Here is a 57,230-nt window from a genome sequence, read left to right as displayed (position 1 = left end):
GGAGGCGCGCCTCTGGAACGACATCTTCGTCTTCGCCCAGGACTACGTCGGGATCCCGCAGGGCACGGTCCGCGCGACCGTCCTGATCGAGACGATCACCGCCGCATACCAGATGGAGGAGATCCTCTACGAGCTGCGCGACCACGCCTCCGGCCTCAACGCCGGCCGCTGGGACTACCTCTTCTCCATCGTCAAGAACTTCCGTGACGGTGGCTCGAAGTTCGTCCTGCCGGACCGCAACCTGGTGACGATGACGGCGCCGTTCATGCGCGCGTACACCGAACTCCTCGTCCGCACCTGCCACAAGCGCGGCGCCCACGCGATCGGCGGCATGGCCGCGTTCATCCCGTCCCGCAAGGACGCGGAGGTCAACAAGGTCGCGTTCGAAAAGGTCGAGAACGACAAGGACCGCGAGGCCGGCGACGGCTTCGACGGCTCGTGGGTGGCCCACCCGGACCTGGTCCCGATCGCCATGAAGTCCTTCGACGCGGTCCTGGGCGACAAGCCCCACCAGAAGGAGCGCCTGCGCGAGGACGTGCACGTCGCGCCGGGCGACCTGATCGCCATCGACTCCCTTGACGCGAAGCCCACGTACGACGGTCTGGTCAACGCCGTCCAGGTCGGCATCCGCTACATCGAGGCCTGGCTGCGCGGCCTCGGCGCCGTCGCCATCTTCAACCTCATGGAGGACGCGGCCACCGCCGAGATCTCGCGCTCGCAGATCTGGCAGTGGATCAACGCCGGTGTCGTCTTCGAGAGCGGCGAGACGGCGACCGCGGAGCTCGCCCGCAAGGTGGCGGCGCAGGAACTGGACGCCATCCGCGCCGAGATCGGCGACGAGGCGTTCGCGGCCGGCCAGTGGCAGCAGGCCCACGACCTGCTCCTCCAGGTCTCCCTGGACGCGGACTACGCGGACTTCCTGACCCTCCCGGCGTACGAGCAGCTGCGCTGACGTTCGCGCGTACATCGGCGCGTACGCAGCACCTCCGCCGAGGCCCCCGGCACCGCACAGCGCCGGGGGCTTCGGCGTGCCCGCGCGCTAACCGAGATGCGAGGACCAGTCCTGCTCGGCCGAAGGCTTCCCGTGCAGGTCGGGGACGCGCTTGAGCCAGGCGGGGCGGCCCTTCTCGGTGGCGGCGGCGCGGCGCGCGTCGGCGGCGGCGAGCTCTGTCCTGCTGGGGAAGTCGGTGGGCAGCCAGGCCGCCGATGCGCGGGCACGGGCCAGCAGGAACTCCACGTACGCGTCGCGCACTTCGGCGGGCGAGGCGAACCCCGGCTCGTCCGCCAGCCACGCGTCCGGCACGAGAGCGACGATCTCGCGCAGCGCCGACTCCGTGACGAGGGGCGCCAGTTCGGCGTCGGCGGCGGCCGTGTCGGGGGCGTAGCCGCCGAGGGCGTGGTGGCGGAAGTCGTACGCCTTGTCCGGCGCCGTCGCCCCCCAGCGGTGGTGGAAGACCAGGGCGGCGCCGTGGTCGATCAGCCACAGGCGCGGTGCGTGGACGCCGAACGTGGGCCAGATCATCAGGTTCGAGCTGTGCACCGTGCGGTCGACGTTCGCGGTGAGGGCGTCGAGCCACACCACCTTGCCCGCCTCCAGCGGGTCCACGGCCAGCGCCTCGGGGGTGAAGTCCGCGGCGCCCGGCAGCAGGTCCATGCCGAGGTTGACCCCGGCGCTCGCGCGCAGCAGGTCCTGGACCTCCTGGTGCGGCTCGTCGACGGCGACCGCGGGGTCGAAGTCGACGAGGACCAGCTCGGGAAAGCGCAGCCCGAGGCGGCGCGCCAGCTCACCGACGATGATCTCGGCGACGAGCGCCTTGCGGCCCTGGGCGGAGCCGGTGAACTTCACGACGTAGGTGCCGAGGTCGTCGGCCTCGACGACTCCGGGGACGGAGCCGCCGGTGCGCAGGGGCTCGACGTACCGGGTCGCGGTGACTTCTCTCAGCATTTTCCCAGGACGCCCCTCTCTTCAGCCATGCAATGGTAACCGAGGGTGATCGCGGCCGCCGAGTGTCCGGGTGCTCGGGTTCCCGGGCTCCCGCCACGGCCGGGACCACGCCGAGCCGAACCATCGCCCCGCATTGCCTGGAGCGCGCTCCAGGGCCATAGCGTTGCGACAGCTCACCGAATAACCGCACCCCAACACCCCCAACGTGTCGACGCGTCGACGCGTGGTCCCGTATGCCCCAGTCCCGCACACCCCATTGGAAAGGCGCCACATGGTAGAGACCCCGTTCACCACGCATGCAGCACTCTTCGATCTGCGCGGAAAGCGCGCACTCGTCACCGGTGGTACGCGAGGCATCGGAATGATGATCGCGCGTGGCCTGCTCCAGGCGGGCGCTCGCGTGGTCATCAGCGCACGCACCGCGGAAGCGTGCGCTCTGGCGCAGGAACAGCTGGCCGAATTCGGCGAGGTGCGGGCCATCCCCGCCGACCTCTCCCGTCACGACGAGTGCCGGCGCCTGTCCGACCTCGTCACCGCCGACTCGGAGCGCCTCGACATCCTCGTCAACAACGCGGGCACCATGTGGGACGAGCCGCTGGAGACGTTCCCGGACGCGGCCTGGGACACGGTCGTCGACCTCAACCTGAAGTCGCCGTTCTGGCTGGTCCAGGCGCTGCTGCCCGCGCTTCGCAGGGCGGGCACCGCCGACGATCCCGCGCGGATCATCAACATCGGCAGCATCGCCGCCCTCCACATCCCCCACCGGCCCAACTACTCGTACTCCAGCAGCAAGGCCGCGCTGCACCACCTCACCAGAGTGCTCGCCAGGGAGCTGGGGCCGCAGCACGTCACCGTGAACGCCGTGGCGCCGGGACCGTTCCCGTCGACAATGATGGCGGCGACCCTCGACGAGTTCGGCGAGGCGATCGCGGCGTCGGCCCCACTGCGGCGGATCGGCCGCGACGACGACATGGCGGGTGTCGCCGTGTTCCTCGCCGGCCGGGCGGGCGCATACCTGACCGGTGCCGTGATCCCGGTCGACGGCGGCATCGCCACCACCGCGTAGACCTCGTTGATGGTCCTGCCCGTCAGGACGCGGAGAACTGACGTGGTGTCACGCCCGCAGGGGAAGCGTCGTCAGGCCGCGGACCAGGCGGGTGTGGCGCCAGGTCAGGCGGTCCGGCGGGGTCGCGAGGCGGACGGCCGGGAAGCGGGTCAGCACCGCTCTCAGCGCGATCTCCGCCTCCGCCTTGGCCAGCGGAGCGCCCACGCAGCGGTGGATGCCGTGGCCGAAGCCCAGGTGGGCGGCGGCGTCCCGGTCCAGGTCGAGGTGGTCCGGTGCCGGGAAGCGCGCCGGGTCGCGGTTGGCCGCCCCCAGGGCGATCTGGACCGGGGCGCCGGCCGGGATCTCCGTGCCGCCCAGCGTGACGGGCTCCGTGGTGAAGCGGAAGGTGGCCGTGCTCACGGGGGCGTCGAACCGGAGCAGTTCGTCCAGGACGGCGGGGACGGAGTCCGGGTCCTCCCTGAGGCGGGCCAGGTCGGCGGGGCGGCGGAGCAGCGCGAGGAGGGCGTTGCCGAGGAAGTTGGTGGTCGTCTCGTGTCCGGCCACGAGCAACAGGACCGCCAGGGAGACCAGTTCCCGCTCGCTCAGGCGGTCGTCGCCGTCCCGGGCCGCGATGAGCCCGTCGAGGAGCGAGCCGCCGGGGCCGCAGCGCTTGGCGGCGATGAGGTCCGTCATGTAGTCGGCCAGGGAGTGCGACGCCGCGTCGATGACGTCCGGCGCCCCCGCCGTGAACAGCTCGGCGGACCAGCGCCGCACCCGGGACCGGTCCGCCTCCGGAACGCCGAGCAGCTCGCAGATGACGACGACGGGCAGCGGCACCGCCAGACCGGCCACGAAGTCGAACGGCTCTCCGGCGTCCCACCGGCCCAGCAGATCGTCGGTGACGGCAGTGATGAAGGGGCGCAGTTTCCGCACGGCCCCCGTCGTGAACGCCTTGGTCACCAGCCCCCGCAGCCGCGTGTGTTCGGGCGGGTCGGTGGCCAGCATGTGGTGGGCGACCGCGGGGTGCAGCCGGCGCCGTGACCCCTTGTCCGCGAAGAAGACGGCGGTGTCCTTCGACAGCCGGGCGTCGGCGAGGGCCTCCCTGGCCTCGGCGTATCCGGTGACCACGTAGGCGTGCCGCCCTCCCGGGCCGGCGGGTACGCGCTGCACCGGGCAGGCGGACCTCATCGCGGCGTACGCGGGATAGGGGTCCTGGAGGAAGCGGGGGTCCTGGGTCGGGTCGGTCACGCTCTCATTCTCGTCCACCGGCCGGTGAGGGACGGGGTGACGGGGTGACAGAGTCACGAGGGGACGCTCGGCGCCGGGGGCGTCCAGCGGCGCCCCGGCGGCACCGTGTGCGCGAGCCCGTACTCCGTCTTCAGCTGTTCGGGGATGGCGTAGTGCATGACGCGTCCCCGGGTCAGCGAGGACAGTTCGAGGACGGCGGTGAGGTGGCCGATGCGGTCCAGGGCCCAGGCGCCGAGCGGGGAGCGGTCCTCGATGGTCTCCAGGACGCCGAGGAGGTGCGGCACCGCCTTGACGACCGTGTCCCACGAGGTGCGGGGCACCTCCAGCCAGTCGGCGCAGGTGTCGCCGGTGAGGTGGCGGATGAGCGCGGAGACGATCGGGTCGAAGAAGGTGCCGGGCACCACCTCCTCGTAGAGATCGATGAGCTGTCGGGTCAGATGCGCGCCCTCTTCGGAGGGGCCCATGTGCCGCACCATGTAGAGGTCCAGGAACTGCCGTGCCTCGTCCAGGGACTTGGGCACGGCGTCCTGGTCGACGCCGAGCATGGCGCCGACCACGCGCCACGCGTAGTAGTACGCGTTCGCGCCCTCGTCGGACATGTGGATGCCGAGCCGGTGCAGGCTGTCCAGGACCAACATCGAGAAGAACATCTGCCCGCCGATCATGTCCTCCTGGCAGATCGGCACCCCCAGGGTTTCGGTGTCCCAGAGGCCTTCCCGCTTCAGGTGGTGGCGGATGGAGGCGTGCAGGAGGCGGACCTTCTGGGCGGCGGGGATGAAGCGGCTGCCCGCCTCGAAGGCGTCCGGCCGCATCAGATGGACGGTGAACTGCCCGGTCTCCGCCATCCGCTTGGAGGGGTACTTCAGCCCGTGGGTGGCCGACAGGAGCTTCGCCACGTGCGGGACGACGTAGCAGGCCGGCATGGAGGCGAAGGAGAGGGCGGTGGAGATGTGCACGTTGTTGTCGATGAAGAACAGCCGGGCCTTCTCCATCTCGCCCCAGTCCACCCAGTCCGGCGGCGCGGCGGTGGTCCGCAGGTACTCGCGGGCGACGTCCGGCAGGCCCTCCGGGAGCGGCGCGCCGACCGTGGAGACGTACCGCATCAGGGTGTTGAACTTCCCGACCTCCCCGCGCGCGAAGAGGGTGGCGACGGTGGCGTCGGCGAGCTCGTCACCGGCGGTCCTGAGGGCGTCCATCGATGCGTCGGTGCAGCGGGTCATGGCAGGGCTCCTCGTCTCGTACGGGATGGGGCGGCGCATGCGGGGCGAACGCGGGGCATACGCGGGGCCGGACCGGGCCCCGCGGACCGTCAGGACGCCCGCGCCGCCGCCGAGTGCGCCAGCGCGGTCAGCGCGGTGGCCGCGTGCGGGGGCAGGTTCAGCTCGTGGAGTGCGTCGAGGGCTTCCTCCACGCGCGCGGCGATCATGGCCTCGACGCGGTCGGGCGTCCCGAGCCGCCGCATCACCTCGCGCACCTCCCGCAGGCCTTCCCCGTCCGGATCGCGCCGGCCGAGCAGTGCGCCGAGCCGTGCGCGGTCGTCGTCACCGGCCAGGCGCCACGTCTCGGCCAGCAGGGCCGTCGGCCGGTGGCCGCGCACGTCGTCGGCGTTGGCCTTGCCCGTGCGGTCCGGGTCCCCGAACAGGCCGAGCAGGTCGTCCCGGAGCTGGAAGGCCTCGCCGAGCGCGAGACCGTAGCCGGAGTACCCCGCGCGCAGCCGCCCGCAGGCACCCGCCAGGGCGCCGCCGATCAGCAGCGGCTGTTCGACGGTGTACTTGGCGGTCTTGTAGCGGATGACCTTGAGCGACGCGGCGGTGTCCGGCTCGGCACCGGTACGGAGGATCTCCAGGCACTCACCGGCGATCAGCTCGCGGGCCAGCACGGCCCACAGCGGGCGGGCCCGGGCCAGATACGCGGCGGGCAGGCCGCTGGTGGTGAACAGCTGACCGGCCATCCCCATCAGCAGGTCCCCCACCAGCATCGCGAGGGATCTGGCGGCGGCGACGGCGCGCGGTCTGCCGCGTACCGCGCCGCGCAGGGCCACGTGCGCGGTGGGCCTGCCGTGCCGCCGCGCGCTGTCGTCGATGAGGTCGTCGTGCACGACCGCGGCGGCGTGCACGAGCTCCATGGAGGCCGCGGCCCGCACCAGCGCGTCGCTGTCGGGCTGCTCCGCCGCCCGCCAGCCCCAGTAACAGAAGGCCGCCCGCAGGCGCTTGCCGTCCGCGACCGCCGCGCCCAGCTGCGCCGCCACCGGTTCGAGGGCCGGGTCGACGGCCGCGAAGCGGTCGCCCTCCTCGGCGACGAACGGCTGGAGCACCGCGTCGACGCGTGCCTTGAAGGCGGCCGGCTCCCATCGCTCAGACGTCATCGGCGGCCCGCCGGGCCATGGCCTGCCGGGCGAGGATCTCCAGGTGGGTTGGGGGCGCGGCCGCGTACCGGTCCAGGGCCAGGCGTCCGCGGGCGAGCAGGTCGTGCTCGGCGTCGGCCGCCAGCTCCGCGGCGTCCGAGCGCCGCGTCAGCCCGCGTAAGGTCCCGAGCACCGACCCCGCCGTGCTCACCGCCAGATCGGCCAGCCCCGCCGCAAGCAGGACCATCCGCTCGTCCAGACCCCCGCCCCGCAGGGTTCCGCTTCTGCCCGCGCCGCCCGCTCCGGCGCTCCCGGCTCCGCCCGCTCCGGTTTCCCGTGTCATGACGCTCCCCACCCCCAGCACGTCCCTCGACGCCGGTCGGGCGCCTCGTCCTTCCAGCATCGGGACGCGCCGAGCCCGGGGTGGGCGGAAGTCACGATCGGGCGATCATGTCGCTCGGCTGTACGGAGGGTGGCGCCGCGCGGCGTTCCGCTTCCATGCGCGCGGCCCCGGATCTCGGTCCCCGCGCGTGACGTGAAGACCCGGCGCCCGTCCTGGCCCGGCGCCGCCCCCGCGCGCAATCGGGTGGATTTGTCGCATCGCGGCTTCCCGTCCGGAGGTCCGGGCATGCGTTGTCCCGTACGTCCCGAGCCGAGGAAACGGTGTCCCGATGACCGAGTACGAGCGTTCGCGCACGATGCCCGCCCTGCCGGAGCACGTCTTCGACCAGGCCTCCGACGTCGCCCGGATGGACGACTGGCTGCCGCGGGAGCTGCACGTGGACGCCGGGGAGCCGCCCGCCGTCACCGTGCACGAGGACCGCACCGACCAGGACGTGTCCGCCCTGCTGCGCGCCCGACCCGAGCAGATGCGGCTCGAATGGGGCACGCGCGAACAGGGCGGCTACACGGGCTGGCTGCAGGTCGCGGGGCTGGACGGCGGCACCAGTGAGGTCACGGTGCACCTGTCGTTCTTCGAGGAGGCGCACGACCCGGGCGAGCAGGCCGTGCACACCGCCCTCGAAAGGAGCCTGGAGCGGCTGGAGGAACAGGTGCGGCTGCGCGTCGACAACGCGGCGGGCTGAGCGCCGCGCCCGCCGCGCCGCCACCATGCGAGCCGGGCCGGCACCGGGTGGTCAGCCCCGCCCGTCCCCCGGCCGCAGCGCCCGCATGCGCCCGTCGAGTTCGCTCCGGTAGAAGTCGATGAAACCGGCGGGGTCGGGCCCGGCGTTCTGCACCTTCCAGCCGGTCGGCGCCCAGCGCGAGGTCTCCAGGGCGCCCTCCGCGCCGGTGTGCTCGTCCGGCGCCCAGGCCATCGGCACCTCCGCGTAACACGGCCCGTCCCCGCCCGCCTCGCGGTACTGCCGGACGATCTCGGACATCTCGTGCCGCGTGGACACGGCGTCGGGGAAACCGACGCCCGGGACGTGTTCGTTGAGGTGTCACACGGCGTCGAGCCCGGCGCGGATCCGCGCCACGACGGCGGAGACGAGCCGGTCGAACTGATCGTCGGCTGAGGGCTGCGGCAGGGCGGCGGCCCTCCGCAGCATCGGGAGGTCGAGGTCGGCGTGGTCCGCGAGCCAGGCGTCGGGGACGAGTGTGCCGCCGCCGGCTCCGGCGCGGCCGGCCGGGAAGTCGACGGTGAGGGCGAAGGACAGGACGAGCAGCGAGAGGTGCCGGTGCGCGTCCACCGCGGCGGGCAGGTCCAGGCCGACGTCGTGCAGGAGTTGGAGGAACCGGTCGACGTGGAGCAGGCGGTGGGGGTGGACGGAGGCGGGGGGCGCCGGTTCGTCGAGGGAGACCAGGAGGGCGCGGGGCCGGCGCCGGTACAGCTCGCGCAGCGAACGGGCGTAGTCGGCGACGGACGTCTCCCAGGTCGCGGCGTGCAGCGGTGGCACGGTCCAGGAGTCGAGCATGCGGCCGACGGCGAGGTCGACGACCTCGTCGCGGTCGGCGACGTAGTTGTACAACGCCCGTACGGTGACGCCGAGTTCGGCCGCGAGGGCGCGCATCGTGACGGCGCCGAAGCCCTGTTCGCCCGCCATGTCCAGCGCCTTGGCGGCGATGCTCTCGCGGGTGAGGACCGGGCGGCCCTTGCGCGTGACGGGGCGACGTCGGGAGGCGGCAGGCATGGCGTCAGCTTACGGCCCCGCCCGCGCCGTCCGCGTACGGCCCATCGCTTGAACTTCACACACGTTGACTTTAGTGGCCGGATGCTTGCAGGCTGTCCGCACGCACCCGTCGACGTCCGGAGGTCGAGCCACCGCATGGCCGAGAAAACCCGTCACTTACCGCCACTCAGCGGGGTCCTGGTCCTCGTGATGGCCTCCACCGGGCTGGTGGTCGTGGACCTCACGATCGTGGCCATCGGCCTTCCGTCCATCAGTGCCGAGCTGGCGGACGGGGCCTCCGCGGAGTCGGTGGTGGTCACATACATGGTCGTGATGGGAGCGCTCACGCAGGTGGTGGGCAGCCTCTCGGACCGGTGGGGGCGGCGTCCGCTGTTCCTCGCCGGGGTCGCGGTGTTCACGCTGGCCTCGCTGGCGGCGACCGTGGCGCCGGACCTGCTCTGGCTGAACGCGGCGCGCGTGGCCCAGGGGGCGGGGGCCGCGGCGGTCATGGCCAACGGCATCCCGCTCCTGGTGGGCCGCTACTCGGGCGCGGAGCGGGATCTCGCGATCGGCGCCTGGGGTTCGTTCGCGACGGCGGCCGGCCTTCTCGCCCCGGCCCTCGGCGGCTTGCTGATCGACGCCTTCGGCTGGCGCGCGGTCTTCGCCCTCAACCTCCCGCTGGGAGCGCTGGCCTGGATCCTGGCGGTACGCGTTCTGCCGCGCCCTCCGGTGGCTTCGGGCCCGACGGGGACAGGGACGGTGCGGCCGGACTGGCGGGGAAGCCTGTTGCTCATGCTCGGTCTCGGCGCGGCGACCCTGCTGATGCTGCGCCCCGGCGACACACCCTGGCGCGGTCAGGACACCGCGGCGCTCGCCGTCGCCTCCCTCGCGCTCGCCGCCTTCCTGGCCGTGCAACTCCGGGTTCCGGCACCGACGTTGGAGCTGGGCATGTTCCGTGCCCCCGCGTTCTGCGGCGCGATGCTGGCCGTCCTGCTCTCCCGCGTCCTCACCATCGGCGGCTCGGTCTACCTGGTGCTGTACTTCTCGGACGGCCTGCGGCTCGGCCCGACCGCGGCGGGTCTGCTGATGACCCCGATCTTACTGGCCCAGATCGTCATGGGCATGGTCGGCTCCCGGCTCGTCGGGCGGTGGGCACCCGGCCTGGTGATCGCGGCGGGCTACGCCCTCAAGGCGGTCGGGCTCCTGGCCCTCGCGCCGCTGATCACGCCGGGCACCCCGTGGTGGGCACTGATCGCCCCACTGCTGGCCTGGGGCGCGGGCGGCGGGGTGGCCGGGGCGCCCGTCATGGCCGTCGCGGTGCGGGTGACCGCACCCGACCGGGTGGGCATGGTCGCCGGCACGATCTCCACCCTGGCCTCTCTGGGCGCCGGTGTCGGGACCGCGGCGCTGGGCGCGGTGTTCGCCCGGTACGGCGGCGCGGACGGGCGTGCCGTCGCCGACGGCGCCCGGGCCGTGATGGCCGTGTCCGCGGCGCTCGCGGTCGTCGCCGCGCTCACGACGGTCGCGCTCATCGGCCCGCGCCGCCTGCCCCGCCCGGACCGGGGGCCCGCGACCGCACGCGACCACGCAGCCGCGTCCTGACGCCCGTACGTTCTGCCCCGTCCGGCCATCGCGTCGTTCACCGCGTTCATCTGGGCCTTCGGCCCGTTCTCCGACTCCCGCGTCGACGCCGGCAGCATCACGCCGCAGGGCGTGCGGCTGCTGGGGCTCGGCACGCTCCTCGGCCTCGTGGTCCAGGCCCTCGCCATGGTGCCGTACGTCCGCGCGGCGGGGGTCCGCCTCAGGCTCCGGTTCGACTGGCGGGGGCACGGTCTCGGGCAGGCGTTCGGCCTCGCCAAGTGGACCCTCCTGTTCGTCCTCACCAACCAGCTGGGTCTGATCGTCGTCACCCAACTCGCCACCTGGGCGGGGCCGATCGCCGAGAAACAGGGGCACCCCGGCACGGGCAACGTCGCCCTGCAGCTGTGGCAGATGCCGCAGGCGATCATCACCGTGTCCCTGATGACGGCGGCGCTGCCGCGGATCGCCCGCGCCGCGGGCGACGGGGACACCGGCGCCGTGCGCGCCGACCTCTCCTACGGGCTGCGCACCTCCGCCGTCGCCATCGTGCCCTTCGCCTTCGCCTTCCTGGCGTTGGGCGTGCCCATGGCCACGCTGATGTTCGCGACCGCGGGCAGCGGCGCGCGCAACATCGGCTACATCCTGATGGCGTTCGGCCTCGGCCTGATCCCGTACTCCGTGCAGTACGTGGTGCTGCGCGGCTTCTACGCCTTCGAGGACACCCGAACGCCCTTCGCCAACACGGTCGTCGTGGCCCTGGTGAACGCGGTGGGCGCCGCCCTCTCCTTCGTCGTGCTGCCCGCGCGCTGGGCCGTCGTCGGGATGGCGGCCTCGTACGGGCTGGCCTTCGCCGTGGGAGTCGTGGTGGCCTGGCGCCGGATGCGGGCCCGGCTCGGCGGCGACCTGGACGGGGCCCGCGTCGTGCGGACGTACGCCCGTCTGGTCGCCGCCTCGCTGCCGGCGGCCCTCGCGAGCGGCGCCCTCGCCTTCCTCCTCATCGACACCCTCGGCACCGGGGTCCTGGGCTCCGCCACGGCGCTCGTGGCGGGAGGTGTCGTGCTCGTGGTCCTCTACGTCGTCCTCGCCCGCCGGCTCAAGACCGACGAACTGGACGGGCTGCTCGCCGCGGTCCGGGGACGCGCCGGCCGCTGAACCGGTCCGCCCGACGGGTCCGTGGACCGGTCGGGCGGGCGCACTCCCGGACCGCGCACGGCGACGGGCGCGTGAAGCACTCGTGAATACCCTGTGGATGCCCTGCCCCTGGTGCCGCTTATGCTGCACCGGATCGATCACGCGGACCAGGGGAGGGCGCGGCATGCTCGGCAAGCTGTTCGGCAGGGGCGAGGAGAGACCGGGGGCGGACCCGACCGCCCTGCCTGTTCCGCGCCGGCGGAAGAACGGGACGTATCCGCTGCGCGCCCTCGGCGACACACGGGTGCTCGCGCTGGTGGAGGCGGCGGGCGCCGGCGACTGGGAGGCGGTCAGGACCGGCCTCGCCCCCTTCGACCTCGGCCGCGACCACGCCGTCCTCGGCGCGCTCGCCGAGGTGGACGGCGTGCAGGAGTGGATCGGGCGGGCCGTACGGGAGGACAAGGAGCACCGGGCCACCGCGCTGCTGATCTCCGGGGCCCGGCACATCGTCTGGGGCTGGGAGGCCCGCACCGCGGCCCGTGCCGCGAACGTCTCGCGCGAGCAGTGGCAGGTGTTCCACGAGCGGCTGGGCATCGCCGAGGAACAGCTCCTGGAAGCCGCGGAGTTGCGGCCCGAGTGGATCACGCCGTGGCAGCGTCTGCTCACCTCGGGGCGCGGCATGTCGGTGGGCCCGGACGTCAGCGTGGCCCGGTTCCACGCGGCCCTGCGCCGCGATCCGCTGGACCTGGAGACGCACCTCGAGTGGCTCTCGCAGTTGCAGCCGCGGTGGGCGGGCGAGCCGGGCCAGGCCCTGGCGTTCGCCCGTGACGCGCTCGGCCACACCCCACAGGGGAACCGGCTCGGCTGTGTGCTCGCCATGGCGCACATCGAGGAGTGGGTCGAGTCCGACGAGGAGGGCTGCCTCACGACCCCCGCGATCCAGGGCGAGTTGCGGGCGGCGGCGGACCACAGCATCCTGCACCCCGCCTACGTACGGCGCCTCGGCTGGCAGCACGACTTCCACATCTTCGCCATGGCGCTGTCGCTGGCCGACGAGCGGCACACCGTCCGGCGCGTCTTCCAGGCGCTCGACGGCGCCTACGTCAGCTGGCCGTGGGAGTACTTCGCGGAGCCGGAGAAGCGGTTCGCCTCCTGCCACCGCCGCGCCGCCTGACCGGGCCACCTGAGCGAACCGCTCGACCGCGCCGCCCGACCACGCCGCCCGACCGCGCCGCCCGATGCTCCGTCCGCCGGCCCGCCCGACGGCCGCACGCACGGTCCGCCCACGGCGCCCGATTCAGGCCGCCCGGCCTCGCCGTTCCCCTACCTGCTCTCCCGACTCACCGCCCCCGCCGGCGCCCGCGGCCCGCACACCCCGGCCCGCCCCGGCCCACGCCCGCCACCCGTCGTCCCTCACACCACCGGACCGCCCGATGACTCAGCCCCACACCGCAGCGACCCCGGCCGCCGCCGACCGCACCTTCCAGGTGGATCTGCGCGGCCTCGTCGACCTCCTCTCCCACCACCTCTACTCCAGCCCCCGCGTCTATCTGCGCGAACTCCTCCAGAACGCGGTGGACGCGCTGACCGCCCGTCGCAACCTGGAACCGGGCGCTCCCGCCGACGCGTTCGGGATCCGGCTGTACGCCGACGGCGCCGTGGTCCGCGTCGAGGACGACGGCGTCGGCCTCACCGAGGCCGACGTGCACGCCTTCCTCGCCACCATCGGCCGCAGCAGCAAGCGGGCCGAGCAGGTGGCCGAGCAACGCGCGGACTTCATCGGCCAGTTCGGCATCGGCCTGCTCTCCTGCTTCCTGGTCGCGGACGAGATCCACGTCGTGAGCCGCTCCGCCCGCACCCCCGACGCGCCCGCCGTCGAGTGGCGGGGCCGCGGCGACGGCAGCTACTCCGTCCGCACCCTGCCCGCCTCCGCCCGCCCCCGGCCCGGCACGACCGTCACGCTGACGCCGCGCGCCGACGCGGGCGAGTGGACCAAGCCCGGCCAAGTGCACTCCCTGGCACGGCACTTCGGGTCCCTGCTGCGCCACCCCGTCTCCTTCGGCGACGGCTCCGGCGGTCCCGACACGCCGGTCAACTCCGAGCCGGCCCCCTGGGCGGTCACGTATCCGACGCCGGGGGCGCGGGCGCGTGCGCTCGCCGCGTACGGCGAGGAGGTCTTCGGGTTCACGCCGCTGGACACCATCGAGCTCGACCTGTCCGCGGTGGGCCTGAAGGGCATCGCGTGCGTGCTGCCGGAGGCGGTGCCGGCCGGGCGCCGGCACGGCCACCGCGTCCACGTGAAGGGCATGCTCCTGTCCGAGCGGGCCGAGGAGATCCTGCCCGAGTGGGCGTTCTTCGTCCGCTGTGTCGTCGACGCCGAGAGCCTGCGGCCGACGGCGTCCCGCGAGGCGCTGTACGAGGACGACACCCTGGCGGCGGTCCGGGACGCCCTCGCCGAGCGGCTGCGCGCGTGGATCGCGCGGGCCGCCGCCAGCGACCCGGAGCTGCTCGGCCGCTTCCTCCAGGCCCACCACCTGGCCGTGAAGTCGCTCGCGGTGCACGACGACGCGATCCTGCGGATGCTGCTGCCCTGGCTGCCGTTCGAGACCACCGACGGGCACACCACCCTCGACGCGTTCGCGCGCACCCACCGCACGGTGCTCGTGACGTCGAGCGTGGAGGAGTTCCGGCAGGTCGCGGCGATCGCCTCGGCCGCCGGACTCGGCGTCGTCAACGGCGGCTACACGTACGACCGCGACCTCGTCCACCGGCTGCCCGAGATCAGGCCCGAGGTCAACGTCGCCGACCTCGACCCGGCGACCCTCACGGCCCACCTCGACCCCGTCGACCGGGAGACGGAGCTGGCCGCGACCGCCTATCTCGCCCGCGCCCGCGACGCCCTCGCCGTCTTCGACTGCGACGTGGCGCTGCGCACCTTCCAGCCGGCCTCCGCGCCCGCCCTGCTCGTCGACAGCCGCGAGGCGCGGCACGAGCGCACCCGCTCCCAGCTCGCCCGCGAGCAGGAGGGCGGCCTGTGGGGTGACATCCTCGGCGCGCTGCGCCAGGAGGCGCCGCGCGCCCAGCTGATCCTCAACCAGCTCAACCCGCTGGTGCGCACCGCCGTCGCCATCGACGAACCCGAACTGGCCCGCACCAGCGCCGAGGCCCTCTACGGCCAGGCCGTCATGCTGTCCCGGCGCCCGCTCAGGCCCGCCGAGTCGAGCCTCATCAACCGCTCCTTCCTCGACCTCCTCGCCCACGCCCTCCGCAAGGACAGCTGACGATGCCGACCTCATCCCACCCGCAGAACACGGACGAGCTGTACCGGGCGCTCCAGGAGAACGACCGGCGCCCCTACGGCCGTCCCCGTACCGTCACCGCCGAGGAACTCGCCGAGGCCGCCGAGCAGTTCGCGGAGCCCGCCCCGCTCATCGAGGCGCTTCTGGAACTCCACGAGGCGTACACCTACGGTGCCGAGCCGCGGAAGTCCCCCGTCGTCTTCGCCCGGCTGCTCACCCTCTTCGACGAGCGGCCCGACGCCTTCGACGAGCGCACGCGGGCCACGCTGTTCTGGCGGTTCAAGTGGGTGGCGGGCGCGCTGCGCGCGCTGCCCGAGATACCGCTGGCCAGTCTGCGCCAGTGGCTCCAGGAGATGCGCGACCGGTACGAGAAGGCGGGCTTCGGCCTCCAGCCGTACTACGGCCAGGCGTACGAGCTCGCCGCGCACGTCGGCGAGGACACCGCTCTCGCCCACGAGTTGTGGGCGGGCCGCACCCGTACGCCGCTCAGCGACTGCGAGGCCTGCGAGATCTGCCGGCGGGCCCGCCACCACCTCGACGCGGGCGACGACGAACGGGCGCTGAACACCTGGGAGTCGGTGCTCTCCGGCCAGGCGTCCTGCCTGGAGGAGCCGGCCCGCTCGGTGTCGTACGCGCTGCTGCCCCTGTTGCGCACCGGCCGCACGGACCGGGCGCGCGAGCTGCACCTCGCCGGGTACCGGAGCTGCCGGCGCAACCCCTCGATGGCCGGTGAGGTCGGCCGGCACCTGGAGTTCTGCGCCCTGACCGGCAACGAGGCGCGCGGCCTCGAACTCCTCGCCGAGAACCGGACCCTCTTCGACGAGGTGGACTCGCCGCTGGAGCTCCTGGACTTCCTCACGGGTGTCGAAGTCCTCCTGCGCCGCGTCGAATCGCTCGGCCACGGCGAGGTGCCCGCCGCCGGGTTCGCGGGCCGCGCCTGGACGGCGGCCGGCCTCCGCGCCGAGGTGCGGGGCCGCACGGACGACCTCGCGGCGCGCTTCGACGCCCGCAACGGTACGACGGCCCACGCGGACCGGCGCCGGGCGCGGCTCGAACGGGCCCCGCTCCTGGAGGCGCTGGAACTGACGCTGCGGACACGGACGTTGGACGAGGTGGCTCCGACGGCGCCGCCGGCGCCGGTCGCCGCGGCGGGGACGGCGGGCGCGGAGGGGACGGCGGGCGCGGAGGGGACGGCGGGCGCGGAGGGGACGGCGGGCGCGGAGGGGGCGGCCAGGGCGCGTACGCCCGAGTCCTTGCCGTCCGAGTCGGCGTCGGTGGCCGAACTCGTCCTGCGGGCGCGGGCATTGCACGACGAGGGCCGCCCGGACGCGCTCGCGTACTGGGCACGGCTGCGCACGCTCGTGGCCGCCGACGACTACGTCCACCCCGACGATCCCGCGGTCGGCCCGCTCGTACGGCTGCGCGCGGACCTGCTGGCCGACGAGGCGTTCCGCATCGACGAGAAGGACGAACACGCCGCCGCCGTGCCGCTCTACGACGAGGCGGCGGGTCTGTACGACGAGGCCGGCGAGCCGGGACGGGCGGCGGTCACCCGCGCCTACGGGCTGCTCGCGGCGGCCGAGGTGAAGGGCGAGGCGGAGGGCGAAGGCGAACCCGGGGAGCGGGACGGGGCGGACGGGCCGAACAAGGCCGATGGATCAGACGGATCGGGCGGGGCGGACGGACCGGACGGGACGGCGGCGAGGGTGGCGACGCTCACCAATGCGCACGCGGCCCTCGTCCGGCTGCACGAGGAGACCGTCCCCGGCCTCACCCCGCAGGAGGAGGGCCGTCTGCTGCGGCTGCGGGCGACCACGTTCGGTCTGCGGCTGCAGGCGTCGCGGAGCGAGGAGCACGTGGCGCCGACGTTGGCCGAGGCGGAGCGGCTGCGCGCGTTCGCCGCCCGGCACGACCTCGCGGGACAGCTCTCCAGCGCGCTGTTGCTGCGCGTCACCACACACGCCCTCGCCGGCGACCTGCCCACCGCGCTCACCGAGAACGACGCCCTCGTCCAACGCCTGGCGGAGCACGGCCCCGCCTGGCACCTGCCCCGTGCCCTCGCGCTGCGCGGCCGGCTCCGCCTCGGCCTCCAGGACGCGCGGTCGGCCCACGCCGACCTGACCGAGGGGCTCCGCCTGGCCGCGGACTGGCCGCAGGACCGGAGCAACGCCTCCCGTATGCACAGTGACCTGGCCGAGGCGTGCATGCGGCTGGGCAGGCCCGACGAGGCGCTGCGGCACCTGACGCGCTCCGCGGAGCTGGATCTGCGCCACGGCAGCCGGATCGAGGCGTTCTGCACGTACAGCAACGCCGCCCGGCTCAGCCTGGACCTGGGGCGGGTGGAGGACTGCATCGCGCTGCTCGACTCCGTACTGGCCGAACCCGACGTCGCCTCGGGCGAGCTGGACGACCGGCTCGCCGCCCAGCTGCGCCTGACCCGCGCCCGCGCGCTGCACGCCGGGGAGGACCTGAAGGCCGCCACGGCGGAGTTCGTGGCGCTCGCGGCGGAGTCGGCGGGGTGGGACGACGACCCGGGGAGCCACGCCATGATCGCGGCGGAGACGGCGATGCTGCTCGCCGAGTCCGGGGAGTTCGGGCGGGCCGGGGAGGCGGTGGACCAGGCGCTGACCGCGCACGCCAGGGACCCGCGCCCCGAGCCGCTGAGCAACTGCCTGCGCGAACTGGCCCGCCTCAGGGTGAAGACCCAGGGCCCCGAGGGCCTGGACGGGGCGCTCGCCCACCTGGCCACGGCGGCCCGCGTCGCGGACGAGGCCCGCGAGGCCGGCTTCACACCGCACGGCCGCTCCCTGGAGACGGCTCTGGCCTACGAACACGGCCGGGTCTACACGTACGCGGAGCGGTACGAGGACGCGCTGGCCGCCCTGGCGGAGGCGACCGCGCTGCTGGGCGACCCGGACGAGGGCACGGACGAGGACCACGCCGGCGAGTGGTCGGAGTGCGTGCGCCTGTCGGCGGCAGTGGAGGGCTTCTACCAGGACCGCCCGGAGGCGGCCCTGACCCGCCTGAACACGGCGATCACGCGCCTTTCCTCCCTGGACCGCCAGGAGGCCCTGGAACCGTTGACGTCATTGGCGACGCAGCTGCGGGAGGGAAACGGGTGAGGCTTGCCCGGCGCGGGGGCGCGGCGGGTGGGGTGGGGTACGTGAGGCGGTGAGGCGTCGGCGGGGGTAGCCCGGGGGGCCGGCGGGGGCCGTCCCGGACGGGGTGCGGGCCCGGACGGGGCGGCCTGTGAGGTGCCGGGAACGAGGCGAAGGCGAAGGCGACGCCAACCCGGCGCAGCGGCACCCCACCCCGCCCCGGAGGGGGCACCCCGAACCGTCCCGGCCCGCCGCCCAGGCGTTGCGTACCCTGGGGCCCATGCGGATGCGCCCCACCCTGAGCTGGACCCCGCCCGAGGACCTGCCGCCCGCGACCGTGGATCTGGAGCCGGTCGCCGACGCGCTCGGTGCGGGCGGCGTGCTGGTGCTCAGTGGCGCCGGGATCTCCACGGAGTCCGGCATCCCCGACTACCGGGGCGAGGGCGGGAGCCTCAGCCGGCACACCCCGATGACGTACCAGGAGTTCACCACCTCCGGTCAGGCCCGGCGCCGGTACTGGGCACGCAGTCACCTCGGCTGGCGCACCTTCGGCCGCGCCCGTCCCAACGCCGGGCACCGCGCGGTGGCCGCGTTCGGGCGGCACGGACTCCTCTCCGGCGTGATCACCCAGAACGTGGACGGCCTGCACCAGGGCGCCGGCAGCGAGGACGTCGTGGAGCTGCACGGCAGCCTCGACCGGGTCGTCTGCCTCACCTGCGGCACCTTCAGCCCGCGACGCGAGCTCGCCCGCCGGCTCGAGGAGGCCAACCCCGGCTTCTCGCCGGTCGCGGCCGGCATCAACCCCGACGGTGACGCCGACCTCGACGACGCGCAGGTCGGCGACTTCCACGTGGTGCCCTGCACGGTCTGCGGCGGCGTCCTCAAGCCGGACGTGGTCTTCTTCGGCGAGGCCGTCCCCGCGCAGCGGGTCGAGCGCTGCCGCGAGCTGGTCCGCGGGGCCACCTCGCTGCTGGTCCTCGGCTCCTCGCTGACGGTGATGTCGGGCCTCCGGTTCGTCCGCCAGGCCGCCACGGCGGGGACGCCGGTGCTGATCGTCAACCAGGACCCGACCCGGGGCGACCAGCACGCCGTCACCCGGGTCTCGCTCCCGTTGGGCCCGGCGCTCACCACGGTCGCCGAGCGGCTGGGCGTCCCCGTCGGCGCCGGTATCCCGTCGGCCCCGTGACCGCGCGGCCGGCACCCGGGGACGCCGGCCCCCGCGACAGCCGTACACTCGGCCCCATGGGTCGCACGGGTTCCACGAGGCAGGGCCGAACGCGGGCCGCCTCGGAACCGCGCCCGGGAGCCGGCCGCCCGGTTGCCGTTCCGGTCGGCGGAGCGCCCCGCGCCCGCCGCATCGCCGTGCACGAGCACGGCTAGCGATTCTCACTGCGGTCCTCCGCCGGTTCTGCCCGCCGCACGCCTCGGGTCCGGTCTCTCGCCGCCTCAGGGTTTTTCCCTTCTCCACCTCAGGGTTCTCTCTCCGTCTCCCCGCGTCTTTCGTCGCTTCAGAGCCGCCCCCCCTGAGTCCCCGTACTCCCCACCCCACTCCACCCCACCTCCCCGCGCCCCGACCCCGTCGGGCCGCCTCCGTTTCCGCTCCACGTCACCACCACGGCCCCGGCCCCCGCCGGCGCCGCAGCCCGGCCGCGACCGCACGACCGGGCCGCGCCACCCCGAAGGGATCACCGTGAAGCTGAACGAGTTGTTGGCCGGACACGACCACCACGTACTCCGGGGCGAGCCGCGTGCGGTCGCGGTCACCGCGGGCGTGACCTTCGACGTCGACCGGGTCCGGCCCGGCACCCTTTTCGTCGCGGTGCCCGGTCACCGGGAGGGCGGGCCCGGCGCCGTGGCCACCGCGTTCGCCCGCGGCGCCGCCGCCGTCGTCCTCGAAGGGGCGGACCCGACCCGCGCGACCGCGGAGGGGTCCGCGGCCGGGTGCACCATACGCGTGGCGGACACCCGACGGACCGCCGCCGTGGTGGCCTCCCGGTACTACGGCGAACCGGGCCGGCACATGGACGTGGTGGCGGTCACCGGCACCAACGGCAAGACGTCCGTCTCGTACATGGTCGAGTCCGCCCTGCGGCTCTCCGCCGGGGCGAAGGTCGGCGTCATCGGGACCGCGGGCAGCCGCATCGGTGACCAACGGATCCCGATGCCGCCGTCGGTGCTCACCACGCCCGAATCACCCGATCTGCAGTACCTGTTGGGTCAGATGCGCGACCGCGCGACCGGCAGCGTGGTGCTGGAGGCCACCTCCATGGCGCTGTTGACGCACCGGGTGGACCGGACGTTCATCGACGTCGGGGTGTTCACCAATCTGACGCAGGATCACCTCGACGACCACGGCACGATGGCCGCCTACCGCGACGCCAAGCTCCGGCTCTTCCAGGGCCTGTGCCGGCACGCGGTGGTCAACGCCGACGACCCGGTGGGGGCCGGCATCGGCGCGATGATGCCGGGCGCGGTGACCACGTACGCGCTCGACGCCCCGGCGGACTACCGGGCCACCGATCTGGTGGTGAGCGCCGAGGGCACGCGGTTCGTGCTCCATCACGCGGGGCGCGCCCGCCCCGCGTCGATCCCCTTCCCCGGCCGCTACTCGGTGGCCAACGCCCTCGCGACGCTCGCCTCCTGCCACGTGCTCGGACACGATCTGGACGCGCTCGTCGCCGCGCTCGCCCAACTGCCGCCCGTGCCGGGCCGGTTCGAGCGCTTCGAGACCGCCGAGGGCGTCTCGGTGATCGTGGACTACGCCCACTCCCCCGACTCCCTGGACAAGGTCCTCGCCACCATCCGCGGCTACGCGAGCGGCCGGGTGATCACCGTCTTCGGGTGCGGCGGCGACCGGGACACCACGAAACGGGCCGACATGGGCAGGATCGCCGGGAGCCACTCCGACCTGTGCGTCCTGACCTCCGACAATCCGCGCGACGAGGACCCGGAGGCGATCCTCGATCAGATCGTGCCCGGCCTCGCCGCGGCCGGGGTCCCGTTCGAGCGGCTCACCGACCGCCGCGAGGCCATCGCCTTCGCCCTGTCGGCGGCGGCCCCCGGGGACACCGTGCTCATCGCGGGCAAGGGCAGCGAACCGCACCAGACCGTCCGCGGGCGGCTGCTCCCCTTCAGCGACATGGCCACCGCGCGGGAGCTCGCCGTCGCCCGGACGGCGGCCCCTCGTCCGGAAGTCCAGCCCGTCCGCTGAGTGGTTGAGCGACGATGGAGCGGTAGAGCGACGACGAGCTGACGCGTCACGGAGTTCACCACGGAGGGAGACGCATGACCGCGCAGAACGACCTGCCCGCGGGGCAGCCGCTGTACGGGTGCATGGGGCTCGGCGGCACCTGGGACACCACCCCGTACACCGCCGCGGACATCGCCCAAGCGGAGGCCGCGGTCGAGGCCGCGCTGGCCATCGGCATCACCGTGTTCGACCACGCCGACATCTACCGCAAGGGCAAGGCCGAGGCGGTCTTCGGCGAGCTGCTCGCCAGGGCGCCGGAGCTGCGCGACCGCATCGTGCTGCAGACCAAGTGCGGCATCCGGCAGGCGGAGGGCGAGCTGCCGGGCATGTACGACCTGCGCGGTCCGAGCATCGTCCGGCGGGTCGAGGAGAGCCTCGGCCGGCTCCGCACGGACGTGATCGACGTACTCCTGCTGCACCGGCCCGACCCGCTCACCGGCCCGGAGGAGATCGCGCGGGCGCTCACCTCCCTGCGCGACCAGGGCCTGGTGCGCCACTTCGGCGTGTCCAACATGAGCGCCGCACAGATCGCGCACCTGCAGCAGCACCTCGAATTCCCGCTGGTGGCCGACCAGTTGGAGATGAGCCTGAGCAGCAGGGACTGGGTCGAGGCGGGGGTCCTCGTGAACACCCCGGCCGCCGCCGAGAACGGCTTTCCGCACGGCACCCTCGACTACTGCCGGGCCCACGGCGTCCAGGTGCAGGCGTGGGGCGCCCTCGCCCAGGGCCGCTACACCGGCCGCACCGACTCCCCCACCGCCACGCTCGTCGCGGCCCTCGCCGAACGCAAGCGGACGACACCGGAGACGATCCTGCTCTGGTGGCTCCAGCGCCACCCGGCGCGCATCGCCCCGGTCATCGGCACGAGCCGCCCCGAACGCATCCTCGCCTGCCGCGACGCCGTCACCCGCGAGCCGGAACTCACCCACGAGGAGTGGTACGACCTCTGGACCACGGCCCGCGGCGGCCCGCTGCCGTAACCCGCGCCAGCGGCCGGGGAGTCCGGGCGCGCCTCCGCCCCGCCGGGAGGGGCGCGCCCGGACTCCCCGGCCGCCGCCACGCCTCCCGCGCCACCTTCGTCACGCCCCGCGCAGCGCCTTCGCCAGCACGGAATCGCCGGCGACCTCGATCCGGCCCTCCCGTACGCCCTGCCCGATCGTGAGCTCGCCGCGGCTCACCGCCACGCACGTCGCCGCGTCCAGCGTGAGGGCCGCGTCGGCGCCGGCCGGCGCGGGCCCGTCCCCGTACGTCCGGTCCCCGTCGGCGGCGGCCAGCCGCACGTGGAAGCAGCCCTCGTCGAGCCGCACCTCCACCACACCCTCCGCCCCGGCCCCGGCCGCCGCGAGGCACCGCAGCAGCGGCAGCGCGAACCAGTGTGCCCGCACCGCGTCCGTCGGCGCCCGCTCCGCCAGACCGGGGGCGCCCCAGGCTGCGAGCGCCTCCAGGACGGGCAGCAACTCCCTACCCCTGCCGCTGAGTTCGTAGACGTACGCCGCCGACGGCGGGGGCAGCCTGCGCCGCGTCGCAAGGCCCCGCTGCTCCATGTCCTTCAGGCGCGAGGCCAGCACGTCCGTGCTGACGCCCGGCAGGTCGGCGTGGAGGTCGGTGTAGCGGCGGGGGCCGGCCAGCAGCTCCCTGACGATCAGCAGGGTCCAGCGGTCGCCCACGGCGTCGAGCGCACGGGCGGCCGCACAGTACTGGTCGTAGCTTCGGCGAGGTGGCATGCGGCATAGTCTAAGCAAGTTGTTGGACTTTCCAAGCGCCCCCTTGGTAAAACCAAGTAACACACGTCACGGGAGGCGCACCGCATGGAGTTCCGGCAGTCGAGCAAGCTCAGCGAGGTCTGTTACGAGATCCGGGGCCCCGTCATCGAGCACGCCAACGCCCTGGAGGAGGCGGGCCACAGCGTGCTCCGGCTCAACACCGGCAATCCCGCGCTCTTCGGCTTCGAGGCGCCCGAGGAGATCGTCCAGGACATGATCCGGATGCTCCCCCAGGCGCACGGCTACACGGACTCGCGCGGCATCCTCTCCGCCCGCCGCGCCGTCGCCCAGCGCTACCAGGCGCTCGGCCTCGACGAGGTCTCCGTCGACGACGTCTTCCTCGGCAACGGCGTCTCCGAGCTCGTCACCATGGCGGTGCAGGCGCTCCTGGAGGACGGCGACGAAGTCCTCATCCCCGCCCCGGACTTCCCCCTCTGGACCGCCGTCACCACCCTCTCCGGAGGCAAGGCCGTCCACTACGTGTGCGACGAGTCCGCCGACTGGTACCCCGACCTCGACGACATGGCCTCGAAGATCACCGACCGCACCAAGGCCGTCGTGATCATCAACCCCAACAACCCGACGGGCGCGGTCTACCCGAAGGAGATCCTGGAGGGCATTCTCGACCTGGCGCGCCGGCACGGCCTGATGGTCTTCGCCGACGAGATCTACGACCAGATCCTGTACGACGGCGCCGTGCACCACGGCGTCGCCGCCCTCGCCCCCGACCTCGTCGTCCTCACCTTCTGCGGGCTCTCCAAGACGTACCGCGTGGCCGGTTTCCGGTCGGGCTGGATGGTCGTCACCGGACCGCAGCAGCACGCCAAGAGCTATCTGGAGGGGCTGACGATGCTCGCCTCCATGCGGCTGTGCCCCAACGCCCCCGCGCAGTACGCCATCCAGGCCGCGCTCGGCGGCCGCCAGTCCATCCACGAACTCACCGCGCCCGGCGGCCGGTTGCACGAGCAGCGCGACCGGGCCTGGGAGAAGCTGAACGAGATCCCCGGCGTCTCCTGCGTGAAGCCGAAGGGCGCCCTGTACGCCTTCCCGCGCCTGGACCCGAAGGTCCACCCGATCCACGACGACGAGAAGTTCGTCCTCGACCTGCTCCTCCAGGAGAAGATCCAGGTCGTCCAGGGCACCGGCTTCAACTGGCCCCGCCCCGACCACTTCCGCGTCCTCACGCTCCCGCACGCCGACGACCTGGACGCCGCGATCAGCCGCATCGGCCGCTTCCTCAGCGGATATCGTCAGTGACACCGGACCCCGCGACGTCCCGGAGCCGTTGAGCCGAGGGTCACCGCCCCGCCGCCACCGATCCCTGGAGCCCCATGCCGTCCTGCGCCACCTGCGCCGTGCCCGTCCACACGCAGTTCGCCTCGCCCGAGCTCGTCGGGCCCATCGTGTACGAGGGCTTCGACCGCGCCGCCGACCCGGCGTGGCCCGCGTCGGGTGCGGCGACCGTGGCGGACTACGCCCGCTGGTGCGGCCACCTGTGCGGCCTGACCTGCTACCGGATGGCGCTCGGCCCGTCCGCGCCCTCGCTCTTCGAACTGCGGGACGGCGCGCTGAAGTTCGGCGCGTACACGGACGTGGACGGCGAGATCCGCGGCATGGTCTACGCGCCCTTCGCGGAGTACGCCCGCGAGGCGCACGGCGTCGACGCCGAGGTCCACCGGCACCTCTCCGTCGAGGAGATCGGCGCCCTCCTCGACGCGGGCCGCAAGGTCATCGCCTCGGTGCACTTCGAGATCCGCCGCCCGCACCGCCCCGCGCCCGGCAGGGGCGGCCACCTGGTCCTCGTGACCCGCCGCTGCGCCGACGGGGCCCTGCACTTCCACAACCCGTCGGGCATCGACGCGGCGACCCGCACCGCGCGACTCTCCCCCGTCGAGTTCGAGCCGTTCTTCGCCGGGCGCGGGGTCTCGCTGCGCTGACAGCCGGTCACCGGGGCTGCCAGGATGGCGCCATGACGCGTGGAGGGAACGTCGCCGTCGTCGGCGGCAGCGTCGCCGGGTGCGCTGCGGCGCTGGCCGCGCACCGGGGCGGCGCGGATGAGATCACCGTGTACGAGCGCGCCGCCGGGGACCTGGCCGACCGGGGCGTGGGGCTCGCCGTGCACGACTCCCGTTACGCGGAGCTGGAGTCGGCGGGATACCTCGACGCGGGCATGCCGTGGGTGCGGCTCACACGGCGGCGCTGGTACGTGCGGGACGACGCGGCGGGGTCCCCCGTGGGGCGGGAGATCGCGGTGCTGCCGTTCCCCTTCCGTACGTACAACTGGGGTCCCCTCTGGCGGGAGTTGCGCGGGCGCGTCCCGCGTGGCGTCGACTTCCGGACGGGCGCCGAGGTGCGGTCGGTCCGGTCGGTGCACCCCGGGGGCGGGGGCGTCGAGGTCGTCACCGGGGCGGGGAGCGCGCGGCACGATGTCGTGATCGGCGCCGACGGCTACCGCTCGGTGGTCCGCGCGGCCTGCTTCGGTGAGGTGCGTCCGGCGTACGCGGGGTATCTCGCCTGGCGCGGCGCGTTCCCCGTATCCCGCCTGAGGCAACCGGAGTTGTGGCCCGACGACATCTGCGTGTACGCCGTCTTCCCCGGCGGGCACGTCATCATCTACCGCATCCCGGACGGAGCGGGCGGCCACCGCGTCAACTGGGTCCTGTACACCGCGCCGCCCCCGGACCTCGACCTCGGGCTCGGACTCGACCTGCGGGTGACCGGCCCCACGAGCCTGCCGCCCGGCGGCCTCACCGAGGCGCTCGCCGCGCACCTCGCGTACGTCGCCGACGAACTGCTGCCCCCGTACTGGGGCGCGCTGGTGCGCGAGACGGCGCCCGGCGAGCTCTTCCTGCAGCCCATGTACGACTTCACCGCGCCGCGCTGCACCGCCGACCGCTCCCTGCTGCTCGGCGACGCGGCGGCGGTGGCCCGGCCGCACACCGGCGCGGGCGCGGTGAAGGCGCTCCAGGACGCCACGGCCCTGGAGGCCGCCCTGACCTCGACGGACACCTGGGTGGACGCCCTCGCCGCTTACGACGCGGAGCGCACCGTCTCCGGCCGCGCGCTGGTGGACCTCGGGCGGCGGCTCGGCGGGGCGCTCGTCCAGGCGACCCCCGACTGGCAGGCGATGGACCAAGCCGCGTTGGAGGCGTGGTGGAAGCGGGCGGACGGGTCCGGGGCGTTCGGCGGCCGGGAGCTGAAGCGCTGATCCGTCCCGGCTGACTCCGTCCGGGCCGAGCCGTCCGGCCGACGGGCGTGACGTGTGGTCAGGCCGTGTCCGCCCGTACCGTTCTGACCTCGTTTTGGGGATGCGCGCGGAGATCAATAAGATCCGGCGATGATCACAAGACAACGGCCGGCGGCCTGGGTCATCGCCCTGCTCGCCGCCCTGACCGCCGGGCTCGTCACGGCAGGCCCCGCCGCGGCCGATGACGACGACGAACCGGCCCAGCCCTCCCCCAAGGTCGAGCTGGTCCTCGACGTCAGCGGCTCCATGCGCGCCCGCGACATCGACGGCAAGTCCCGCATGGCCGCCGCGAAGCAGGCCTTCAACGAGGTCCTGGACGCGACCCCGGACGAGGTCGCCCTCGGCATACGCACCCTCGGCGCCAACTACCGCGGCGACGACCGCAAGACGGGCTGCAAGGACACCGAGCTGCTCTACCCCGTGGAGCGGCTCGACAAGGCGGGCCGCACCGACGCCAAGACCGCCGTGGCGACGCTCGCGCCGACCGGCTGGACCCCCATCGGCCCGACGCTGCTCAAGGCCGCCGACGACCTGACGGACGACACCGCGGAGCGCAGCCGCCGCATCGTGCTGATCTCCGACGGTGAGGACACCTGCCAGCCGCTCGACCCGTGCGTGGTCGCCCGCGACATCTCGGCCAAGGGCATCCACCTCACCATCGACACGCTCGGCCTGGTGCCCGACGCCAAGACCCGCGACCAGCTGAGCTGCATCGCGGAGGCCACCGGCGGCACGTACACCTCGGTCCGGCACACCGACGAACTCTCCGGCCGCGTCAAGCAGTTGGTGGACCGGGCGGCCGACCCGGTCGTCACGCCCGTCGAGGCGAAGGGCGCCGCGCAGTGCTCCGCCGCCCCGAAGCTGGAGTCGGGCCTCTACACCGACCGGGAGAAGTTCGGCGAGCACCGCTGGTACCGGGTGGACGTACCGGCCGGCAAGGAGCTGCGCGCCTCCGTCAGCGTGGCCGCGGACCGCGCCGTGCACCAGGACTACGGCGTGCTGCTGCGCGCCGAGACGCCGAAGGGCCGCGAGATCGTGCGCGGCCAGGAGTCCGGCGACGGACGCACCGACGTGATCTCGACCGGTCTGCGCTACCCCAGGCCCGAGGCCGACGACGAGGACGACGAGAGCGCCGCGGCGGAGACCGTCTGCCTGCGCGTCAGCAACTCCTTCTCCGCGCCCGCGTCGGTGAAGACCTCGCCGGGCCTGCCCGTCGAGCTCGCGGTCGACCTGGTCGACTCCCCCGACGACGCGTCCGACGTCGCCTTCTTCGGTCTGGGCCACGGCTGGTGGCTGCTCGGCCTGCTCGTCCTCGTCGGCTTCCTCGCCGGTGTGCTCTGGGGCTGGCTGTCACGCTGGCGCTTCGCGGTCTGGAGGACCAACTGATGCGTACGACACGTGGGGTGCGGCGCTTCGCCGCGGTGACCGGTACCGCCCTGCTGGCGCTGACCGGCGCCGCGGGGGCCGCGACCGCCGACGACGACGCCCCGGAGAAGGTCACGGAGGCGGGCACGTCCTTCCGTACGGCGACCACCGTCCGGCCCGGCCAGGAGGCCTCCGCGGAGGCGTCCACGGGTGACTACCTCTACTGGGCCTTCCCCGTGGACACCGGTCAGCGCGCCACCGTGCACGCGACGGTGCAGCTGCCGGACGCCGCGGCCCGGCACGCCGCGTCCACCTGGCGGGTCGACGTGTACGACGGGCTGCGGCGCCGCCAGGCCTGCCGGCTCGGCACGCCGTCCAGGACGGCCGGGCAGGACGCCGCGTCGGTGTCGCTGTCGTGCACGTTGCGCACGGTGCGGTCCTGGTCGGAGCGGTGGGCGAACGACCCGCTGCCGGGCACGTACTACGCGCGGCTCACCGTCGCCGACCTCGAGGCGGACGACCTGGGCCTTCCGGTGCGGGCCGAGGCGAAGGTCACCACGACCGACGCGGGCGGCGCGCAGGCGGTGGACGGGACGCTCGGCGAGCCCCTGGTACCGGGCGCGGGCTCGGACGAGAAGCAGGCCCGCGCGGCGGCCGTCGAGCCCGAGGACGGCTGGTCGGGCGGCTGGTGGTCCTCGCGCTGGCTGTGGACGGGCGCCGGGGGCGTCCTCGCGGCCCTCGCGGGCGTCGGCGGCTACACCCTGACGCGCGGCTCGGGCCGTCCCGCGCGGGTGCCGCAGGGCATGTAGCGCCCGCTTGCCGGTCCCCGCCGGGCGCCGGGTCCCGGGGGCGTGGCAGGCTCGGTGGTGGCGGTGCCGGACGGCGCCGCCACCACCGGAAGAACAGGAACGGCGCGACCATGGGTGATCTGCTCCTCGTGCGGCACGGCGAGACGGAGTGGTCCCTCTCGGGGCAGCACACCGGCTGGACGGACATCCCCCTCACCGACAACGGCAGGGAGCAGGCCCGCTCCCTCGCCCCGCTCATCGGCAGGTTCCGGATCGGGGCCGCCTTCACCAGTCCCCGGCAGCGCTCGCGGGAGACCGCGGAGCTGGCCGGTTTCGGCGACGCCCGGGTGGACCCGGACCTCGCCGAGTGGGACTACGGGGCGTACGAGGGCGTCACGACCTTCGACATCCACCGCACCCGGCCCGACTGGTACCTCTTCACGGACGGTGTCGCCCCGGGCCCGCCGGAGCACCCCGGGGAGTCGCCCGAGCAGGTGGGCGAGCGCGCCGACCGGATGCTCGCGAAGGTGGACGCGGCGCTCGCCGACAACGAGGGCAGCGTGGTCCTCTTCGCCCACAGTCACTTCCTGCGCGTCCTGACGGCCCGCAGGCTCGGCCTGCCCGCGTCGGGCGGCTCGATGTTCCTGCTCGCCACCGGCACGGTGAGCCGGCTGAGCACGGAGCACCGGCGCCATGTGGTGGCGAGCTGGAACCTGCGGCCGCAGCTGCTGCACTGATGGACCGCGTGCGAAGGGGCCCCTGCGCGAGGGCGCCGGGCCCCTTTTCGTAGGCGACTTCGTATTCGACACGCCCGCCGATGATCATCAAGACTGCGGTCATGCGATACGGCGTGAACCTCCTCAACTTCGGCTCCGGCACCACCCCCGACTCCCTGCTGCGGCAGGCGACCGACGCCCGCGACCTCGGGCTCGGGTTCGCGATGATCTCCGACCACATAGCGGTGACCCCGGACGTCCACGGGGTCTATCCGGCGCCGTTCTACGACCAGTTCGTGCTCGCCGCGTACCTCGCGGGCCGGGTGCCGGGGCTGCGGCTGGGCACGACGATCACCGTCATCCCGTACCGGCACCCGCTGCAGACCGCGCGGATGGCCGCCAACATCGACCGCTTGAACGAGGCCGGGTTCATCCTGGGCGCCGGGGTGGGCTGGTCGGCCGCCGAGTACGAGGTCCTCGGCGTGCCCTTCCGTGAGCGCGGCGCGATCACCGACGAATACCTGACGGCGATCCGCGCGGCGTGGAGCGAGGACCCCACGTCCTTCGCCGGCGAGTACGTCGCGTACGAGGGCGTCCGCACCGCCCCGGCGCCCGCGACCCGGCCCGGGCTGCCCGTCTGGGTCGGCGGCAACTCCCCGGCGGCGCAGCGCCGCGCGGCCAGGCTGGGCGAGGGCTGGCACCCGTTCATGCCGAGCCGCGCGCTGCTCGACGAGGCGCTCCCCCGTATCGCGGCGGAGGCGGAGGCGGCGGGCCGTCCGGTGCCGGACCTGGTGCCGCGTCTGCAGATCCGGCTCGGCGAGGTGCCCGACTCCCCCGAGCGTCCGCTCGGGCACGGCAGCGCGGAGCAGGTCCGCGCCGACCTGGAGACGCTGGCGGGGCTCGGTGCCACGGACGTGCTCCTGGACACGTATCCCGGCACGCCCGAGGAGCGGGCCGACGCGGCGGAGGACCGGCGGGTGCTGGAGCTGGTGATGTCGACGGCGCCCTGATGTCAGTGGCTCGGTGCACCATCGGTAGCAGGTGACGGGACCGGCCGGGGAAGGGGTGCGTGCGGTGAGACCGCCTACTGCCGTTCAGCGACGGATCATCGAGGCAGCGGACCCGGCGACCGGGCGCCTGTCCGGCACCGAGACCCAGCTCGCGGGCCTGGTGCGGGCGCGCCTCGCCTTCCGCCACCCCCGGCCGCCGCACGCGTGCTTTCTGACGCCGGCAGGTCATCGCGTACGGGAGGAGGGCGCGGCCCAGGACCCCGCCCCGTCGCCCGCGCCGGCGCCTGCTCCGTCGGCGGCTTCGGCGGCTTCGGGGGTCTTCGCCGCGCGGACGGGCACGGAGACGGAGCGGCCCGGCGCCGAGGGCGCCGCCCGCGCGCGGGAGGTCCGGAGCGCCTGGGAGGGTCTGGTGGAGCTGCGCCGCATGACGAACACGGATGGCGCGAGGGACCGTCCGTGCGGCTGGGAACGGGCGCACCTGGTGCAGGCGGCGGCGCTGGCCCTGGAGGCGGCCGAGTGCCGCCCGGCGGCCCCCGGCGCCCCCGGCTACCGGGTGGCGGAGACCCCGCAGCCGGAGGCGGTGGCCGTCCGGGAGCCGACGCGGGAGGGGTTGCGGGCGTGCGCGGATGCCCTGTCCCGGGCGGGCTGGCAGACGAGCGAGCACGCGGAGCGGGGCTCCGGGGGGCGGTATGTGCTGGCTTCGCCGCGGAGGGCGTGAGCGGGGGCGCCCGGATGCGCCGGCTCGCGCCGGGCGTCACCGGGCTGCGCTGGGGGCCACAGGGCCAGTGGCCGCATCACGGCCGGGCGGGGCCGAGCCAGGGCAGGGCAGAACGCCCGGGTCACGCCCCAGCCGTTCACGCCCCCACCGTTCACGCCCCCGACGGATCCCCCGCCTCCGTACGGCGTTTGATCAGCCGGCACATGCACAGGACCGCCGCCACCAGCGCCAGGTCGATCAGGGCGGAAGCCGTCATCGCGTGCGCGTAGTCGCGCGCCGTCGGGGACGCGCCCAGCATCGCGAAGAACGTCGCCCCGACCACCGCGACGCCTGCCGAACTGGCGAACTGCTGCGAGGTGGTGAGCACTCCGGAGGCCGCGCCCGCCTTGTGCGGGCGCACCTGCACCAGGGCCGCGCCGATCAGCGCGGGCAGCACGAGGCCGTTGCCGCAGCCGATCAGGCAGAGGCAGAGCACGACCCAGGGCACCCCGGTCGACGCGCCGGACGCGTGGAGCAGCAGCGTCAGCGCCAGCAGTCCGGCCCCCGTCGTCGCGCTGCCCGCCAGCAGGACCGTCATCCCGTACCGGCCCATGAGCCGTCTGTCCAGCAGGGAACTCACCCCGAAGAGGACCCCCATGGGAGCGAACGTCAGACCGGCGGCGAGCGGACCAAGTCCGAGGCCCGACTGGAGCAGCAGCGTGAGGGTGAACATGAAGCTGCCGAAGTAGAGCTGGAAGGCGATCCCGGCGATCATCCCCGAGGTGAAGGAGGCGCTGCGGAACAGGGTGAGGTCGAGGACGGGGCTGCCCGACCGGCGGGTCAGGGCGCGTTCCCGGAGCAGCGTGCCGACGGCCGCCGGCACCGCCGCCACCATGCAGATCCACGACCAGGCGGGCCAGCCGGAGGTCCTGCCCAGGGAGAGCGGCAGCAGGAGCAGGACGAGCGAGAGGCAGACCCCGACCGCGCCCAGCGGGTCGAGCCCCGCGTTCCCGCCGGGCGCCGGGGCGGGCAGGCGACGGGCCGCCAGCACCGCGGCCACCGCGCAGACCGGCACGTTGATCAGGAAGATCAGCCGCCAGCCCGGCACGAACAGATGCGTTTCGAGCAGCGCGCCGCCCAGCACCTGCCCCGCGATGGACCCCAGGCCGCTCGCCATGCCGTATCCGGCGAGGGCGCGCGGCTTGGCCGAGGCCGGAAAGTGGGCGGTGATCACGGCGAGCACCTGCGGGACCATCAGCGCGCCCGCCGCACCCTGCACCAGGCGTGCCGCCACCAGCTGTCCGGCCGTGACGGTGACGCCGCAGAGCAGCGAGGCCATCCCGAAGGCGGCCATGCCGATGACGAACAGACGGCGGTGGCCGTAGAGGTCGCCGAGGCGTCCGCCCGTGATCATTCCGCTGGCGAAGGCGAACGCGTAACCCCCGACGACGAGTTCGAGCATCCCCGCGCTCGCGTGCAGATCGCGCTCCAGCGACGGCGCGGCCACGTTCACGACGAAGAAGTCGAACTGGACGATGAACATCGCCGAGAGCAGCACACAGAGCACCAGGCCGCCGCCGGGTACCGGCCCCTTCGCCTCGTCACGTCCGGCGGCGGGCAGAGCCTCGGGCAACGGGAGCTCCTCACGGGTGCGGCGGTGCTGGGCTGCGGAGGGCGCGCGGTGCTCCACCCGCACGCCGGGCCGATGGCCCGGCCGATCAGTTTCAGAATAGATCTTCCGCACTCCGAAACCGCACGCACCCGCGGCGCCGCACCCCCGCCCCCGCCCGCCGACCGTGCACATGACATCGTCACCCAACCGCCGCGATCCGTTCACACGGACGGACGCGCATCCGTGCCACTCTCCCGATGGTTGATTAGTCAACTCGCGTAGACCGCACGCCTCTTGGTCCCCCACGGCCGGGCGCACGGCGCGCGCGAGACCTTCGGGAAAGGACACACCCCCACATGCCCCTCCCGCGTGTACCTCGCTGGAAACCGCTGGCCCTGACCGCCGCCGCGGTCCTCGTCGGCGTCACCGTCCCGGCCACCGCCACGGCGACCCCCGCCTCCCCCGCGCCGCCCCGCACGTCCGTCGGCGTCTACGACGACACGTACTACAAGGACGCGCTCGGCAAGACGGGACCCGAGCTCAAGTCGGCACTGCACACGATCATCAGCGAGCAGACCAAGCTCACGTACGACCAGGTCTGGGACGCGATCAAGACCACCGACCAGGACCCGGCCAACAGCTCGAACGTCATCCTGCTCTACAGCGGCGCCTCGCGGAGCAAGAGCGCGAGCGGCGGCGACCAGGGCGACTGGAACCGCGAGCACGTCTGGGCCAAGTCCCACGGCGACTTCGGCACCGCGACCGGACCCGGCACCGACATCCACCACCTGCGCCCCGAGGACGTCACGGTCAACAGCGTCCGCGGCAACAAGGACTTCGACAACGGCGGCAGCGCGGTCGACGGCGCCCCCGGCAGCCTCACCGACGACGACTCCTTCGAACCGCGCGACGCCGTCAAGGGCGACGTGGCCCGGATGATCCTCTACATGGCCGTACGGTACGACGGCGAGGGCGGCTTCCCCGACCTGGAGCCCAACGACAAGGTCGACAACGGCAGCGCCCCCGCCATCGGCCGCCTCTCGGTCCTGAAGCAGTGGAGCGACGAGGATCCGCCGGACGCGTTCGAGAAGAACCGGAACCAGGTCATATTCGACAAGTTCCAGCACAACCGGAACCCGTTCATCGACCACCCGGAATGGGTGGAAGAGGTCTGGTAGGTCAGGCGAGTTCCGCGAGGTCGCCTGCGTCGAGGCGCAGTCCGGCCGCCGCCACGTTCTCCTCCAGGTGGTCCGGGGACGACGTCCCCGGGATCACCAGCGTCGCCGGGGAGATGCCGAGCAGCCACGCCAGCGCGACCTGCGCGGGCGTGGCTCCGTGCCGGTCGGCGACGCGCCGCAGCACATCGAGGTCGGGCGCGCCGTCGCCGCCGAACGGGAAGTACGGGACGTACGCGATGCCCTGCTCCGCGCACCGGCCGACCATTCCCGCGTGTTCGCGCGACAGTAGGCTGAACCTGTTCTGCACGGCGGCGACGGGCGCGATCCCCTGTGCCTCGGCGAGCTGTTGCGGGGTGGCGCCGCTGACGCCGAGGTGACGGATCAGGCCCTCCTCGCGCAGTGCCGCGAGCGTGGCGAAGCGGTCCTCGCCGGGGCCGTCGGTCCGCAGGAAGCGGAGGTAGACCAGGTCGAGGTGGTCGCGGCCCAGCTCGCGGAGGTTGCGGTGCACGGCCGCGCGCAGCTCGGCGGGGCCGGCCGGATCCGTCCAGCTCCCGTCCGGCCGGCGGTCCGGGCCGACCTTGGTGGCGATGACGAGGTCGTCGGGGTACGGGTGCAGGGCCTTGCGGATGAGGGCGTTGGCCGCGATGTCCGCGAAGAAGTAGAAGGCCGCCGTGTCGATGTGGTTCACACCGAGCTCCACTGCGCGGCGCAGCACGGCGACGCCGCGCCCGGGGTCGTGTGCGGGCCCTTCCCACCGGGCGGCGGGCAGCCGCATCGCTCCGAACCCCATGCGGCGGACGGTGAGTTCGCCGCCGATCGGGAAGTCGCCCGCGCGGGCCGCGCCGTCCGGAGAGGTCGCACCGGCCGAGGTGTCCGTACCGTTCGTCTTCGTCATGGGCGGATCCTCCGTCGTACGCCTTTCGTACGCGAACACATGGCCACTTGCTGCCACCGTTGACCCCCTCGGTCCGGCGCCGCAGACTGTCGCCACCATGGCGAGCACATCGAACGACGATCAGATCGTGTCCCTGCGGGGCGAGCGGGAGCTGGTGCGCCGGGCGGGCGACCTGATCACCGGGGCCCGCGAGGAGTTCCTGTGCGCGGCCGCGGACCTCGTGACCTTCTCGCCCGGGGTGAACGCCGCGTTCGCCGGGGGCAGACGGCCGCCGCTCCTTCCCGGCGGGCTGACCATGCGCAAGCTGTACACGCCGCGGGCGCTGGCGGACCAGGAGTCCGAGGAACGGCTGCTCAGGATCGCCGAGTCCGGGGCGCACGTGCGCATTTCGGCGGCGCCGCTCGCCCACGAGGCGATCGTCATCGACCGGCGCGTGGCGATCCTCGCCGGCGCCCCGGTGCGCGGCGTGCGGACCTTCACGGTGATCCGGTCCCCCGTCGCCGTCGACGGCGTCAGGACCCTGCTGTACGCGGCGTGGGAGACCGCCACCGACCTGGCCGATTTCCGCCGTACCCGCCCGCCCGCGCTGGACGAGGAGGAGCGCCGGATCCTGCGGGCGCTCGGCGCCGGGCGGACGGACGAGGTGACGGCGCGCGAGCTGGGTCTGTCGCTGCGTACGTACCGCAGACGCGTCGCCGCGCTGATGACGGTGCTCGGCGCCACGTCCCGTTTCCAAGCGGGCCTGCGGGCGCGAGAGTTGGATCCGGACGGGCCGGCAGGCCCCGACGGCGCGAAGGTGCCCGGCACGAAGCACGGCGCAGGGCATGGAACGGGGCGTGAAACCGTCTAGATTGTCGCTTGATCGTCGAACTACCCGGTCCGGCGGACGCAGGACGCAAGCACCTTGCCAGGAGGCAACCGTGTCAGATCACGACCCTCAGCTCGACTCAGCAGCCGCTGACATACGCGCGCGCATCGACACCAGCACACCGCACTCCGCGCGCTTCTGGAACTACTTCGTGGGCGGCAAGGACAACTACGAGAAGGACCGCGAGCTCGGCGACCACATCAAGCAGATCTTCCCCGGTCTGGTCGACGTGGCGCGCACCAGCCGGCTCTTCCTCGGGCGCGCGGTGCGCCATCTGGCCACGGAGCAGGGCGTACGGCAGTTCCTGGACATCGGCACGGGCCTGCCGACGGCCGACAACACCCACGAGGTCGCCCAGCGGGCCGCCCCCGACTCGCGCATCGTGTACGTCGACAACGACCCGCTGGTCCTCGCGCACGCGCGGGCGCTGCTGACCAGCACGCCGGAGGGCCACACGGCGTACATCGACGCCGACCTCTACGAGCCCGAGGCGATCCTCGCGGAGGCCGGCAAGACGCTGGACCTCTCGCAGCCGGTCGCCCTGATCATCCTCAACACGCTCGGCCACGTCGCCGAGCACGCCCGGGCGCGCGACCTCGTGGCCCGCCTCATGTCCGGCCTGCCGTCCGGGAGTTACCTGGTCATCAGCGACTCGACGACGACGAGCGAGGGCATGATCGCGGCGTCGAACGAGTACAACAAGAGCGGCGCGATCCCCTACTACGTGCGGAGCGTGGCGGAGATCGGCGCCTTCTTCGACGGCCTGGAGCTGCTGGAGCCGGGCGTGGCCCAGGTCACGCGCTGGCGCCCGGAGGGCCAGGGGGAGACGACGGAGGTCGACGCGTACGGGGCGGTGGCCAGGAAGCCGTGACACCGCCGCCCGCCTGAGCCTGGACGTCGGGTGGCGCCTCCCACCGATGAGTTCCGGGCCCGCCAGAGGTCTCCTCTCTGTACGTGGCGTACGTGGCGTACGTACGGCCACGAGGAGACGACGGTGGACGGTGATGAACCGATGAACGGGACGGAACTTCGGGACGTGCTGGAGGCGCACGTCGGCAAGGGCCCCGGGATGGCACCGGGAGCGGTCGCCCTGGTCGCGCGCGGCGACCGCGTCGAGGTGCGGGCCGTCGGCGCGGCCGACGCCGACGGCAGCGCGCCGATGGCCCGGGACTCCCTCTTCCGCATCGCCTCGATCACCAAGCCGATCGTCGCGGCGGCCGTGATGATGCTGGTCGAGGAGGGCCGCCTGGCGCTCGACGCCCCGGTCGCGCGCTGGCTCCCGGAGCTCGCGTCGCCGAGCGTGGTGCGCACGCCGTCCTCGCCGGTCGACGACGTCGTCCCGGCGGTGCGCCCGATCACCGTCGAGGACCTGCTCACCTTCCGTGCCGGATACGGCTTCCCCTCCGACTTCTCGCTCCCCGCGGTGCAGGCGCTGTTCAGCGAGTTGAAGCAGGGGCCGCCGCAGCCGCAGCTGGTCCCGGGGCCGGACGCGTGGATGGCCGCGCTGGCCCGTGTACCGCTCCTGCGCCAGCCGGGCGAGGCCTGGCTGTACAACACGTGTTCCGACATCCAGGGCGTGCTGATCGCCCGGGCGTCGGGCCGCCCGCTGGACGAGTTCCTCGCCGAGCGGATCTTCGAGCCGCTCGGCATGAAGGACACGGCGTTCCACGTCCCGGCCGGCCGGCGCCACCGCTTCACCACGGCCTACCGCCCCGACCCCGCGGACGGCACCCTGCACCTCGTGGACGCGCCCGACGGCCAGTGGAGCCGCGCCCCCGAGTTCCCCTCGGGAGCGGGCGGCCTGGTCTCGACGGTGGACGACTGGTACGCCTTCGCGCGTCTCCTCCTCGCGCGCGGCACCACCGGCACCGGCCGGAGCCTGCTCTCGCCCGACGCGGTCGGCCGGATGATGACCGACCACCTGACCGCGCCCCAGCGCAAGGCGAGCGAACTCTTCACGGAGGGCCAGGGCTGGGGCTACGGCGGCTCGGTCGACGTCGCCCCGACCTCCCCGTGGAACGTCCCGGGCCGCTACGGCTGGGTCGGCGGCACCGGCACCACGGCCCACGTCACCCCGTCGACGGGCACGGTCGCGATCCTGCTGACCCAACGGGAACTGACGGGCCCGACACCGCCGGCCGCGATGCGGGACTTCTGGCGGTACGCGGCGACGGTGTGAGCCCCGCCCCGTGAACCCCGCCTCGTGAGTTCCGCCTCGTCCATTCCGCCTTGTGCGCCTCGCCGGGGAGCGCGTCCGCCCGTCAGTCGTCCAGCGCCTCCATGACTTTCCCCAGGTCCACGAACTTGAAGTTCGTCGACGGGCGGTCGCCCTCGCCCGGGGCGTCGTGGCCGTCCTGGACGACCAGGAGGCCGTGGGGGTACTTCGGGCCGAGCGGTTCGTTCAGCGCGGCCGCGCCGTCGCACTCCTCGGAGCCGTCCAGCGCGCCGCCCGCGGGGGTGACGCGGAAGCCGCCCTCGTACTCGTTGTGGTCGCCCGCCTCGCGGTCGTACGCGGCGAACGTGTCGTCCCCCTGGCTGGAGGCCAGCAGGTAGCCGTCGCCGTCACGCTCCCGCACCAGGGTCAGGCCCTCCACGTCGGCCGAGATCCGCTTGCCGCCGTAGCCGGGGTCGGGGCCCGGCGCGCACTCCTCGGTCTCCTCGTCGTAGGTGCCGGGGACCCCGTACTCCCGTACCTTGTCGACGAGTTCGGGCTTGCCCGTGAGGTCCGCGCGGACGCGCCAGATGCCCACGTCCTCCTGGCCGGCGTAGAGAGTGCCGGTGGCCGGGTCGACCACCATGCCCTCGACCTGGGGGAGTTCGCCCGGCTCGGCGCAGGGCGTCCACGACCTGCCGTTCGGCAGCCGGAACGTGGACGGCAGGTCCAGGGTGCGGACCTTGCGGTAGGTGACCTTGCCGGTCCGGCTCGGGGTCAGCTCCAGGAGCGCCACGCTCGTGCGCTCGCGGCGGCTGACGAGGGCGTACGAGCGTCCCGTCGCCCCTTCCTGCCAGGTGGCCAGGCCGTACGCGGTGCGCTGTCCGTTGATCTCGGCCTGGTCGGCGGAGAAGACCGGCGGGGCCGCGGGGTCCGTGACATCGGTGAGCGGGCCGCCGGGGCGGTCGCGGTCGACGCGGTAGAAGCGGAGCCGGTCGTGGCCCCGGTCGCTGGTGACGGCGAGGTCGGCGCGGCCGGTGCCGAGCTGCAGGCCGTGGACGAGATCCACGTTGTTGAAGCGGCCCGGTGCGTCGTCGGGGCCCTCGGCCGGCGGCGCGGCGATCGACTGCACGGGGCGGGCGTCGAGGTCGTACGCGCGCAGCCCGCCCTCCTTGGCCGTCGCGATCACCAGGCTGCGCGCCGGGTCCGCGGCGTCGCGCCAGATCGCGGGGTCGTCGGCGTCCGCGTTGCCGCCCGCGTCGTCGTCGTGCAGGACGGGCGTCTCGGCGCGCGGGGTGACGGCGGGCAGCGGGGTGTCGGCCGCGGGCGCGGCCGGGGCCGCCGCGAGGACGGCGGCCAGGGCCAGGACGACGGGACCGGTCGTTCGACGGGTCGGACGGTGTCTGGTCACGCGGTGTCTCCTCGTTCCGGGAACGGATGGATCTTGCGTGAGACTGGGGCCCGTCCGTGTCGCTCCGGCGTACGGCGCGCGTCCGGCGGCACCCCGCCCGAATGTACACACGGTGAACGGCCGACCGGGCAGACCGGCCTGGCCGGTCTGCCCGTCAACTCCGTCCGGATTCAGGTGTGTCGGCCGTGCCGCCGCCGCGAGGTCAGTACTGGGGCTGCGACTGCGACTGCCCCTCCACCAGCTCCCGCGCCTCCTCGTCCGTCGCCACCGACGGCGGCGAACCGTCCAGCGGCTTGCGCGCCGTCTCCTTCATCGCGGCCACCGCCACGATGCCGACCAGACCCGCCAGCATCGTGTAGAACGCGGGCATCAGGTCGTTCCCCGTGGCGCCGATCAGCGCCGCGACCACCAGCGGAGTCGTACCGCCGAAGAGGGAGACCGAGATGTTGAAGCCGATCGACAGGGAGCCGTAGCGGACGTCGGTCGGGAACAGGGCGGGCAGCGAGGAGGACATCGCACCCAGGTAGCAGACCAGCGCGAGGCCGAGGATGAGCAGCCCGGCGAAGACCGGCACCGTCCCGCCCTGCTTGATGAGGAGGAAGGCCGGCAGGGCCAGGACGAAGAAGCCGACGGAGCCCGCCATCAGGACCGGCTTGCGGCCGACGCGGTCGGAGAGGCGGCCGACCGAGTTGATCAGGGCCATCAGGATCAGCATCACGACGACGATGGACATCAGCCCGCCGGTCTCGCCGAAGCCGAGCTGCGTGAGGTACGTCGGCATGTACGAGAGCAGCATGTAGTCCGTGACGTTGAACGCCGCCACCAGCGCGATGCACAGCAGCATCGCGCGCCACTGGCCGAAGAAGGACTCCCGGAAGGACTTCTTCTGGCGCTCGGCCGCGGGCCCCTCGCCCTCCTCCATCTTCTGGAAGGCGGGCGACTCGTCCAGCTTCAGCCGCAGGTAGAGACCGATGAGGCCGAGCGGCGCCGCCACCAGGAAGGGGATGCGCCAGCCCCAGGACTGCATGGCGTCCTCGCTGAGGCCCATGGTCAGCACGGTGACGAGGACCGCGGCGACCGTGTAGCCGATCAGGGTGCCGAACTCCAGGAAGGAGCCCCAGAACCCGCGGCGCTTGTCGGGCGCGTACTCGGCGATGAAGGTGGCGGCGCCGCCGTACTCACCGCCCGTCGAGAAGCCCTGCACCATGCGGCAGAGGACGAGGAGGACCGGCGCCCACACGCCGATCGAGGTGTAGCTGGGGATCAGGCCGATGGCGAGCGTCGCCGACGACATCATGATCATGGTGAGCGCGAGGATCTTCTTGCGGCCCACCTTGTCGCCGAGCGGGCCGAAGAACATGCCGCCGATGGGCCGCACCAGGAAGGCCGCCGCAAAGGTGGCCAGCGAGGAGAGCGTCTGCGCGGTGTCGTTCCCGGAGGGGAAGAACTCCTTGCCCATGATCACGGCGAGGTAGGCGTAGACACCGAAGTCGTACCACTCCATGGCGTTGCCCAGCGCGGTCGCCTTCACCGCCCGCTTGACCTGGGCTTCCTCGGTGACCGTGATGTCCGACTGGCGCAGGCGGGGGTTCTTGCGGCGGTGGATCGCGCGGAAGAGCACACGGTGGCGGGCCACGGCTTCGGGAGCGGGCGGTGCCGTTGTTTCGGGGGCTTCTGGCGCGCTCACGTGGTTGTCACTCTCTCTGTCGGCACCTTGGTCGTTCCGCCCGGCTACCCCGGTCGGACGTCGATCAACATTGCCAATGCGCGAGGATCCGAAATGCCCGCCGATGGTCCTCATACCGAGGGCCTCAAGTCCCTGATTCCAAGGACTTGAGGCCCGTTTTTCAGTGAATCGAAGCCGTCAAGGTGTATACAGCTGCGAACGGGGAATGATCTGCTGCTCCTGCCCCGGGCTGGACCACAGCAGCCGCAGATGGGCCTCGCCCGTCTGTTCCGCGTACTCGACCCTGACCGAGTGGCGCTTGCCCGCGGTCAGCCGCACCTGCGCCTTGTCGGTCTTCGGCTCGTGCGGCGTCCAGGAGTCGACGACCAGCTTGCCGTCGATCCAGACGCGCACCATGTCGTCGGAGACGGTCGTCAGGGTGTACGTCTCCGAGCGGCGCGGCACCACCGATCCGCTCCAGCGGACACTGAAGTGGTCGGCGGGAATCGTGGCGTCCGGCGAACCGGTGTACTTCCAGGCGTGGTTCAGGGTGGCGTCGGTACGGGTGATCCTCGGGGGGCCCGAGAGGGTCGCGTTGTCGAAGATCTCCTGCTTGAGGCCCGTGCCGCGGCCGGGCCCGGCGGTCGGGCCGGGGTCGACGGTCAGTTCGATCACGGTCGCCGTGTCGTTCGTGGCGGCGCCCGACGGCTTGAGGTCGACGCCGTCGCCGGCCTCCGTGACCGTCACCCGCTGATCGCTGCCGAGGACTCGCGCCGCCTTCACCCGGAAGTCCGTGCGCGCCGTCAGGTGCAGCGTGCCGCCCGCCGCGGGCCACTGCGTGACCGCCGCGTACAGCTTGTCCCCCTTGCGGCTCACCGATCCCCAGGCCGGCTCCTCGACGAGGCCGCCGTACCGGGCGCCGTAGACCGCGTCGCCCTGACCGTCCGCGCGGAGCCAGTCGCCCATCCGCTTGAGGCGGTCGACGGAGGGCTGCGGGATGCGGCCGCGGGCGTCGGGGCCGACGTTCAGGAGGTAGTTGCCGCTGCGGGAGGTGGTGGCGAGGAGGTTGCGGGTGAGGGTCTGGGGCGACTTCCAGTCCTCGTCGTAACGGGCGTACCCCCAGTGGCCGTTGAGGGTCATGCAGGACTCCCAGAGCTGGCCGTCGACCGGGGCGGCGGGGATCTCCTGCTCGGGGGTGCCGTAGTCGCCGTCCACCACGCGGCGCTTGCCGACGCGGTTGTTGACGACCAGGCCGGGGTCGAGTTCGCGGAGGTAGGACTCCAGGCGCTCGCCGTCCTTCGCCGTCCACGGGTTGTGGGGGTTGTCGGTGTCCCACTCGCCGTCGAACCAGAGCAGCGCGGGGTCGTAGTTCTCGACGAGCTCCTCGAGCTGGGCGTACATGCGCTTCTCGTACCGCGGGAACGTGGCCGGGTCGGCGAAGTCCTTGTCGTGCCAGTCCCAGATCGAGTAGTAGAAGCCGAGCTTGATGCCGGCGTCGTCGGCCGCCTCCTTCAACTCGGCCATGATGTCGCGGTTCTTGTCGAAGGAGGAGTGGTCGCGCAGGTTCCAGTCGTTCACCTTCGTCGGCCACATCGCGTAGCCCTCGTGGTGCTTGGCGGTGATGACGATGTAGCGCATCCCGGCGTCCTCGGCGGCCTTGACGACGGCCTTCGCGTCGAAGTCGGCGGGGTTGAACTCCTGCGCCTGCTTCTCGTAGGCGTCCATGGGGATCGCGCACTGCCGTTTGATCCACTCGGCGTCGCGGCAGGTGGTGCCGTCGGGCCGCCGGTACTCGCCCTCCAGGTTCGAGTACGCGCCGAAGTGGATGAACATGCCGAAGCGGTCCTGCCGGAACCAGTTGGTGCGGTCCGCGGTGAAGGGGTCGTCCGCCGCGTGGTCCGTGCCCGGCCCGGCGGCGGTCCGCGGGGGTCGCGGGGCCGGTGCGCCGTCGGGGGCGGCGGTCGCGGCCGGTACGGCCGTGGCGGCGAGGGCGGCGGCGAGGAGCAGGGCGGGTCCAGTGGCTCTGTGGCGCATGGGGCGGCTCCCGGGATTCCCTGGGGGTTGGGGGTCGCTCGGGAACGTAGGGACGAATTCATCGGATGTCAATGGGTCCAACTCCCGCTCCACTGCCATGATTTACGCTGCCGTGACCACCATCGACCCGTCATCGATCCACCACTGTCCCGCCATCGATCCGATGTATCCGAGATGTACGAGGCCGAACCACACCCCCCGGAGGATCACCACGGGTCGACCCGGCGCCCCAAGGGAAGACACCCCTCGGCACCCCTCCCACCGCGGCACCCCTCCCACCGACGGAGCCCTCATGCCTCTCCCTCGCCGCACCTTCCTCACCGGACTCGCCGGCACCGCCGGTGTCGCCGCCGCCGCCTGCTCCGGCACCGCGGCCGACGGCGTGCCCGCCCCGCGCCGCACGGCCGCCGCCGAGGCGGCCCGGCGCCTGCTCCCCCGCCACTGGCAGCAGTTCACGTTCCGGACCGCCCCGAAGGAGCCGGGCGCCGACGACTCCTTCCACGTCACCGGCGAGCGCGGCCGCATCACCGTCACGGCGACCGACCCGGCCACCCAACTCGTCGGCCTGCGCCGCTACTTGAACCAGGTCACGCACGCCGACATCACCTGGGCGGGCAGCCGCACCGACCACCTCCCCGGCCGGCTCCCCGCCCCCGCCACGCCGCTCACCGGCGCCGCCAACACCCCGCACCGCTTCGTCCTCAACGACACCAACGACGGCTACACGGGGGCCTATCACGGCTGGGACTACTGGGAGCACGAGATCGACGTGCTCGCCCTGCACGGCTACAACGAGGTCCTCGTCCACGCGGGCGCGGACGCCGTCCACCACCGCGCCTTCCAGGAGTTCGGCTACACCGACGCCGAAGTGCGGGCCTGGATACCCGCGCCCGCCCACCAGCCGTGGTGGCTCCTGCAGAACATGGCCGCGTTCCCGCATCCGGTGTCGCGGCAGCTGCTCGACGCCCGCGCCCGGCTCGGGCGGCGCATCTGCGACCGGCTGCGCGACCTGGGCATGACGCCGGTCCTGCCGGGCTACTTCGGGACCGTCCCGCCCGGGTTCGAGGAGCGGAACCCGGGCGGGCGGACCGTGCCGCAGGGCGAGTGGGTCGGCTTCACGAGACCGGACTGGCTGGATCCGCGCACCGGCCACTTCGCGCGCGTCGCCGCCGCGTTCTACCGGATCCAGGACGAGCTGTTCGGGCCGTCCACGATGTACAAGATGGACCTCCTGCACGAGGGCGGAAAGCCCGGCGACGTACCCGTCGGCGACGCCGCCAAGGGGGTCGAGAAGGCCCTGCGGACCGCGCACCCCGGCGCGACCTGGGTGATCCTCGGGTGGCAGCACAATCCGCCCGAGGCCATCACCGACGCCGTCGACAAGCGCCGGATGCTCGTCGTCGACGGCATCTCCGACCGCTTCCCGGAGATCACCGACCGCGAGTCCGTCTGGGGCTCGACGCCGTACACCTTCGGGTCCATCATCTGGAACTTCGGCGGCCACACCACGCTCGGGGCCAACACCCCGGACTGGGCGGCCCTGTTCGAGAAGTGGCGGACGAAGGAGGGCAGCACCTTGCGCGGCATCTCGCTGATGCCGGAGGCGGCCGACAACAACCCCGCCGCGTTCGCCCTCTTCTCCGAGCTGGCCTGGCGCACGGGCGACCTGGACCTCGAAGCCTGGTTCGCCACCTGGCCGGCCGTCCGCTACGGAGCCGCCGATCCGCACGCGGTCGCGGCCTGGGACGTGCTGCGCCGCACCGCGTACGGCACGACCCGCGCCGACGGCTGGGCCGAGGGCGCCGACGGGCTGTTCGGGGCGCGGCCCGACCTCGGAGCGGATTCGGCGGCGGCCTGGTCGCCGAGGAAGATGCGGTACGAGCCGGCCGACTTCGAGCCCGCCCTCGGCGAACTCCTGGCCGTGCGCCGCGGGTTGCGGCAGTCGTCGGCGTACCGGCGCGACCTGCTCGACGTCGCCCGGCAGGCCCTGTCCAACCGCAGCCGCACACTCCTTCCGCGCGTCAAGAAGGCGTACGACGCCGGGTACGCGGCCGGCTTCGACGCGCTCACCCGCGACTGGCTCGGCCTGATGGAGCTGCTCGACCGGCTCCTGGCCACCGACTCCCGTCATCTGCTGGGCCGTTGGGTGGCCGACGCCTGCGCCTGGGGCGCCGACGCCGCGGAACGGGATCGGCTCGCGTACGACCAGCTGTCGCTGGTGACGGTGTGGGGCGACCGGTCGGGCGCCGACGCGGGGCTGCGCGACTACGCGAACCGCGAGTGGGCGGGGCTGGTCGGCGGCCTCTACCGGCTGCGCTGGGAGCGGTACTTCGCGGAGTTGCGCGGCGCCCTCGCCGAAGACCGCGCGCCCCGGAAGATCGACTGGTTCGCCGTCGAGGACGCGTGGATCCGCGACCCGGGCCGGCTCGCGACCCGGCCGACGGGCGACACGTACGAGATCGCCGCGCAGGTGCGCGACCGGCTGAGCGCCCGCCGCGACGCGCGCGGCGGGACCGGGCACCGCTGACCTCCGCCACGTCCGGGCCCGCGCGCACCCCGTGACCAACGGGAACGCGTTACGGCTGCCTGGAGCGGATTGCGTGAGCGAGGGGGAGCGTACGAACCGCTGAGGCGCCCTTGCCAGGGCGGGGTCCGGCCATTCCGTATCGCGGACTCGGTGCTTCTTGACGGGTATACGTCACATCGATTCTCTGGTAGGAAACCTTCCTAACAGACGCGGTACCGACGCGGAACCATGAACTCCCTTACCTGGAGGCCCTCGTGGAGACCCCCCACATACGCCCGCGCACCACCCTCACCTCCCGCCGCACGCTGCTCGCCTTCATGGGCGCCGCGGCCGTGGCGGGCCCGCTCCTCGCCACCCAGGCGGCGAACGCGACCCAGGCCCCGGCCTCGCCGGGCCCGCTCGCGGCCGGCGGGCTCGACGACCCGGCGAAGAAGGAGATCGCGATGCAGATCGTCTGCAGCGCGGAGAACTCCTCGCTGGACTGGAAGAAGCAGTATCGATACTGCGAGGACATCGACGACGGCCGCGGCTACACCGCGGGCATCATCGGGTTCTGTTCCGGCACCGGCGACATGCTCGACCTGGTCGAGCTCTACACCCGGCGCAAGCCGGGGAACGTCCTGGCCAAGTACCTCCCGGCACTGCGCGAGGTCGACGGCACCGACTCGCACGAGGGCCTCGACCCGAACTTCAAGCGCGACTGGGAGCGGGCCGCCGACACGGACGCGGCGTTCCGCACCGCGCAGAACGACGAGCGCGACCGCGTCTACTTCAACCCCGCGGTCCAGCAGGGCAAGGCGGACGGCGTCGGCACCCTCGGCCAGTTCTGCTACTACGACGCCATCGTCATGCACGGCGACGGCGGTGACTCCACCAGCTTCCGCAACATCCGCAAGCGCGCGCTGCGGTCGGCCCGGCCGCCGGCCCAGGGCGGTGACGAGGTGACGTACCTGAACGCCTTCCTCGACGCCCGCGTCTGGGCGATGAAGCAGGAGGAGGCCCACGAGGACACCAGCCGGGTCGACACCGCCCAGCGGGTCTTCCTGCAGAAGCGGAACCTCAACCTCGACCCGCCCCTCGACTGGAAGGTCTACGGCGACCCGTACCACATCGGGTAGCGGCCGCCCCTCCGTCGGCCCGGCCGGCCCTCCCCCGGTTCACCCCTCCGCGCGGGACGCCCAGGTGTCCCGCGCGCCTGCGCGCACTCTTGCCTCCCGTCGGCTCCCATGGGTACGGTCCCGGCCAGCTTCCCGTCTACGCGCGTCCATCTGCACGAGGTGAGAAATCCCGATGTCCCCCCGAACGACCGTGTTGAGCACCGCAGCCCTCTTTGCCGCCGCACTCCTCTCCACCGGCGCCGCGGCCACCCCCGCGGCCACCCCGGGAGCGGCCCCCGCACCGGGGGCAGCCCCTTCGGCGACGCCCGGCTGGCAGCAGGCCGGTGACGACATCACGTCCGGCATCAGCGGCCTCGCCCTCGCCGACGGCCCCGAGACCTCGGGCCGCGTGGCCCACGCGCTCGTCGTACGCGACAACAAGAAGCCCGGCCAGAACCGCGTCGCCGAGCTCTCCTACCGCCCCGGCCGCTCCGCCCACATCGAGCCGCTCGCCTGGGCGGACGGCGCCGAGCCCATCGACCTGGAAGCGATCGAGGCCGTGCCCGGCACCTCCGACGAGTTCGTCGCCCTGGCCAGCCGGGGCCTCGTCTACCACCTGAAGGTGCGGGGCTCCGACGTCCACGTCCAGGACATCTCCCCGCTCCCCGCCATCGCCGACGGTGACGACTACGAGAGCTTCGCGCTGACCTCGCGGCACGGCAGGATGGCGGCGGTCTGGGCGGACCGCGGCGCGGGCAAGGAGCGCCCCGCGACGGTGCACGCGGCGCCGTTCTCCTTCAACAAGTACGACGAGGCCGAGTTCGGCCGCCTCTCCACGGCCCGCCTCCGCGCGCCCTACCCGACCGGTGCCGTCCGGCACGCCTCGGACATCTCGGTCACCGGCTCCGGCCGCCTGCTGGTGAGTTCGGCGTCCGACGCCGGCGACGACGGCCCCTTCGACTCGGCGGTCATGGACGCCGGCACCCTCACCGTGAACCGCTCCGGCGCGGTGCGGCTCTCCGTCGCCAAGCACCCCGACGTCCTGCGGAAGTTCAAGGGCCACAAGATCGAGGCGGTCGAGTGCGCGCCGGGCTCCGGGCCCGCGGTCCTCGCCACGGACGACGAAAACGCGGGCGGCTACGTCAACTCGGCCGACCTGTGCGGGCGTTGAACTAGCCTCCGGACGGCCGGCCTGTCGCGGGCCGGCCTGTCGCCGGCCGGCGGTCGATCCACGCCCACACCGTCTTGCCGACGTCGCGCCGCGCCACCCCCCACTCGTCCGCCAGCGCGGCCACCAGGAGGAGCCCCCGCCCCGACTCGTCGTCGGGATCCGGCCGCCGGGGTTCCTGCGCGGGACACCGCTCGGCACGGGCGTCACTCACCTCGATCCGGACCACCTCGTCCGTGCAGGTCAGCCGGAGCTCGAAGTCCCGGCCCGCGACCCTGCCGTGCGTCGCGGCGTTCGCCGCCAGCTCGGCCACGATCTGCGCCGCCCGCTCGGAGATGTCACCCCCGTACGGGATGCCCCACCCGTCGAGGCGGTACCGCGCCATGCGGCGCGCGAGACGGGCTCCTCGCGGCGTCGCACCGAAACGCTCCGTGAACACGTGTACGGGGACGGAAGTCTGCACTCGCTCTGGCATGACGCCCACGGTGGCCCCGCTCCCCCGGCGCCACCAGGCACCCAACTCGTACGGTCCGTATTTGTACGGGTGCGAAGTGTGGACAGTACGCGTAACCGACCGTGACCATGGGCGGGTTGGCGGGGACCGGTGAGCGAGTGTCAGGGGATGCGCGTGACGTCGTCAAGCACGCAGGGCGCGAACGAGCCCGAACCGACGGACGGCCTCAAGGCGTTCGGCGCGGCGCTGAAGAGTTTTCGCAAACGGGCCGGGTTCACACAGGAGGCCCTCGCCCCGGAGATCGGGTACTCCACGCACTTCCTCGCCTCCGTCGAGCAGGGGCGGCGCTTTCCGCCACCGCGTTTCGTGGACCGGTGCGAGGGGGCGCTGGACGCGTTCGGGACGCTTCGGTTGATGGTGCATCAGCTTTCGCGGCAGCGGGGGTTGGCTTCTTGGTTTCGGCGGTGGGCGCAGCTGGAACGGGATGCCCTGACCCTGTACACGTACGAGTGTCGGCTGACGCCGGGTCTGCTGCAAACGGAGGCGTACCTGCGAACATTGTTCGACGCCCGGGTCCCACCCCTGTCCGACGAGGAGTTGGAAGCTCAGGTGGCGGCACGTGTGGAGCGTCAGCAACTCCTGCGGGAGCGGCCGAACACCGACTTCAGCTTCATCGTCGAGGAGCACATCTTCCTGCGTCGCACGGGTGGCGCTGAGATCGCCCGGGGGCTCATCGATCACGCCCTAGAGGTCACAGCCTCTCGCAACGTCGAATTGCAGATCATGCCGTTGAAGCGCGGAGTGCACTCCGGATTGGACGGGCCCATTCAGCTCCTGGAGACGCCGGACAACAGGTGGTTCGGATACTGCGAGGGACAAGAGAACGGTCAGTTCATCGCCGACCGGAAAGTGATCAGCACTCTTCAGATGCGGTATGCGAAACTGCGCACGCAGGCCCTCACGCCAGAGGATTCCGTGGACCTGCTGAAGCGACTGCGAGGAGCGCGATGAGCAGCACGATCGAACTTTCCTGGTTCAAGAGCAGCTACAGCGGCGACTCCAGCGGCGACTGCGTGGAAGCCGCCCTGAAGTGGCACAAGTCCAGTTACAGCAGCGGAAGTTCCGGCGACTGCCTGGAGGTCGCCGTCTGCCCCACCGCCGTCCACATCCGCGATTCCAAGAACCCCCAGGGCCCCGCCCTGGCCCTCGACCCGACCGCCTGGCGGGACTTCATCGCGTACGCCCCCACCGTGGAGACATGACCAACCCGCCGCGCCGCTCCCTCACAGCGACCGGACGGCGATGCGCCGGCTGTGACCGTCCAGGATGAGGACACTCCGTGCGGCACCGCCACCGTCATCTCCGTCCCACCATTCCACGAAGCGACCGGCGAACTTCTCGGCATGGCTCCGCGAGGTGTAATCGGTGCGCACTTCGACGTCGTATTCGGGCCCGGTGAGTTCGACGGTGAACAGCTGGTCGGCGTGACGGCTCAGCGACTCGTCCCCTTCGGCACGCGCCCATGCGCGAAAGCCTTTGAGGAGCGCGGGGTTTGCCTCCCTCTTGCTCACCGGGCGGGCCGGCGGATCTTTCGGCGCCCCTTGCACGGCGTCCTGACAACCCCTCACCCACGACCCGCGATCCTCACTGTCGCGGGCGTCGGCGTCCAAGGCCCTGCGCGCACAGCCACCGTGCACGATTTCGCGCACCGCCGCGCCCTTGCCTCCGTCGCCGTAGACCTTGTGGCCCTCCTCGTACCCGGCGGCGTAGGAACGCTGGTAGCCAGGGGGCGGGGTCGTGCCGCCGTGCCGCCCGGGCAGCCGGGAGTCGCGCTCGTCCGCCGACCGCGGTGCGCCGTCGGTGCCACAGCCCGAGACGACCAGCACTCCCGCGGTCACGACGGCAGCCGCTGCCGCGTACCGCCACCTCTGCCTCTTGCCTTCGCGTGGGCTCACGTGCCGTGCTCTCCCATCGGTCGTGCGATCCGAGTCCGTGACGGACGAACCGGCTGCTCGCCCCGACCGTCCGGCGGGACTTCATCGCGTACGCCCCCACCGTAGAGACATGACCGCCGGCGCAACCGCGACGCCCCCGCACAGCATCGCCGTCGAGACCGAGACCCCGTCGACCACCGCCCCGCCGGCCAACGCGCCCAGCGCGAACGTCGCCTGGAACGAGGACGTGAAGACGACGGACGCCGCCTCCGGGGCGTGCGGTGCGGCACGCGCGAACCACGTCTGGGAGCAGACCGGCACCGCGCCGTAGGCGAGGCCCCACATCAGGAGCAGCACGAACGCCCCGGGCTTCGCCGTGCCCAGCACCGGCAGGAGCAGCGTCGCCGTGGCGATGAGACCCGCCGCCGCCGCGAAGGCGGGCCGGAGCCCGCGCCGCGCCCACGCGCCGGCGAGGAAGTTGCCGCCGATGCCGGCGACGCCGTAGGCGAGCAGGAACACGGTGATGAGGGACGGGCCCGCGCCGGTGACCTCCGCGAGGAAGGGGGTGACGTAGGTGTACGTGCCGAAGTGGGCCGCCACGACCAGGAACGTCACGACGAGGCCGAGCCGGACGCGCGGCGTGCCGAGCAGCTCGCGCAGCACGGTGAGCCGGGTGACGTGCTGCGGGGGCAGCGGCGGCAGGGAGACGAGGAGCGCCGCGAGCACGGCCAGCGTGAGGACGGCCATGGCGACGAACGCGGTGCGCCAGCCCGCGAGTTGGCCGAGCAGCGTGCCCGCGGGTACGCCGAGGACGGAGCCGAGCGGGACGGCGGAGAAGATGACGGCGGTCGCGCGCCCCGCCTGCGCCTCGGGCACGAGGCGGGAGGCGAGCCCCGCCCCGATCGACCAGAACGCGCCGATGACGAGGCCGACGAGGACGCGGGAGACCATCATCGCCCAGTACGCGGGCGCGGTCGCGGCGACGATGTCGGCGAGGGCGAGCACCAGCATGAGGAGGCAGAGCATGCGGCGCCGGTCGACCCGCCCGGTGGTGACGGTGACGGTGGGCGCGGCGACGGCGGCGAGCAGTCCCGGCAGCGTCATCATCAGGCCGGAGGTGCCGTCTGAGGTGGCGAAGGTGTCGCCGATGGGGGTGAGCAGGCCGATGGGGAGGATCTCGGTGGTGACGATGGAGAAGATCCCCAGGGTCACGGAGAAGACGGCGAGCCACCCCCTGAGGGGTGTACGGGTGGCGGGGGCGGGGCCGTCGAGGGGCGGGGCCGGGGCGGGCGTCGGTGCGGACATGCACCGAGTTCACCAGCGGCGCACCGCCCGGGTCTGGCATGAATGCGACGTCGACGTCGTGCGGGGCGCGCGGGACGCCCGGTCGGGCCCCGTCAGTTCAGGATCGGCGTGGTCTGGGACGAGGAGATCCGCCAGGTGCCGTCGTCCTTCACGAGGACGTACGTGAGCCGGCCCGAGGTGGCGTGCAGGGGGTCCACGGGTGCACCGGCGGCGCCCGGCCGCCGCCGGTCGTCGACGTGCTTGACGCTCGCCACGATCGCGACGTCGTCGCGGACGAAGCGGATGTCCTCGACCTCGACCGTGGTGACCACGTCGGCCAGCGGCGAGGCGAGGGCCTGCCGCATCGCCTCGGCCAGCGTGTCCCGTCCGGCGACCCGGCGTCCGGTGAAGTTCACGACGGTGGTGTCGGTGGTGTGCAGGGGGAGGAAGCGGTCGGGGTCGGACTGGGACTCGACGGCGGCGTCGACGAGTCGACGTATGGCGACGACGTCCGCGGACTCGATGGGCATGACGGCTCTCCAAATGCGGGGCTTCGTGTGGTGCGGGCCGGTCTCGCCCGCTGCCGCCATCCTGGAACATCAAGCGCACTTGAGGTCAAGGTCGCCCCCGCCCACCGTCCGGCCACCAGCCCGTGGCCCGCCGCGCAGGGTCTGCGGAGTACGCCCCGTTCCGTCAGTGCGTCGCCGCCGCCTCCGGCGCCGGCTCCCGGGCCGAACTCGGCTTCGTACCGAGGTGGTTGAAGACCAGGTTCAGTGAGACCGCGAGGATGCAGCCCGTCGAGATGCCGGAGCCGAGGACGATCTGCGCCCAGTCGGGGAACGCGTCGTAGAAGCCGTCCGAGAGGGCGGGGGCCAGGCCCGCGCCGAGGGTGACGACGACGATGAGGGCGTTGTCGCCGCGATGCAGGTCCGCCTGGAGCAGCGTCTGGATGCCGCTCACCGCGATGGAGCCGAAGAGGAAGAGACTGACGGCGGCGAGCACCGGCATCGGGACCACCGAGATCAGCGCCGCTGCGGCCGGGCTGAGGCCGATCAGGACGAGGATCGCGCCGCTGAGCGCCACGACGAAGCGGCTGCGCACCTTGGAGATGACGACCAGGCCGATGTTCTGGGCGAACGCGCTGGCGTGGAAGGCGTTGAAGAGCGGGCTGAGCGCGGAGCCGAGCGCGTCGGCGCGCAGCCCGCGGGCGATGGTCCTCTCGTCGGCCTCGCGGTCGACGATCTTCCCGAGGGCGATCATGTCGGCGGTGGACTCGGTGAGGATCACCAGCATGACGACGCACATGGAGATGATGGCCGGGATGTTGAACTCCGGCGCGCCGAAGTGCAGCGGGGTGGGGACGCCCACCGCGTCCGCGCCGTCGAGCCCGGAGAAGTCCGCGAGGCCCATCGGTATCGCGAGCAGCGTGCCGAAGATCATCGCGATGAGCATGCTGATCTGCTTGAGGAACCCGCGCGTGAAGCGCTGGAGCAGGAGCATCGCGAGGATCGTGGCGCCCGCGAGCCCGATGCTCGTGGGCTCCGGGGTGCCCGTCGCCGAGTCGTCGACGATCCAGTCGTACGCGACGGGGATCAGCGAGACGCCGATGAGGGTGATGACCGACCCCGTCACCACGGGCGGGAAGAACCGGACGAGTCGCGAGAAGTACGAACTGACCAGGAAACCGAAGAGACTTGAGACGATGATCGCGCCGAAGACGACCGGCATGCCCGCCTCGACGCCGCCCTGGGTGGAGATGATGGTCAGCATCACGCCGACGCCCGCGAACGAGACGCCGTTGACGAACGGCAGCCGTGAGCCGATGAAGGTGCCGATGCCGAGGGTCTGCAACAGCGTCGCGATGCCCGCCATCAGCAGGCTGCCGCCCATGAGCACGGCCGTGTCGCCCGGTGACATCTTCGCCGCGACGGCGACGACGAGCGGGACGGAGACCGCTCCCGCGTACATGGAGGCCACGTGCTGGAGACTGGCGACGAGCATGCGGCCCGGCGGCAGGATCTCGTCGACGGGGTGGACCTTCGGGGCGTCGTCGCCGGTACCGGCGGACGTCACTTCAGAACTCATGGGTGGCGCTTCTTCCGTTGCGTGACGCCGGAAGTCGGCTCGGTTCCGTGGGAGTTCGAGAGACGCGGAACCGAGACCGGCACATCCGACTGGAAAGTAACTTCCGCCATGCGGTCGACGGCGGCACGAACCTACGCCAGCGCACCCCGGCTACGGAAGACCCCCGGTAAACGGACTTGCCTCTTCAGTCATCCAGGGCTGCCCTTCAGTGCCTGGCCTCACGGGGGTGCCCTGTGAGAAGACTGGAGATCTCTGTGACCGAGGAGCCCCGATGCGCGCACACGAACGCGACCACGCCCGAACGAACGCCGCCGGGAAGCCGCGGACCCCTGCCGGCCAGGCCGCGGCCGGGACGGACTCGCACCTGCAACGGCTGCTCGCCCTGCAAGGATCCGCGGGCAACGCCGCCGTCGTACAAATGCTCCGGCAGGACGGCCGGGGCGAGGAGCAGCACCGGCACGGGGCCGGCTGCGGCCACGGGCAGGCCGGGGAACCGGCCGTACAGCGGGAGGCCGTCGTGCAGCGTGCGCGCGGCGGGAGCCCCGACGCGATGGACGTCGACGCGCGGGACTACTCCGACGCGGAGGAGCTCTCGGACGGCGGCACCGACTCGGAGGCGGGCGAGTACGACTACCAGACGTTCATGGACGAGCGGAACAAGTTCCCCCGGGAGACGACGCCGACCCCGCAGCCGACGGTGGGCTTCGGGGACAGCACGTACGGCCCGGACCCGGGCAAGGTGAAGTCGATGCGCGAGGACCGCAAGCAGGGCCGCGCCGTCCCGCCGCTGCGCTACCGCAAGGACAACGAGCTCCTGTACCGGTGGGACAAGCGCACCCCCGACCAGATCCTCGGCAAGGGGTTCGAGGCCTGGAACGACAAGCTGCCGGCCAGCCTGCGGCACTACCAGAAGCTGCTGCAGAAGACCGGTTTCGTCAGCACCACCCGCTCCCCCGGCGGATACGTGCCCGACTGGGCGCGTCAGCCGGACGGCAGCGGCTACCGCTACGTGATCAGCGCGCCCGGCGGCATCGACCTGGTGGACACCCTCGGCACCACGGCCTTCGTCCAGCAGCAGGAGGTCATCTTCTGGCGGGGCATGACGGCCGGTCACATCCTGCGCGCGGAGCTGTGCGACAAGAACGGCAACGTCCTGAAGGTCATCCCGGCCGGCGGCGCCGGGGCGGGGCAGCAGGGCGACGCGATGGACATCGACAGCAACTGAGCGAGGGCCGCTCGCACGGAGAGAACGCAGAGAGCGGCCCCTCGCGCGGGACCTGACCGCGCGAGGGGCCGCCGTCGTACGTACGGGCGTGCCGGTGCGTCAGTGCGCCACGGCCTGGCCCGGCACCCGTGTCTCGGCGATCTCCTTGCCCGGCTCCATCGGCGACGTGACCTCGTCGTCCTCGCCGCCTCGGCCGATGTGGTTGAAGACCAGGTTCAGCAGCACGGCGGCCACGCAGCCCGTCGAGATGCCCGAGTCGAGGATGATCTTCGCGGTCTCCGGGAACGCGTGGTAGAACTCCGGCGCCGCGATGGGGATCAGGCCGACCGCCAGCGACACGGCCACGATCAGGACGTTGTTGTCCCGCTCCAGGTTGGCCCTGACCAGCGTCTGGATGCCGCTCGCGGCGACCGAGCCGAAGAGCACCACGCCCGCGCCGCCGAGCACGGGGCGCGGCACAACCGCGATGAGCGACGCGGCCATCGGGCACAGACCCATCAGGACCAGGAAGCCGCCGCCCGCCGCGACCACGAAGCGGCTGCGGATCTTCGTCATCGCGACCAGGCCGATGTTCTGCGCGAAGGCGCTGCACATGAAGCCGTTGAAGAGCGGGCTGAGCGCCGAGCCGAGGGTGTCGGCGCGCAGCCCCGCGGCGATGGTCTTCTCGTCGGCGGGCCGCTCGACGATCTCACCGAGGGCGAGCATGTCCGCAGTGGACTCCGTCATCGAGACGACCATGACGACACAGAGGGAGACGATGGCGGCGGCCGCGAACTGCGGGGCGCCGAAGTGGAAGGGCGTCGGGAAGCCGATGACGTCGGACTCGCCGATCGGGCTGAAGTCGGTGGCGTCGAACGGGATCGCGATGAGCGTGCCGATGACGAGACCGAGCAGGACCGCGATCTGCTTCACGAAGCCGGTGGTGAAGCGGCGCAGCAGCAGCACGATGACGAGGGTGAGACCGGCGAGCCCCAGGTTCTTCATCGAGCCGTAGTCGTCGGCGCCGGGGACGGGTCCCTGGGCCCAGCCGAAGGCGACCGGCATCAGCGAGATGCCGATGAGGGTGATGACCGTGCCGGTCACGACCGGCGGGAAGAAGCGGACCATCTTCGAGAAGAACGGGGCGGCGATGAAGCCGAGCACGCCCGCGACGATCACCGCGCCGAAGATGAGCGGCAGGGCGTCCTTCTTGTCGTCGGTCGAGTCGACGACCGCGAGCATCGGCGCGACACCGGCGAAGGTGACGCCGTTGACGAAGGGCAGCCGGGCGCCGATCTTCCAGAACCCGAGGGTCTGCAGGAAGGTCGCGAGGCCAGCGGTGAACAGACAGGCGCCGGTGAGGAACGTCAGCTCCTTGGGCGAGAGGCCGACGGCGGCGCCCACGATGAGCGGCGGGGCGACGACACCCGCGTACATGGCGGCCACGTGCTGCAGGCCGGTCGTCGCCATCTTCAGGGCGGGGAGTTTTTCGTCGACCGGGTGCACGGACCCGGTCTCAGGTATGGATTCCTCGTCGTTCTGTGGGTCGGGGGTGGTGCCTTGCTTGGTGAACCTGGGCTGAGTGGCCACTGTGGCTCCTCCGGTTGTTTTCCAGTACCGGCTGGGCCGCCGGCACTTTTCGCTTCTGGGAGGTGGTGCGTCGTGCAAGGACTTGCTCGATGTGAAGTTGTGGGGTGGTACCGCGAAGTACCGGCGTGGCCGGTGGTGAATGCGCCCAGGTAGTACGGACCGCCCCAGGAACGCGAAGTTTTGGGTCGCGTTCCGGGGCGGCTCTTGAGCAGCCCGCTCGGCTGCTCAAGTCCGGTCGGGGGCCGTCCCCCCCGACCGGAGTTCTCGGGTTCAGCTCCCGGCGGCGATCCGCGCGAGACGCTGGGCCTGCTCCCGGGTGGAGCGGGCGATGGCGTCCTCGTCGGCGTGCAGCAGACGGCCGTCCTCGACGACCGGCTTGCCGTTGACGAGGGAGAGGGTGACCGGGGCCGCCGCGCCGAAGACGATGGCGGTCACCGGGTCGGCGATGGAGGCGTGGCCGATGCCGTCGATCTTCCAGAGCACCAGGTCGGCGAGCTTGCCGGCCTCCAGGGAGCCGATCTGCGTGGCGCGGCCGAGGACCTGCGCGCCGCCGAAGGTGCCGAGGCGCAGCGCCTGACGGGCGTTCAGGGCGGCTTCGCGGTGGGCGCCGAGGCGGTTGATCAGGAGCGCGTTGCGCAGTTCGGTGTGGAGCTCGCCGGACTCGTTGGACGCGGTGCCGTCGACGCCGAGGCCGACCGGCACACCCGCCTTGAGCATGTCGGGCACCCGGGCGATGCCGGCGGCGAGGCGGGCGTTGGAGGACGGGCAGTGCGCGACACCGGTCTTCGTACGGGCGAAGGCCTCGATGTCGGAGTCGTTCATGTGGACGCAGTGCGCCATCCACACGTCCTCACCGAGCCAGCCGGTGGACTCGAAGTAGTCGGTCGGGCCCATGCCGAACAGCTCGTGGCAGAACTTCTCCTCCTCGACCGTCTCGCTGCCGTGGGTGTGCAGACGCACGCCCAGGCGGCGGGCCAACTCGGCGCCCTGCTTGAGGAGTTCGGTGGAGACGGAGAACGGCGAGCACGGCGCGACGGCGACCTGCGTCATCGCGTCGAAGGAGGCGTCGTGGTGCTTCTTGACGGTCTCCTCGGTCGCGGCGAGCGCGCCTTCGAGGGTCTCGACGGCGAAGTCCGGGGGCAGGCCGCCGTCCTTCTCGCTGCGGTCCATGGAGCCGCGGGCCAGGGTGAAGCGGACGCCCATCTCGGAGGCGGCGCGGATGATCGAGCCGGAGAGGTCGCCGGAGCCCTGCGGGAAGACGTAGTGGTGGTCCATGGCGGTGGTGACGCCGCCGCGGGCCATCATGCCGAGGGAGCCCTGTGCGGCCGCGTACGTCATCTGCTCGTCGATGCGCGCCCACGTCGGGTAGAGCGCCACCAGCCAGTTGAACAGGTTGTGGTCGGTGGCCAGGCCCCGGGTGATCCACTGGTAGA

General features: G+C 72.9%; 47 protein-coding genes and 2 pseudogenes (2 of these 49 cut by a window edge). 29 read left to right on the top strand and 20 right to left on the bottom strand.

Annotated elements, in window-relative coordinates; all coding sequences use genetic code 11:
* Positions 1 to 952: the 3' portion of a malate synthase A gene (aceB, locus tag ACZ6B8_RS09285; protein ID WP_471078006.1), read on the top strand. The gene continues 668 nt to the left of window position 1, outside the view; the window shows 952 of its 1,620 coding nt (coding positions 669-1,620); its start codon lies beyond the left edge, outside the window; the stop codon is at positions 950 to 952.
* Between the two features lie 87 nt (positions 953 to 1,039).
* On the opposite strand, the gene ACZ6B8_RS09280 is transcribed toward aceB, so the two are convergent.
* Positions 1,040 to 1,945: a HipA family kinase gene (locus ACZ6B8_RS09280; RefSeq protein ID WP_471606791.1), complete on the bottom strand. Its 906-nt coding sequence runs from the start codon at positions 1,943 to 1,945 to the stop codon at positions 1,040 to 1,042.
* A 271-nt stretch (positions 1,946 to 2,216) separates the two neighbouring features.
* On the opposite strand from ACZ6B8_RS09280, the gene ACZ6B8_RS09275 reads away from it, so the two are divergent.
* Positions 2,217 to 3,011 carry an SDR family oxidoreductase gene (locus ACZ6B8_RS09275; protein WP_471606790.1) on the top strand — a complete coding sequence of 265 codons (795 nt, stop codon included), beginning with the start codon at positions 2,217 to 2,219 and terminating at the stop codon, positions 3,009 to 3,011.
* 48 nt (positions 3,012 to 3,059) lie between these two features.
* Here ACZ6B8_RS09275 and ACZ6B8_RS09270 read toward each other — a convergent pair whose 3' ends face one another.
* From ACZ6B8_RS09270 to ACZ6B8_RS09255, 4 genes are all read right to left on the bottom strand, one after another.
* Entirely contained in the window at positions 3,060 to 4,238 is a 1,179-nt protein-coding gene (locus ACZ6B8_RS09270; protein ID WP_471606789.1) for a cytochrome P450 family protein, read from the bottom strand.
* 53 nt (positions 4,239 to 4,291) lie between these two features.
* Entirely contained in the window at positions 4,292 to 5,458 is a 1,167-nt protein-coding gene (locus ACZ6B8_RS09265; RefSeq protein WP_471606788.1) for an oxygenase MpaB family protein, read from the bottom strand.
* Positions 5,459 to 5,547: 89 nt separating this feature from the next.
* Positions 5,548 to 6,603, bottom strand: coding sequence for a polyprenyl synthetase family protein (locus ACZ6B8_RS09260; RefSeq protein ID WP_471606787.1), 1,056 nt, complete (start codon positions 6,601 to 6,603; stop codon positions 5,548 to 5,550).
* On the bottom strand, positions 6,593 to 6,829 hold the full coding sequence (locus ACZ6B8_RS09255) for a polyprenyl synthetase (RefSeq protein WP_471607180.1): 237 nt from the start codon (positions 6,827 to 6,829) through the stop codon (positions 6,593 to 6,595). Before ACZ6B8_RS09255 ends, ACZ6B8_RS09260 begins: the two co-directional genes overlap by 11 nt.
* Before the next feature lie 424 nt (positions 6,830 to 7,253).
* Between ACZ6B8_RS09255 and ACZ6B8_RS09250 the strand changes: the two genes are divergently transcribed.
* Positions 7,254 to 7,667 (top strand): SRPBCC family protein, encoded by a 414-nt coding sequence (locus ACZ6B8_RS09250; RefSeq protein WP_471606786.1) that lies wholly within the window; start codon positions 7,254 to 7,256, stop codon positions 7,665 to 7,667.
* Between the two features lie 51 nt (positions 7,668 to 7,718).
* Here the strand turns inward: ACZ6B8_RS09250 and ACZ6B8_RS09245 are convergent.
* Positions 7,719 to 7,988 (bottom strand): annotated as a pseudogene (locus tag ACZ6B8_RS09245) (LLM class F420-dependent oxidoreductase); the annotation flags it as partial.
* 36 nt (positions 7,989 to 8,024) lie between these two features.
* A complete protein-coding gene (locus tag ACZ6B8_RS09240; RefSeq protein WP_471077982.1) occupies positions 8,025 to 8,714 on the bottom strand; it encodes a TetR/AcrR family transcriptional regulator in 690 nt (229 codons plus the stop codon).
* Between the two features lie 135 nt (positions 8,715 to 8,849).
* Here ACZ6B8_RS09240 and ACZ6B8_RS09235 point away from each other — a divergent pair, with 135 nt between their 5' ends.
* The 8 genes and pseudogenes from ACZ6B8_RS09235 (at position 8,850) to ACZ6B8_RS09200 (ending at position 22,032) form a co-directional block, all read left to right on the top strand.
* A complete protein-coding gene (locus ACZ6B8_RS09235) occupies positions 8,850 to 10,295 on the top strand; it encodes an MFS transporter (RefSeq protein ID WP_471606785.1) in 1,446 nt (481 codons plus the stop codon).
* A 27-nt stretch (positions 10,296 to 10,322) separates the two neighbouring features.
* Positions 10,323 to 11,426 (top strand): annotated as a pseudogene (gene murJ, locus ACZ6B8_RS09230) (murein biosynthesis integral membrane protein MurJ); the annotation flags it as partial.
* Between the two features lie 163 nt (positions 11,427 to 11,589).
* The gene (locus ACZ6B8_RS09225) at positions 11,590 to 12,579 is read left to right on the top strand and encodes a hypothetical protein (RefSeq protein ID WP_471606784.1); all 990 of its coding nucleotides are present in this window, start codon (positions 11,590 to 11,592) and stop codon (positions 12,577 to 12,579) included.
* 259 nt (positions 12,580 to 12,838) lie between these two features.
* Positions 12,839 to 14,686: an HSP90 family protein gene (locus tag ACZ6B8_RS09220; RefSeq protein WP_471606783.1), complete on the top strand. Its 1,848-nt coding sequence runs from the start codon at positions 12,839 to 12,841 to the stop codon at positions 14,684 to 14,686.
* Between the two features lie 2 nt (positions 14,687 to 14,688).
* Positions 14,689 to 17,826: a hypothetical protein gene (locus ACZ6B8_RS09215; RefSeq protein ID WP_471606782.1), complete on the top strand. Its 3,138-nt coding sequence runs from the start codon at positions 14,689 to 14,691 to the stop codon at positions 17,824 to 17,826.
* A gap of 256 nt (positions 17,827 to 18,082) precedes the next feature.
* Positions 18,083 to 18,988: an NAD-dependent protein deacetylase gene (locus ACZ6B8_RS09210; protein WP_471606781.1), complete on the top strand. Its 906-nt coding sequence runs from the start codon at positions 18,083 to 18,085 to the stop codon at positions 18,986 to 18,988.
* A 504-nt stretch (positions 18,989 to 19,492) separates the two neighbouring features.
* Positions 19,493 to 21,013, top strand: a complete 1,521-nt coding sequence (locus ACZ6B8_RS09205) for a UDP-N-acetylmuramoyl-L-alanyl-D-glutamate--2,6-diaminopimelate ligase (RefSeq protein ID WP_471606780.1) — start codon at positions 19,493 to 19,495, stop codon at positions 21,011 to 21,013.
* A gap of 74 nt (positions 21,014 to 21,087) precedes the next feature.
* Positions 21,088 to 22,032, top strand: a complete 945-nt coding sequence (locus ACZ6B8_RS09200; protein WP_471606779.1) for an aldo/keto reductase — start codon at positions 21,088 to 21,090, stop codon at positions 22,030 to 22,032.
* Positions 22,033 to 22,131: 99 nt separating this feature from the next.
* On the opposite strand, the gene ACZ6B8_RS09195 is transcribed toward ACZ6B8_RS09200, so the two are convergent.
* On the bottom strand, positions 22,132 to 22,776 hold the full coding sequence (locus ACZ6B8_RS09195; RefSeq protein ID WP_471606778.1) for a winged helix-turn-helix transcriptional regulator: 645 nt from the start codon (positions 22,774 to 22,776) through the stop codon (positions 22,132 to 22,134).
* Positions 22,777 to 22,860: 84 nt separating this feature from the next.
* Here ACZ6B8_RS09195 and ACZ6B8_RS09190 point away from each other — a divergent pair, with 84 nt between their 5' ends.
* The 8 genes from ACZ6B8_RS09190 (at position 22,861) to ACZ6B8_RS09155 (ending at position 30,659) form a co-directional block, all read left to right on the top strand.
* Positions 22,861 to 24,072, top strand: coding sequence for a pyridoxal phosphate-dependent aminotransferase (locus ACZ6B8_RS09190; RefSeq protein ID WP_471606777.1), 1,212 nt, complete (start codon positions 22,861 to 22,863; stop codon positions 24,070 to 24,072).
* 74 nt (positions 24,073 to 24,146) lie between these two features.
* Positions 24,147 to 24,752, top strand: coding sequence for a peptidase (locus ACZ6B8_RS09185; protein WP_471606776.1), 606 nt, complete (start codon positions 24,147 to 24,149; stop codon positions 24,750 to 24,752).
* A 32-nt stretch (positions 24,753 to 24,784) separates the two neighbouring features.
* Complete coding sequence (locus ACZ6B8_RS09180; protein WP_471606775.1) at positions 24,785 to 26,023, top strand: FAD-dependent monooxygenase; 1,239 nt, start codon at positions 24,785 to 24,787, stop codon at positions 26,021 to 26,023.
* Positions 26,024 to 26,152: 129 nt separating this feature from the next.
* Entirely contained in the window at positions 26,153 to 27,448 is a 1,296-nt protein-coding gene (locus ACZ6B8_RS09175) for a VWA domain-containing protein (protein ID WP_471606774.1), read from the top strand.
* The gene (locus ACZ6B8_RS09170) at positions 27,448 to 28,236 is read left to right on the top strand and encodes a hypothetical protein (RefSeq protein ID WP_471606773.1); all 789 of its coding nucleotides are present in this window, start codon (positions 27,448 to 27,450) and stop codon (positions 28,234 to 28,236) included. Before ACZ6B8_RS09175 ends, ACZ6B8_RS09170 begins: the two co-directional genes overlap by 1 nt.
* A gap of 110 nt (positions 28,237 to 28,346) precedes the next feature.
* Positions 28,347 to 28,952 carry a histidine phosphatase family protein gene (locus tag ACZ6B8_RS09165; protein ID WP_471077942.1) on the top strand — a complete coding sequence of 202 codons (606 nt, stop codon included), beginning with the start codon at positions 28,347 to 28,349 and terminating at the stop codon, positions 28,950 to 28,952.
* A gap of 80 nt (positions 28,953 to 29,032) precedes the next feature.
* Positions 29,033 to 29,941, top strand: coding sequence for a TIGR03619 family F420-dependent LLM class oxidoreductase (locus ACZ6B8_RS09160; protein WP_471606772.1), 909 nt, complete (start codon positions 29,033 to 29,035; stop codon positions 29,939 to 29,941).
* A gap of 64 nt (positions 29,942 to 30,005) precedes the next feature.
* Entirely contained in the window at positions 30,006 to 30,659 is a 654-nt protein-coding gene (locus ACZ6B8_RS09155; protein WP_471606771.1) for a hypothetical protein, read from the top strand.
* Between the two features lie 151 nt (positions 30,660 to 30,810).
* Here the strand turns inward: ACZ6B8_RS09155 and ACZ6B8_RS09150 are convergent, their stop codons facing one another.
* A complete protein-coding gene (locus ACZ6B8_RS09150; protein ID WP_471606770.1) occupies positions 30,811 to 32,271 on the bottom strand; it encodes an MFS transporter in 1,461 nt (486 codons plus the stop codon).
* 335 nt (positions 32,272 to 32,606) lie between these two features.
* On the opposite strand from ACZ6B8_RS09150, the gene ACZ6B8_RS09145 reads away from it, so the two are divergent.
* A complete protein-coding gene (locus tag ACZ6B8_RS09145) occupies positions 32,607 to 33,428 on the top strand; it encodes an endonuclease I family protein (RefSeq protein ID WP_471606769.1) in 822 nt (273 codons plus the stop codon).
* A gap of 1 nt (position 33,429) precedes the next feature.
* Here ACZ6B8_RS09145 and ACZ6B8_RS09140 read toward each other — a convergent pair whose 3' ends face one another.
* Positions 33,430 to 34,323 (bottom strand): oxidoreductase, encoded by an 894-nt coding sequence (locus ACZ6B8_RS09140; protein ID WP_471606768.1) that lies wholly within the window; start codon positions 34,321 to 34,323, stop codon positions 33,430 to 33,432.
* Positions 34,324 to 34,420: 97 nt separating this feature from the next.
* Between ACZ6B8_RS09140 and ACZ6B8_RS09135 the strand changes: the two genes are divergently transcribed.
* From ACZ6B8_RS09135 to ACZ6B8_RS09125, 3 genes are all read left to right on the top strand, one after another.
* On the top strand, positions 34,421 to 35,173 hold the full coding sequence (locus ACZ6B8_RS09135; RefSeq protein ID WP_471077924.1) for a helix-turn-helix transcriptional regulator: 753 nt from the start codon (positions 34,421 to 34,423) through the stop codon (positions 35,171 to 35,173).
* A 70-nt stretch (positions 35,174 to 35,243) separates the two neighbouring features.
* Positions 35,244 to 36,062, top strand: coding sequence for an SAM-dependent methyltransferase (locus ACZ6B8_RS09130; protein WP_471077921.1), 819 nt, complete (start codon positions 35,244 to 35,246; stop codon positions 36,060 to 36,062).
* Positions 36,063 to 36,203: 141 nt separating this feature from the next.
* Complete coding sequence (locus ACZ6B8_RS09125) at positions 36,204 to 37,370, top strand: serine hydrolase domain-containing protein (RefSeq protein WP_471607179.1); 1,167 nt, start codon at positions 36,204 to 36,206, stop codon at positions 37,368 to 37,370.
* Between the two features lie 82 nt (positions 37,371 to 37,452).
* Here ACZ6B8_RS09125 and ACZ6B8_RS09120 read toward each other — a convergent pair whose 3' ends face one another.
* The 3 genes from ACZ6B8_RS09120 to ACZ6B8_RS09110 form a co-directional block, all read right to left on the bottom strand.
* Positions 37,453 to 38,754, bottom strand: a complete 1,302-nt coding sequence (locus tag ACZ6B8_RS09120; RefSeq protein ID WP_471606767.1) for a phytase — start codon at positions 38,752 to 38,754, stop codon at positions 37,453 to 37,455.
* A 202-nt stretch (positions 38,755 to 38,956) separates the two neighbouring features.
* Positions 38,957 to 40,441, bottom strand: coding sequence for a glycine betaine/L-proline transporter ProP (gene proP / locus ACZ6B8_RS09115; RefSeq protein WP_471606766.1), 1,485 nt, complete (start codon positions 40,439 to 40,441; stop codon positions 38,957 to 38,959).
* A gap of 177 nt (positions 40,442 to 40,618) precedes the next feature.
* Positions 40,619 to 42,454, bottom strand: coding sequence for an alpha-L-fucosidase (locus ACZ6B8_RS09110; RefSeq protein WP_471606765.1), 1,836 nt, complete (start codon positions 42,452 to 42,454; stop codon positions 40,619 to 40,621).
* A gap of 292 nt (positions 42,455 to 42,746) precedes the next feature.
* On the opposite strand from ACZ6B8_RS09110, the gene ACZ6B8_RS09105 reads away from it, so the two are divergent.
* The 3 genes from ACZ6B8_RS09105 to ACZ6B8_RS09095 all read left to right on the top strand — a co-directional run bounded on the left by ACZ6B8_RS09105 (position 42,747) and on the right by ACZ6B8_RS09095 (position 47,249).
* Positions 42,747 to 44,981, top strand: a complete 2,235-nt coding sequence (locus ACZ6B8_RS09105) for an alpha-N-acetylglucosaminidase (protein WP_471606764.1) — start codon at positions 42,747 to 42,749, stop codon at positions 44,979 to 44,981.
* Positions 44,982 to 45,235: 254 nt separating this feature from the next.
* Entirely contained in the window at positions 45,236 to 46,099 is an 864-nt protein-coding gene (locus ACZ6B8_RS09100; RefSeq protein WP_471606763.1) for a chitosanase, read from the top strand.
* A gap of 172 nt (positions 46,100 to 46,271) precedes the next feature.
* A complete protein-coding gene (locus ACZ6B8_RS09095; protein WP_471077902.1) occupies positions 46,272 to 47,249 on the top strand; it encodes a hypothetical protein in 978 nt (325 codons plus the stop codon).
* Position 47,250: 1 nt separating this feature from the next.
* On the opposite strand, the gene ACZ6B8_RS09090 is transcribed toward ACZ6B8_RS09095, so the two are convergent.
* Positions 47,251 to 47,721 carry an ATP-binding protein gene (locus ACZ6B8_RS09090; protein ID WP_471077899.1) on the bottom strand — a complete coding sequence of 157 codons (471 nt, stop codon included), beginning with the start codon at positions 47,719 to 47,721 and terminating at the stop codon, positions 47,251 to 47,253.
* A gap of 147 nt (positions 47,722 to 47,868) precedes the next feature.
* Between ACZ6B8_RS09090 and ACZ6B8_RS09085 the strand changes: the two genes are divergently transcribed.
* Positions 47,869 to 48,711, top strand: a complete 843-nt coding sequence (locus tag ACZ6B8_RS09085; RefSeq protein WP_471606762.1) for a helix-turn-helix domain-containing protein — start codon at positions 47,869 to 47,871, stop codon at positions 48,709 to 48,711.
* Positions 48,708 to 48,962, top strand: a complete 255-nt coding sequence (locus ACZ6B8_RS09080) for a DUF397 domain-containing protein (RefSeq protein ID WP_471606761.1) — start codon at positions 48,708 to 48,710, stop codon at positions 48,960 to 48,962. The genes ACZ6B8_RS09085 and ACZ6B8_RS09080 overlap by 4 nt, the downstream gene beginning before the upstream one ends.
* A gap of 21 nt (positions 48,963 to 48,983) precedes the next feature.
* Here the strand turns inward: ACZ6B8_RS09080 and ACZ6B8_RS09075 are convergent, their stop codons facing one another.
* The 4 genes from ACZ6B8_RS09075 to ACZ6B8_RS09060 form a co-directional block, all read right to left on the bottom strand.
* Positions 48,984 to 49,598 carry a hypothetical protein gene (locus tag ACZ6B8_RS09075; RefSeq protein ID WP_471606760.1) on the bottom strand — a complete coding sequence of 205 codons (615 nt, stop codon included), beginning with the start codon at positions 49,596 to 49,598 and terminating at the stop codon, positions 48,984 to 48,986.
* Positions 49,599 to 49,736: 138 nt separating this feature from the next.
* The gene (locus ACZ6B8_RS09070) at positions 49,737 to 50,939 is read right to left on the bottom strand and encodes an MFS transporter (protein WP_471606759.1); all 1,203 of its coding nucleotides are present in this window, start codon (positions 50,937 to 50,939) and stop codon (positions 49,737 to 49,739) included.
* 92 nt (positions 50,940 to 51,031) lie between these two features.
* A complete protein-coding gene (locus ACZ6B8_RS09065; RefSeq protein WP_471077887.1) occupies positions 51,032 to 51,448 on the bottom strand; it encodes an SgcJ/EcaC family oxidoreductase in 417 nt (138 codons plus the stop codon).
* 163 nt (positions 51,449 to 51,611) lie between these two features.
* A complete protein-coding gene (locus ACZ6B8_RS09060; protein WP_471606758.1) occupies positions 51,612 to 53,003 on the bottom strand; it encodes a nucleobase:cation symporter-2 family protein in 1,392 nt (463 codons plus the stop codon).
* Positions 53,004 to 53,274: 271 nt separating this feature from the next.
* On the opposite strand from ACZ6B8_RS09060, the gene ACZ6B8_RS09055 reads away from it, so the two are divergent.
* Positions 53,275 to 54,228 (top strand): scabin-related ADP-ribosyltransferase, encoded by a 954-nt coding sequence (locus tag ACZ6B8_RS09055; RefSeq protein ID WP_471077881.1) that lies wholly within the window; start codon positions 53,275 to 53,277, stop codon positions 54,226 to 54,228.
* A gap of 99 nt (positions 54,229 to 54,327) precedes the next feature.
* Here ACZ6B8_RS09055 and ACZ6B8_RS09050 read toward each other — a convergent pair whose 3' ends face one another.
* A complete protein-coding gene (locus ACZ6B8_RS09050; RefSeq protein WP_471078494.1) occupies positions 54,328 to 55,677 on the bottom strand; it encodes a nucleobase:cation symporter-2 family protein in 1,350 nt (449 codons plus the stop codon).
* Positions 55,678 to 56,067: 390 nt separating this feature from the next.
* On the bottom strand, positions 56,068 to 57,230 hold the 3' portion of the coding sequence (locus ACZ6B8_RS09045; RefSeq protein ID WP_471077878.1) for an 8-oxoguanine deaminase. It continues 247 nt past the right edge of the window; the window shows 1,163 of its 1,410 coding nt (coding positions 248-1,410); its start codon lies off the right edge, out of view — the gene reads right to left on this strand; it ends in the stop codon at positions 56,068 to 56,070.

Source organism: Streptomyces sp. NPDC041122 (genome assembly GCF_055592445.1).
This window is presented reverse-complemented; position numbering and strand designations above follow the sequence as displayed.

Coding starts and splice junctions, on each gene's coding strand:
- ACZ6B8_RS09070 (WP_471606759.1), bottom strand. CDS start 50,939: ATGTCCGCACCGACGCCCGCCCCGGCCCCGCCCCTCGACGGCCCCGCC.
- ACZ6B8_RS09055 (WP_471077881.1), top strand. CDS start 53,275: ATGCGCGCACACGAACGCGACCACGCCCGAACGAACGCCGCCGGGAAG.
- ACZ6B8_RS09195 (WP_471606778.1), bottom strand. CDS start 22,776: ATGCCACCTCGCCGAAGCTACGACCAGTACTGTGCGGCCGCCCGTGCG.
- ACZ6B8_RS09280 (WP_471606791.1), bottom strand. CDS start 1,945: ATGCTGAGAGAAGTCACCGCGACCCGGTACGTCGAGCCCCTGCGCACC.
- ACZ6B8_RS09210 (WP_471606781.1), top strand. CDS start 18,083: ATGCGGATGCGCCCCACCCTGAGCTGGACCCCGCCCGAGGACCTGCCG.
- ACZ6B8_RS09085 (WP_471606762.1), top strand. CDS start 47,869: ATGCGCGTGACGTCGTCAAGCACGCAGGGCGCGAACGAGCCCGAACCG.
- ACZ6B8_RS09060 (WP_471606758.1), bottom strand. CDS start 53,003: ATGAGTTCTGAAGTGACGTCCGCCGGTACCGGCGACGACGCCCCGAAG.
- ACZ6B8_RS09260 (WP_471606787.1), bottom strand. CDS start 6,603: ATGACGTCTGAGCGATGGGAGCCGGCCGCCTTCAAGGCACGCGTCGAC.
- ACZ6B8_RS09215 (WP_471606782.1), top strand. CDS start 14,689: ATGCCGACCTCATCCCACCCGCAGAACACGGACGAGCTGTACCGGGCG.
- ACZ6B8_RS09110 (WP_471606765.1), bottom strand. CDS start 42,454: ATGCGCCACAGAGCCACTGGACCCGCCCTGCTCCTCGCCGCCGCCCTC.
- ACZ6B8_RS09180 (WP_471606775.1), top strand. CDS start 24,785: ATGACGCGTGGAGGGAACGTCGCCGTCGTCGGCGGCAGCGTCGCCGGG.
- ACZ6B8_RS09165 (WP_471077942.1), top strand. CDS start 28,347: ATGGGTGATCTGCTCCTCGTGCGGCACGGCGAGACGGAGTGGTCCCTC.
- ACZ6B8_RS09225 (WP_471606784.1), top strand. CDS start 11,590: ATGCTCGGCAAGCTGTTCGGCAGGGGCGAGGAGAGACCGGGGGCGGAC.
- ACZ6B8_RS09050 (WP_471078494.1), bottom strand. CDS start 55,677: ATGGCGACGACCGGCCTGCAGCACGTGGCCGCCATGTACGCGGGTGTC.
- ACZ6B8_RS09240 (WP_471077982.1), bottom strand. CDS start 8,714: ATGCCTGCCGCCTCCCGACGTCGCCCCGTCACGCGCAAGGGCCGCCCG.
- ACZ6B8_RS09080 (WP_471606761.1), top strand. CDS start 48,708: ATGAGCAGCACGATCGAACTTTCCTGGTTCAAGAGCAGCTACAGCGGC.
- ACZ6B8_RS09140 (WP_471606768.1), bottom strand. CDS start 34,323: ATGACGAAGACGAACGGTACGGACACCTCGGCCGGTGCGACCTCTCCG.
- ACZ6B8_RS09255 (WP_471607180.1), bottom strand. CDS start 6,829: ATGGTCCTGCTTGCGGCGGGGCTGGCCGATCTGGCGGTGAGCACGGCG.
- ACZ6B8_RS09200 (WP_471606779.1), top strand. CDS start 21,088: ATGACCGCGCAGAACGACCTGCCCGCGGGGCAGCCGCTGTACGGGTGC.
- ACZ6B8_RS09220 (WP_471606783.1), top strand. CDS start 12,839: ATGACTCAGCCCCACACCGCAGCGACCCCGGCCGCCGCCGACCGCACC.
- ACZ6B8_RS09145 (WP_471606769.1), top strand. CDS start 32,607: ATGCCCCTCCCGCGTGTACCTCGCTGGAAACCGCTGGCCCTGACCGCC.
- ACZ6B8_RS09105 (WP_471606764.1), top strand. CDS start 42,747: ATGCCTCTCCCTCGCCGCACCTTCCTCACCGGACTCGCCGGCACCGCC.
- ACZ6B8_RS09095 (WP_471077902.1), top strand. CDS start 46,272: ATGTCCCCCCGAACGACCGTGTTGAGCACCGCAGCCCTCTTTGCCGCC.
- ACZ6B8_RS09160 (WP_471606772.1), top strand. CDS start 29,033: ATGATCATCAAGACTGCGGTCATGCGATACGGCGTGAACCTCCTCAAC.
- ACZ6B8_RS09065 (WP_471077887.1), bottom strand. CDS start 51,448: ATGCCCATCGAGTCCGCGGACGTCGTCGCCATACGTCGACTCGTCGAC.
- ACZ6B8_RS09250 (WP_471606786.1), top strand. CDS start 7,254: ATGACCGAGTACGAGCGTTCGCGCACGATGCCCGCCCTGCCGGAGCAC.
- ACZ6B8_RS09265 (WP_471606788.1), bottom strand. CDS start 5,458: ATGACCCGCTGCACCGACGCATCGATGGACGCCCTCAGGACCGCCGGT.
- ACZ6B8_RS09190 (WP_471606777.1), top strand. CDS start 22,861: ATGGAGTTCCGGCAGTCGAGCAAGCTCAGCGAGGTCTGTTACGAGATC.
- ACZ6B8_RS09135 (WP_471077924.1), top strand. CDS start 34,421: ATGGCGAGCACATCGAACGACGATCAGATCGTGTCCCTGCGGGGCGAG.
- ACZ6B8_RS09175 (WP_471606774.1), top strand. CDS start 26,153: ATGATCACAAGACAACGGCCGGCGGCCTGGGTCATCGCCCTGCTCGCC.
- ACZ6B8_RS09170 (WP_471606773.1), top strand. CDS start 27,448: ATGCGTACGACACGTGGGGTGCGGCGCTTCGCCGCGGTGACCGGTACC.
- ACZ6B8_RS09185 (WP_471606776.1), top strand. CDS start 24,147: ATGCCGTCCTGCGCCACCTGCGCCGTGCCCGTCCACACGCAGTTCGCC.
- ACZ6B8_RS09090 (WP_471077899.1), bottom strand. CDS start 47,721: ATGCCAGAGCGAGTGCAGACTTCCGTCCCCGTACACGTGTTCACGGAG.
- ACZ6B8_RS09125 (WP_471607179.1), top strand. CDS start 36,204: ATGAACGGGACGGAACTTCGGGACGTGCTGGAGGCGCACGTCGGCAAG.
- ACZ6B8_RS09235 (WP_471606785.1), top strand. CDS start 8,850: ATGGCCGAGAAAACCCGTCACTTACCGCCACTCAGCGGGGTCCTGGTC.
- ACZ6B8_RS09275 (WP_471606790.1), top strand. CDS start 2,217: ATGGTAGAGACCCCGTTCACCACGCATGCAGCACTCTTCGATCTGCGC.